Annotated in this window: 43 protein-coding genes and 1 pseudogene (1 of these 44 running past the window's edge); 26 read left to right on the forward strand and 18 right to left on the reverse strand. The window is 43.9% G+C overall.

Translation table 11 applies throughout. The features are described from left to right. Positions 1-667, forward strand: a pseudogene (locus JMY08_RS00005) (CAP domain-containing protein); the annotation flags it as partial. A gap of 118 nt (positions 668-785) precedes the next feature. Here the strand turns inward: JMY08_RS00005 and JMY08_RS00010 are convergent. Further along, positions 786-1,451: a DUF924 family protein gene (locus JMY08_RS00010; RefSeq protein WP_227679534.1), complete on the reverse strand. Its 666-nt coding sequence runs from the start codon at positions 1,449-1,451 to the stop codon at positions 786-788. Positions 1,452-1,610: 159 nt separating this feature from the next. Between JMY08_RS00010 and JMY08_RS00015 the strand changes: the two genes are divergently transcribed. Continuing rightward, positions 1,611-2,834: a carboxynorspermidine decarboxylase gene (locus JMY08_RS00015; protein ID WP_227679535.1), complete on the forward strand. Its 1,224-nt coding sequence runs from the start codon at positions 1,611-1,613 to the stop codon at positions 2,832-2,834. A gap of 235 nt (positions 2,835-3,069) precedes the next feature. Continuing rightward, complete coding sequence (locus JMY08_RS00020; RefSeq protein ID WP_201588377.1) at positions 3,070-4,344, forward strand: saccharopine dehydrogenase family protein; 1,275 nt, start codon at positions 3,070-3,072, stop codon at positions 4,342-4,344. Positions 4,345-4,725: 381 nt separating this feature from the next. Here the strand turns inward: JMY08_RS00020 and rpoD are convergent, their stop codons facing one another. The 3 genes from rpoD to JMY08_RS00035 all read right to left on the reverse strand — a co-directional run bounded on the left by rpoD (position 4,726) and on the right by JMY08_RS00035 (position 10,700). Beyond that, the gene (gene rpoD / locus JMY08_RS00025; RefSeq protein WP_189584832.1) at positions 4,726-6,645 is read right to left on the reverse strand and encodes an RNA polymerase sigma factor RpoD; all 1,920 of its coding nucleotides are present in this window, start codon (positions 6,643-6,645) and stop codon (positions 4,726-4,728) included. A gap of 474 nt (positions 6,646-7,119) precedes the next feature. Then, positions 7,120-9,309 (reverse strand): DNA primase, encoded by a 2,190-nt coding sequence (locus JMY08_RS00030; protein WP_201588378.1) that lies wholly within the window; start codon positions 9,307-9,309, stop codon positions 7,120-7,122. Between the two features lie 176 nt (positions 9,310-9,485). Then, entirely contained in the window at positions 9,486-10,700 is a 1,215-nt protein-coding gene (locus JMY08_RS00035; protein WP_201588379.1) for an outer membrane protein assembly factor BamD, read from the reverse strand. A 773-nt stretch (positions 10,701-11,473) separates the two neighbouring features. On the opposite strand from JMY08_RS00035, the gene JMY08_RS00040 reads away from it, so the two are divergent. The 6 genes from JMY08_RS00040 (at position 11,474) to JMY08_RS00065 (ending at position 19,711) form a co-directional block, all read left to right on the forward strand. Beyond that, positions 11,474-12,829, forward strand: coding sequence for an RluA family pseudouridine synthase (locus JMY08_RS00040; RefSeq protein WP_227679536.1), 1,356 nt, complete (start codon positions 11,474-11,476; stop codon positions 12,827-12,829). A 105-nt stretch (positions 12,830-12,934) separates the two neighbouring features. After that, a complete protein-coding gene (locus tag JMY08_RS00045) occupies positions 12,935-13,927 on the forward strand; it encodes a polyphenol oxidase family protein (RefSeq protein WP_201588380.1) in 993 nt (330 codons plus the stop codon). Positions 13,928-14,010: 83 nt separating this feature from the next. Further along, entirely contained in the window at positions 14,011-14,628 is a 618-nt protein-coding gene (locus tag JMY08_RS00050) for a flavodoxin family protein (protein ID WP_010201162.1), read from the forward strand. Positions 14,629-15,711: 1,083 nt separating this feature from the next. Then, positions 15,712-17,181: a cytochrome c gene (locus tag JMY08_RS00055; protein WP_201588381.1), complete on the forward strand. Its 1,470-nt coding sequence runs from the start codon at positions 15,712-15,714 to the stop codon at positions 17,179-17,181. Between the two features lie 206 nt (positions 17,182-17,387). Further along, entirely contained in the window at positions 17,388-18,989 is a 1,602-nt protein-coding gene (locus JMY08_RS00060) for a flavin monoamine oxidase family protein (protein WP_201588382.1), read from the forward strand. A gap of 89 nt (positions 18,990-19,078) precedes the next feature. Then, entirely contained in the window at positions 19,079-19,711 is a 633-nt protein-coding gene (locus JMY08_RS00065; protein ID WP_201588845.1) for a c-type cytochrome, read from the forward strand. Between the two features lie 172 nt (positions 19,712-19,883). On the opposite strand, the gene JMY08_RS00070 is transcribed toward JMY08_RS00065, so the two are convergent. The 5 genes from JMY08_RS00070 to tolQ all read right to left on the reverse strand — a co-directional run bounded on the left by JMY08_RS00070 (position 19,884) and on the right by tolQ (position 24,351). Then, positions 19,884-21,185, reverse strand: a complete 1,302-nt coding sequence (locus tag JMY08_RS00070; RefSeq protein ID WP_201588383.1) for a PD40 domain-containing protein — start codon at positions 21,183-21,185, stop codon at positions 19,884-19,886. A 91-nt stretch (positions 21,186-21,276) separates the two neighbouring features. Further along, positions 21,277-22,026, reverse strand: a complete 750-nt coding sequence (locus JMY08_RS00075) for a TonB C-terminal domain-containing protein (RefSeq protein WP_201588384.1) — start codon at positions 22,024-22,026, stop codon at positions 21,277-21,279. Between the two features lie 61 nt (positions 22,027-22,087). Further along, positions 22,088-23,092 (reverse strand): cell envelope integrity protein TolA, encoded by a 1,005-nt coding sequence (locus JMY08_RS00080; protein ID WP_227679537.1) that lies wholly within the window; start codon positions 23,090-23,092, stop codon positions 22,088-22,090. A 75-nt stretch (positions 23,093-23,167) separates the two neighbouring features. Then, complete coding sequence (tolR, locus tag JMY08_RS00085) at positions 23,168-23,626, reverse strand: protein TolR (RefSeq protein WP_201588385.1); 459 nt, start codon at positions 23,624-23,626, stop codon at positions 23,168-23,170. Further along, on the reverse strand, positions 23,623-24,351 hold the full coding sequence (gene tolQ / locus JMY08_RS00090) for a protein TolQ (protein WP_189584860.1): 729 nt from the start codon (positions 24,349-24,351) through the stop codon (positions 23,623-23,625). The genes tolR and tolQ overlap by 4 nt, the downstream gene beginning before the upstream one ends. Positions 24,352-24,961: 610 nt before the next feature. On the opposite strand from tolQ, the gene JMY08_RS00095 reads away from it, so the two are divergent. From JMY08_RS00095 to JMY08_RS00105, 3 genes are all read left to right on the forward strand, one after another. Further along, entirely contained in the window at positions 24,962-26,257 is a 1,296-nt protein-coding gene (locus JMY08_RS00095; protein WP_010201193.1) for an NCS2 family permease, read from the forward strand. A gap of 742 nt (positions 26,258-26,999) precedes the next feature. Continuing rightward, positions 27,000-30,275, forward strand: a complete 3,276-nt coding sequence (gene putA, locus JMY08_RS00100) for a bifunctional proline dehydrogenase/L-glutamate gamma-semialdehyde dehydrogenase PutA (protein WP_201588851.1) — start codon at positions 27,000-27,002, stop codon at positions 30,273-30,275. An 11-nt stretch (positions 30,276-30,286) separates the two neighbouring features. After that, a complete protein-coding gene (locus tag JMY08_RS00105; protein ID WP_201588386.1) occupies positions 30,287-30,976 on the forward strand; it encodes a 1-pyrroline-5-carboxylate dehydrogenase in 690 nt (229 codons plus the stop codon). A gap of 142 nt (positions 30,977-31,118) precedes the next feature. On the opposite strand, the gene JMY08_RS00110 is transcribed toward JMY08_RS00105, so the two are convergent. Continuing rightward, positions 31,119-32,291, reverse strand: a complete 1,173-nt coding sequence (locus tag JMY08_RS00110; RefSeq protein ID WP_201588387.1) for a cupin domain-containing protein — start codon at positions 32,289-32,291, stop codon at positions 31,119-31,121. Between the two features lie 167 nt (positions 32,292-32,458). On the opposite strand from JMY08_RS00110, the gene JMY08_RS00115 reads away from it, so the two are divergent. Then, positions 32,459-32,644: an NF038104 family lipoprotein gene (locus tag JMY08_RS00115; RefSeq protein ID WP_010201200.1), complete on the forward strand. Its 186-nt coding sequence runs from the start codon at positions 32,459-32,461 to the stop codon at positions 32,642-32,644. 25 nt (positions 32,645-32,669) lie between these two features. Here JMY08_RS00115 and JMY08_RS00120 read toward each other — a convergent pair whose 3' ends face one another. The 3 genes from JMY08_RS00120 to mnmA form a co-directional block, all read right to left on the reverse strand. Continuing rightward, positions 32,670-33,314 carry a DUF2238 domain-containing protein gene (locus JMY08_RS00120; protein ID WP_227679538.1) on the reverse strand — a complete coding sequence of 215 codons (645 nt, stop codon included), beginning with the start codon at positions 33,312-33,314 and terminating at the stop codon, positions 32,670-32,672. Further along, entirely contained in the window at positions 33,301-34,692 is a 1,392-nt protein-coding gene (gene purB / locus JMY08_RS00125; RefSeq protein WP_201588388.1) for an adenylosuccinate lyase, read from the reverse strand. Before purB ends, JMY08_RS00120 begins: the two co-directional genes overlap by 14 nt. A gap of 67 nt (positions 34,693-34,759) precedes the next feature. Continuing rightward, on the reverse strand, positions 34,760-35,977 hold the full coding sequence (mnmA, locus tag JMY08_RS00130) for a tRNA 2-thiouridine(34) synthase MnmA (protein WP_413786664.1): 1,218 nt from the start codon (positions 35,975-35,977) through the stop codon (positions 34,760-34,762). Between the two features lie 277 nt (positions 35,978-36,254). Between mnmA and ispF the strand changes: the two genes are divergently transcribed. From ispF to JMY08_RS00160, 6 genes are all read left to right on the forward strand, one after another. Beyond that, positions 36,255-36,746, forward strand: a complete 492-nt coding sequence (ispF, locus tag JMY08_RS00135) for a 2-C-methyl-D-erythritol 2,4-cyclodiphosphate synthase (protein WP_189584877.1) — start codon at positions 36,255-36,257, stop codon at positions 36,744-36,746. Between the two features lie 168 nt (positions 36,747-36,914). Further along, on the forward strand, positions 36,915-37,265 hold the full coding sequence (grxD, locus tag JMY08_RS00140) for a Grx4 family monothiol glutaredoxin (protein WP_201588389.1): 351 nt from the start codon (positions 36,915-36,917) through the stop codon (positions 37,263-37,265). A 201-nt stretch (positions 37,266-37,466) separates the two neighbouring features. Then, positions 37,467-38,054 (forward strand): hypothetical protein, encoded by a 588-nt coding sequence (locus tag JMY08_RS00145; RefSeq protein WP_227679539.1) that lies wholly within the window; start codon positions 37,467-37,469, stop codon positions 38,052-38,054. A 275-nt stretch (positions 38,055-38,329) separates the two neighbouring features. Next, a complete protein-coding gene (gene mnmG / locus JMY08_RS00150) occupies positions 38,330-40,225 on the forward strand; it encodes a tRNA uridine-5-carboxymethylaminomethyl(34) synthesis enzyme MnmG (RefSeq protein WP_201588390.1) in 1,896 nt (631 codons plus the stop codon). A 223-nt stretch (positions 40,226-40,448) separates the two neighbouring features. After that, positions 40,449-41,408 carry an AEC family transporter gene (locus tag JMY08_RS00155; RefSeq protein WP_201588391.1) on the forward strand — a complete coding sequence of 320 codons (960 nt, stop codon included), beginning with the start codon at positions 40,449-40,451 and terminating at the stop codon, positions 41,406-41,408. A 67-nt stretch (positions 41,409-41,475) separates the two neighbouring features. Continuing rightward, positions 41,476-42,507, forward strand: coding sequence for an ornithine cyclodeaminase family protein (locus JMY08_RS00160; RefSeq protein ID WP_201588392.1), 1,032 nt, complete (start codon positions 41,476-41,478; stop codon positions 42,505-42,507). Between the two features lie 99 nt (positions 42,508-42,606). On the opposite strand, the gene JMY08_RS00165 is transcribed toward JMY08_RS00160, so the two are convergent. The 4 genes from JMY08_RS00165 to katG form a co-directional block, all read right to left on the reverse strand. Next, positions 42,607-42,753, reverse strand: coding sequence for a hypothetical protein (locus JMY08_RS00165; RefSeq protein WP_201588393.1), 147 nt, complete (start codon positions 42,751-42,753; stop codon positions 42,607-42,609). A 30-nt stretch (positions 42,754-42,783) separates the two neighbouring features. After that, complete coding sequence (locus tag JMY08_RS00170; RefSeq protein ID WP_201588394.1) at positions 42,784-43,803, reverse strand: LLM class flavin-dependent oxidoreductase; 1,020 nt, start codon at positions 43,801-43,803, stop codon at positions 42,784-42,786. 244 nt (positions 43,804-44,047) lie between these two features. After that, on the reverse strand, positions 44,048-44,977 hold the full coding sequence (locus JMY08_RS00175; protein ID WP_201588395.1) for a LysR substrate-binding domain-containing protein: 930 nt from the start codon (positions 44,975-44,977) through the stop codon (positions 44,048-44,050). A gap of 439 nt (positions 44,978-45,416) precedes the next feature. Then, a complete protein-coding gene (gene katG / locus JMY08_RS00180; RefSeq protein ID WP_201588868.1) occupies positions 45,417-47,600 on the reverse strand; it encodes a catalase/peroxidase HPI in 2,184 nt (727 codons plus the stop codon). Positions 47,601-48,374: 774 nt separating this feature from the next. Between katG and JMY08_RS00185 the strand changes: the two genes are divergently transcribed. The 5 genes from JMY08_RS00185 (at position 48,375) to JMY08_RS00205 (ending at position 54,827) form a co-directional block, all read left to right on the forward strand. Beyond that, on the forward strand, positions 48,375-50,291 hold the full coding sequence (locus JMY08_RS00185; protein WP_201588396.1) for an AmpG family muropeptide MFS transporter: 1,917 nt from the start codon (positions 48,375-48,377) through the stop codon (positions 50,289-50,291). 51 nt (positions 50,292-50,342) lie between these two features. Continuing rightward, positions 50,343-51,215 (forward strand): peptide chain release factor N(5)-glutamine methyltransferase, encoded by an 873-nt coding sequence (gene prmC / locus JMY08_RS00190; RefSeq protein WP_201588397.1) that lies wholly within the window; start codon positions 50,343-50,345, stop codon positions 51,213-51,215. A 42-nt stretch (positions 51,216-51,257) separates the two neighbouring features. Beyond that, positions 51,258-52,052: a HesA/MoeB/ThiF family protein gene (locus JMY08_RS00195; RefSeq protein ID WP_201588398.1), complete on the forward strand. Its 795-nt coding sequence runs from the start codon at positions 51,258-51,260 to the stop codon at positions 52,050-52,052. Between the two features lie 71 nt (positions 52,053-52,123). Then, a complete protein-coding gene (locus JMY08_RS00200; protein WP_189584921.1) occupies positions 52,124-53,476 on the forward strand; it encodes an ABC1 kinase family protein in 1,353 nt (450 codons plus the stop codon). Positions 53,477-53,570: 94 nt separating this feature from the next. After that, a complete protein-coding gene (locus JMY08_RS00205) occupies positions 53,571-54,827 on the forward strand; it encodes a YbfB/YjiJ family MFS transporter (RefSeq protein WP_201588399.1) in 1,257 nt (418 codons plus the stop codon). Positions 54,828-54,832: 5 nt separating this feature from the next. Here the strand turns inward: JMY08_RS00205 and JMY08_RS00210 are convergent, their stop codons facing one another. Further along, a complete protein-coding gene (locus JMY08_RS00210) occupies positions 54,833-55,321 on the reverse strand; it encodes an Lrp/AsnC family transcriptional regulator (RefSeq protein ID WP_189584927.1) in 489 nt (162 codons plus the stop codon). A gap of 217 nt (positions 55,322-55,538) precedes the next feature. Between JMY08_RS00210 and leuA the strand changes: the two genes are divergently transcribed. Beyond that, positions 55,539-57,323 (forward strand): 2-isopropylmalate synthase, encoded by a 1,785-nt coding sequence (gene leuA / locus JMY08_RS00215; protein WP_194619850.1) that lies wholly within the window; start codon positions 55,539-55,541, stop codon positions 57,321-57,323. A gap of 266 nt (positions 57,324-57,589) precedes the next feature. Beyond that, positions 57,590-57,671, forward strand: partial view of a hypothetical protein gene (locus tag JMY08_RS00220; RefSeq protein WP_201588400.1) — the beginning only. 539 nt of this gene lie beyond the right edge of the window; the window shows 82 of its 621 coding nt (coding positions 1-82); it begins with the start codon at positions 57,590-57,592; its stop codon lies off the right edge, out of view.

Here is a 57,671-nt window from a genome sequence, read left to right on the forward strand (position 1 = left end):
TTTTTTGAGCGTAGATACAGTAGCTACCTCCATGGCCAAGTCATTGTTAGCAGCACCTTATCATCTACGTTCTTTGATGCTTCCAACTTCAAGTTTGGTAGGCACGGGAATGGTTACTTATAAACCTAATGGTAAAAGTACAGCTAATAACCAAGGTTATGTCTTGGTCAGCCATGCTTCAGCGACACAAACGACCAAAGACAAATCAGTTTCAGGTATTTTTACCTATCCATGTCAGGGTATGACTGGAACAGTGACCGCACTATACAACGAGACACCAAACCCTGTTAAAGGTACTGGACGCAATTTGCGCACTGATCCTATCGGACAACCCGTTTATATTAGTATGCCGTCAGCTAAAAATATTAAGGTCAGTAACATCAATTTTAGAGATACGCAGCGCAACGCAGATATGCCAATTCAGTTAATTGATTTTGATAACGATCCGTATGCCAATACCAATTACGCGCTACCAGCGAACGAAGCTTTTATCTTACCGCTGACCGATGCACTAAAAAGCTGTGAAACCAAGCGCGCGGCAAATCAAAGCCAGCAATGTGGTCTTTATGGCAATACTAAGTATCAAGTGAGCTTTGATATTCTAGTCGATAATAAAACCTTACAAAATAAGTCATTTACTTTTACTACGGGTGAAGTGAATTACTAGTTAATCTGATTGACTGATATTGTAAAACAAGGGCTGAATCAGGTAACTGCTTCAACCCTTGTCATATAAAAAACCTGTAAGACTATTAAAAGGTATAAAAACCTAAAAATAATCTCTCTTAGAATGATGAGTTCGGCTGTTTTAAAAATACTTTTTCGTCACTAGTTGTTTCTCTACCTAGCGTTTTATTACGATGCGGATAACGACCGAACTGATCGATAACGTCTTTATGACGATGTTCAAAGTCTAAAGTAGTCGCGTCATTGAGTTGCTCAAACAACGTCAAATAGCGCTCATGGATAACGGCTGATTCAGAATGCATAAACGGTATAATAGTAAATCGACGCCACTCCATCGGTAACGTGTCAAAATGCGGCTGTTGAATGGCTTCTTGTGCTAATACCACTGCCATACTGTCTTGGGCAAAAGCGCACGCTTGCCCGCGGCATAGATTGCGTGAAAACTGATCTAAGACGATAATTTCTGCCAGACGTCCTGCCAAATTAGTCATTGAGCTATTCACATCATTTTGATTTTCAGACCATCGCCAAGGCGCACATTCACCTTGTTTTGCTGCCTGCCAGATTTTGCCAAACTTATCGTGAATACGCTGATCAAAATCATCATTTTTTGCAAACCAATGCTGCTCATTATTTTTATCAAACCAAAAATCCAATACTGCACGTGCATTAGGGTCGAGATGGGTCAAATCAATATTTCTGGATTCAAGTTTGGATAAGTTGGTTTGGCTGGCAGCGCTGGAATAATCGGTTGATAGTGACATAAAATATTCTAATTATGATGGATTTAGTCTACTATAGCGCACTTAATTAGCGATGTCACAATGCTAAGAAAGCACAGTACTAAAAAACGCTCATACTACAAACAAGCATTGTTATCACAAGCTTTACTACCGCATATACAAGCCATTAGGTTGTCTCTTATGAACTCAACAAAAAACACCAAACCAGTTTCGATGCCAACTTCGATACCAACGCCTTATTATCTGCTCGATGAAGCAGCAATCGTTACCAATATGCAGATAATTGCGCGACTTTGTGAGTTGTCTGGTGCAAAAGCGTTGTTGGCGCTCAAATGCTTTGCTACGTGGGGCGTGTTTGATGTCATGCAGCCCTATTTGCATGGTACTACTTCGTCGTCACTCAATGAAGTGCGCTTGGGCTATGAAACCTTTGGTAGCAACAACGACGGTAGCAGTGAAGAAAAGAAAGAAACCCATGCCTATAGCGTTGCCTATAGCGCAGATGAAATCGATGAAGTATTGAGCTATGCCGATAAGATTATCTTTAATTCAATCTCTCAGCTTAATGCGTTTAAAGACCAAGCTGGCGCAAAAAATATTCCAGTTGGACTACGTTTAAACCCAAAGACTAGCAACTCATCGTTTATCATCGCTGATCCTGCGCGTCCTTTTAGCCGTCTTGGTGAGCATGATAAAGATAAGATTGCAGCAGTGCTTGCTGACATCACTGGAGTCATGATTCATAACAATTGTGAAAATGACAGTTTTGAGGCCTTTAGTGACAGTTTGGCGGATATCGAAGACAGGTTTGGTGACGTTTTAGCACAGCTTGAGTGGGTCAGTTTGGGCGGTGGCATTCACTTTATCGCGCCTGATTATCCGTTAGAAAAACTCGCCATGCGATTGAAAGCGTTTAGTGAAAAATACGATGTGCAAGTTTATCTAGAACCAGGTGAGGCGAGCATTCATGGCGCTGGATCATTGGTCACGACGGTCTTAGATACGATGCACAACGGAAAAAACCTAGCCGTTGTTGACGCTTCTATCGAAGCGCATATGCTAGATTTGTTGATTTACCGTGAGTCAGCACCCATTGCGGCTATTAACGAAGCGTTGATTGATATTGTACCTGCCGATATGGCTAAAACAGTGGACATTTCGGACAACACTATTATTTATGGTCGTTCTTGCTTGGCAGGTGATATCTTTGGCGAGTATGCCTTACCTAACCATTTACAGGTAGGCGATAAGATTGCCTTTGGTAATGCGGCGGGCTATACCATGGTGAAGAAAAACTGGTTCAATGGCGTCAATATGCCAGCGATTGTTATTCGTCGTTTGGATGGCAGTATTGATGTGCAGCGTGAGTTTGATTATCAAGATTATAAGGCGAGTTTGTCTTAGTATTCGCCGTTCGATGATGCTTGAGCACAACCAGATTGTATCTTAACCATTAATTATTGCCGAAAAGCCTGCAAAAATTGTTATAATCGCCACGGGCAAAACCAGCTATTTTTGCCCGACGGGTGCGTGGGTTTTCCTCGGTCTTCCTTTTTAATTCACGCATATCATTCACTCGTTTCTGTTTTGACTGGCCATTTCTTAGGCGATGACAGGGACACAAAGGAGGATTGTTGCATTGAATACCAACCAACAAGCTAAGCCCAACAAAAAAGATGTACTCATCATCGGAGCAGGCGGTGTCGCTCAAGTAGTCGCGCATAAATGTGCGATGCATAATAATGTGCTCGGCGAAATTCATATCGCCTCTCGTACTCAAGATAAGTGTGATGCTATTGCGCAAAGTGTCAAAGACAAAGGTAGTTTTAAACAAGCAGCTATTTTGCACACGCATCAAGTTGATGCCATGGACAGCCCAGCACTTATACAGTTGATACAAAATACTGGTGTGCAAATCGTTATCAATGTCGGCTCGTCATTTATCAATATGACGGTGCTAGAAGCTTGTATTGAGACAGGTGTTGCTTATATTGATACCGCTATTCATGAAGACCCACGCAAGATTTGCGAGACACCGCCATGGTATAACAACTATGAATGGCAGCGTAAACAGCGCTGTGTGGACAACAATGTCACGGCGATTTTGGGTGCAGGCTTTGATCCCGGCATGGTCAATGCTTACGCGCGTCTTGGCTATGACATGATGGATAAAGGCTCGGTAACTGATATTGATATTATTGATATCAATGCTGGTAGCCATGGTAAGTATTTCGCCACCAATTTCGACCCTGAGATTAATTTCCGCGAATTTACCGGCACGGTCTATTCTTGGCAGGACAGCAAGTGGCAATCTAATAAAATGTTTGAAGTAAAGCGTACTGATGATCTGCCCGTCGTTGGTGTGCAAAATAGCTATTTAAGTGGTCATGATGAAGTGCACTCGTTGTCTGCTAACTTGGATGTGCCCAACATCCGCTTTTGGATGGGCTTTGGTGAGCATTATATTAATGTATTTACGGTATTACAAAGTTTAGGTCTACTCTCTGAGCAGCCAGTAATGACCGCTGAAGGACAAGAAGTCATTCCGTTGAAAGTGGTCAAAGCAGTGCTACCAGATCCAAGCTCGCTTGCGCCAAATTATACGGGCAAGACTTGCATCGGTGACAAAGTCAAAGGCACTATTAATGGCGTCGATACTGAGGTGTTTATTTATAATATCTCAGATCATGAAGACGCTTATAATGAAGTCGGTAGCCAAGGTATTTCTTATACCGCAGGTGTGCCACCCGTTGCTGCCGCTATGCTGGTCGCGACTGGCGAATGGGACGCTGGCAAGATGGTTAATATCGAAGAGCTAGATGCTAAGCCGTTTATCAACCTACTTAATAAGATTGGTTTGCCAACACGTATCAAAGATAGCGAAGGCGATAGAGCACTAGCGTTCGACATTTAATACGTTATTTGCATTCAAAAAAAGCCCGTTTAACTTCTCAGTCAGAGAGTTAGACGGGCTTTTTTGTGTGGTCTGTGTCGTTTAAATTGAGATGTGTCTAAAATTGATATCAGTAATGCGTGGTGTATTGATATGACTTTTCACTGACTATATTTAATGAACGTCTCATGATTGGGAAGATTATCATTATTAGTACGGTGATTTGCCTATTTGGTCGTTGAATCTGACCACCATGTGATTTGATGTGTTAATTGATAGCTATGCTTGATAATTGTTATCATGAAGTATCTAACAGGCACAAAAAAGCTGAGACATGCTCAGCTTTTTTATTTTTCTAGATATTTAAAAACTATGAGCTAGGCTCAGGAGTTTCTGAAAAATTTAGTCATTTTCAAGGAAAGAGCGCAAGTGCTCAGAGCGTGAAGGATGACGCAATTTACGTAGTGCTTTTGCCTCGATCTGACGAATACGCTCACGTGTCACATCAAACTGTTTACCTACTTCTTCCAGCGTATGATCCGTTGGCATATCGATACCAAAACGCATTTTTAGCACACGCGCTTCACGTTCAGTCAAGTTACCCAACACATCACGGGTGGCTTCACGTAGACCAGCAGACGTCGCATCATCGACAGGACTTGAGATAGTACCATCTTCGATGAAATCACCTAGATGCGAGTCTTCATCGTCACCAATTGGCGTCTCCATAGAGATAGGCTCTTTAGCGATTTTTAGTACTTTACGGACTTTGACTTCGTCCATCTCTAAGCGTTCGCCTAATTCCTCAGGCGTTGGCTCGCGTCCCATTTCTTGTAGTAGCTGACGTGAGACACGGTTGATTTTGTTAATGGTCTCAATCATATGCACAGGGATACGGATGGTACGCGCCTGATCTGCGATAGAACGGGTAATCGCCTGACGAATCCACCAAGTGGCATAGGTCGAGAACTTATAACCACGACGGTATTCAAATTTATCGACCGCTTTCATCAGACCAATATTACCTTCTTGGATAAGATCCAAGAACTGTAGACCACGGTTGGTATATTTTTTGGCAATAGAAATAACCAGACGTAGGTTGGCTTCGACCATTTCTTTCTTAGCGCGGCGAGCTTTTGCTTCACCAACAGCCATACGGCGTGCCACATCTTTCATGTCGTGGATTTTCATGTCGAGCTGCTGCTCGTAATCCCGAATTTTACGCTGTAATAAAATCACGTCATCGGTGACTTTTTCTAGAGTGCCAGCAAACGCAGGCTTACCTTTGATACGCTCAATGAGCCAATCAACGTTGGTTTCGTTACTAGGGAAGGTCTTGCGGAACTCATCACGCGGCATACGACCACGGCGAATCACCAAACGCATGATTTGACGTTCTTGTTTACGCACATCGTCATACACGTCATGCATAATAGCCATGACTTGATCTGACAAGCGGTTGTTTAGCTTGAGCATCATAAAGCGCTCAGCAAGTAGAGCATACGCTGTGTCAGCCTGTACGCTACCACGGCCATAATCGAGCAAGGCTTGCTTGGCTTTGATAAATAGATTTTCGATCTCTTCTAGACGTAGGCGTACTTCTTCTGGATCGATGCCGCCAGTTTCTTCTTCCTCTTCCTCAGTGTCATCAATATCATCAGAGTCGTCGTCATCGAGATCGTCTTTAGCATTGGCTTTTGGCTTGACTGGTGGTGGGTTTTCTTTTTCTTCTTTGATTCGTTCTCTTTCTTCTTTTGCCGCCTCTTTGGCTTCTTGTGCGGCTATTTTGTCTTCTTCGGTTTCAGGATCCAAAAAGCCAGTAATAACATCAGAGAGCTTTTTGTCACCATCTTGTACTTTTTGATATTCATCAAGGACGAATTGTACTGTACCAGGCCAATAAGACATGGCATGCTGCACGTCACGAATACCTTCTTCGATACGCTTGGCAATAACAATCTCGCCCTCACGGGTTAGCAAATCGACCGTGCCCATTTCACGCATATACATACGCACAGGGTCGGTGGTACGACCTGGATCGGTTTCAACTGCGGCTAATACAGCGGCGGCTTCGTCTGCTGCCGACTCATCATCACTCGAATCATCGTTCATCAAGATGTCATCGGCATCAGGTGCAGATTCAAAGATTTTAATACCAACGTCGGTCAGCATTTGCACAATATCTTCGATCTGATCGCTTTCGGTAATAGAGTCGGGCAGTTGGTCATTCACCTCAGCATAGGTTAAATACCCTTGCTCTTTACCCATTTGGATTAAGGTGGCCAGTTGAGATGTGGACTTAGAAACTGACTTATCGTTCATAAATACTCGCTTACTTGCATCGGACATTTTTATATTGTGACGCGCTATCGCTGGCTGGGTGCGTTGATCTTATCAATCGATTGATCAAAATATGGCGTAGAGGTTGTCAATAATATCAAAAATGAGTGGATATGAATAAAGGCTCAAAACACTACAATAACAGGGCTAAAAAACCACTAAAAAACTGTTAAAAATATATCAAAAATAATAATTGCTAAAAGTAATACTTAAAATTCGTGCTTAACGATGCATGCTTATCATCATTTCGTAAGCCATGCCATAAATAGTTAGCGACACAGTTTAACACAGACCAGTGTAATCAAGCACGAGGTAGTAAATGCTCTCTACCATTTTTTACTATCTGCTTAACGATAAAGAAACGGTCTGAGCGACTGGCCATAATCATTATTAGTGGGGTCAATCATCATACTTTTAAAGGGCTGGCATTTTATAAAACACAAATAACACCAAATATTACGACTGAACCGTGACCATCTGCGCTGATTGTTCGGCTTGCTGTGCACGTAGCCAATCATTTAATAACTGTGACTGCTTACGAACTATCGCCAGCTTAATGTGGTCAGGGTTTTTGATCAGCTCTTGCATCTTTTTTTGCAAATGTAGCTTAAGCAATTGCATGACTAAATTTTCGACCAATTCATCGAGGCTTAAAATATTTCTTGCCGTTAACGTTTTATAAAATCCACCCCAACTACGGCTGAGTGTCTCTTGAGTCATCGGCTGTACGTTAGACAATATAAAGTGCGCTGCTGCGTTAGCATCTGTTGGTAGGTATTTTAGGCAACGCTTGATCGTACTGACAATATCCAACAGGTCGGTATCTTGCAGGTCTTCCCAAGCAAGTGGACGAAGGGTATCGCTCGCAGCTTTCTGTTTGATATGCGCAGGCAGCTGTAAGTCACTGATACCTGCTTGTTGCCAAATCGATTCAATAGGGTCTTCGAGTAAGGCGCGCGGTTGGAATAAAAAGCACAGCTGCAACTGCTGGCTGATGGTCATGTCACCATCAAAATCTAGCAGGGCGTCTTTCGCTTCGATGTTTTGACTGCGTTTGCCACCAAGCTTTTGATAAATGTCATTATTCAGCAGGTAACGAAAGCTACTGCCTTTGGGAAGCGCCATGGTTAATGAGCGTACCTGTGACATCAGCTTGGCTTTGCCTTCTACCAAGGTCAAATCGTAGCGTTCGCTTAAGTAGGCAAAAATATACTGTGACAGCGGCATGGCATTGGTGATTTGCTCCCGCATGGCGTCACCGCCCTGACTCTTGATAAAGGTGTCAGGGTCATGATTATTCGGTAAGGTCAAAAACCGCAGCTCTTTATCATCAGCCAGTACAGGCAGAGCAACTTCTAGCGTGCGCCAAGCGGCTTTTTGTCCAGCACTATCACCATCAAAACTCAGTGTGAGGGTTGGGTTGAGGGTCAATAGCCGTGATATTTGGCTCTCATTAATCGCTGTACCCATAGAAGCAATTGCGCCATAGATACCGGCTTGGTAAAGGGCAATCACATCCATATAACCTTCGACCACTAACCAGCTGTCTGCGCGCTGCTGGCGAGATTCATAATAGCCATACAGTACGTGCTGCTTATGAAAAACGGGCGAGTCGGAGGAGTTAATATATTTAGGCTTTACTTCATCATCTAATGCGCGACCGCCAAAGCCAATGGTGCGGCCTTGATTGTCTCGAATCGGAAAAATCACCCGATCACGTAGTAGATCATAATCGCGTCCGGATTCTGATTGGCGAACCAGACCTAGAGCTTTGAGTCCTTCAATGTCCTGCGGAAACTGATGCTCAAGATGCTGCCAACCAAATGGCGCATAGCCTAGACCGAAAGTCTCAAAGATGTCTTCCGTGATACCACGCGATAAAAAGTAATGTTTGGCATGGGGGTGTGTCGTCAGACTGTGCTGATAAAACTGCTGAATTTGCTCTAACAGATCGTATAGGTTGCCGTCTTTATCAGAGACACTATTATCACTAGGTAAGCCTGCACCAGTATTGGTATCGGTCAACCATGCAGGTGGAGCGCTATCATTAGCTGTATCTTGATAATCGGTGGGATAAGAATCCGTCGGGTAAGGCGCTGAATCGTAAGCGTCTAACGATGGATAACCGTCGTAGCTGTCTTCATAGCTATTGTCATAACTGGTGTCATGGCTATTGCTGTCATTATAAGTAGGCTGATCTGCATAATTTTTCTGCTGATAATCAGGCGCTATGCTTGATGGTAATTGCTCATCGGCAGTTGGCTGAAATTTAACGGTTTCAGCCGGCGCACGCGTGGTAGGTTTTATAGCAGGTTGTTTTTTTGTGCGCTGATAACTGACGTTTTGCTGTTCTTCTTTTGGGACTTCAATACCGGTTTGTTTTGACAGTTCATTGACCGCTTCAATAAAAGTGAGGTTCTCATAATCACGTAAAAAACTGATGGCATTGCCGCCGACACTACAGCCAAAGCAGTGGTAAATGTTTTTTTGTGGATTGACATAAAAAGAAGGCGATTTTTCACCATGAAAAGGGCAGCAGCCCTTAAACTCACTTCCAGCACGTTTAAGCGTCGTGTGACGCCCAATAATACTGATTAAGTCAGCTTGGCTATTTAATTGTTCGAGAATGTGGTTTGGAATACTCATGCAAAAAACAGTTTACCATAGGACGATTATATTGGGGAAAAGCTGAGCGACAGAAACAGAAAAAATAAGGCCAACATGAGCGTTGGCCTTATTTAGTTGATAATGTTTCTTGATATGCTAAAAAGAAAAAATGCTATCTTAATTAATTTAGATAAGCCATCTTAACTCTAAAGCATTTATTCATCATCCATATCGGTACTATCGACATTTGGATTTGATGGCGTAATACCAACACCTTGGTCAGATAGCGTTGTACGGCGTGTAGGGTTGATATTTTGTGGATCTACATTCGCTTCTCTGGCGGTAGAGCCAGTGCTCGATTGGCTAGTGACGCGCTCAGTGGACGCCTCAGGCAGACCCAATCCTACATTGATGCCATTACCACGTGTAGGAGAAGTATTGGCTATCGGTGCGTTGGCAGACGTCGTGTTTTCGCTAGGCAATCTTAATTGACTGGCATTACGAATAACTTGAGTTTTGGTCGCGCCAGTATAATTACCTTCAGAGACCGAGCTGTCTTTAATACCTGAACGGCCAAGCTTGCCAAAGGTTAGCTTGTTAAACCAAGTGCGGTCACGTTTGGTGTTGAGCTTAACGCGTCCATCACTGGTCAGCCAATTTGGATAGTTGATCTGTAATAGGGTTTTGTATTCTTTTGCCAAGTCCGTTAGCCCCAGTTTTTCATGGCTATAGGCCAAAATGGCGATGGCTTCGGGTACAGATTCACTCAGTGGATAGTATTGAAACACCCATTTGGCACGGTTGACAGCAGCGACATAAGCCTCACGCTCAATATACCAACTGGCGGCACTCAGCTCACTTTCGGCAAACTGGTTGTAAATAAAGGTCATACGCTGCGCAGCATCTGGCGTATAAGGACTATTTGGGTATTTATTAATGAGCTCTTGGAAGTTGGCAAAAGCGATACGCAGATAGGCAGTATCACGTTCAGCTTGGTTCAGTTTGAACAGTTTAAGGCCTTCAGACGAGCCTTGCATATTGGCGACACCGCGCACGTAATAGGCGTAACTGACTTGAGGGTTAGAAGGGTAGAGACCGATAAACTGATCGGCACTAGCCGCTGCCAATTCGAACTTACCGCTTTCATACTGGGCATACATCATATCGAGCAGGGCTTGCTCAGCATATTGTCCGGTAGGATAAAAGGTACGCAGATTGGTCAAGTCTTCAATCGCTTGAATATAACGAGATTTATCAATCTGAGCGATGGCATCGTTATAGTAGCCTTGCTCTGACTTTTCCGCAGTTTCGACTGCATCGACGTCTTTGTTGGTCAGGTTCTTGAAAGTTTGACAACCCACCAAGTTGACACTTATTGCAAGCAGGGTGATTGAGGACAGTTTGATAAACGTATTGCCAACAGCGTGCATACTTCTTCTCCGACACAAGGCGCATAATAGCAGCGACGCTATCATACTATATATAAGGTTAATAATAAAAACGATGCTTATCGCACCAGTTAACTGTCTATTATTGAGCGTGCTAGTGGTTAAGACGACTCGTAATTGACATGATTTTTATCAAAGGCAGTTTTTGCTATGACCTATTAAGAGGGACGTTTTTAAAAATACCGTGCCATAGCATACAGTAAAATAACGCTTACTTTATAGAATAACCACCGTTTCGTCTATTTTTTCGTCATCTATTTTGCAGTTCATTTATCTAAGCTGCTTTGAATTTTAGCAAGCCTGCAATATTTATCTTAGTGTATGACAGTTTGACCCGCGGATATAATCCTGAACGTCTTTGTCTATTATGTTTCATCTATCACGTTTCAGCTTTGCAGTTTAGCATGAGCCGCCGCAACGAGCGATATCGAATGTCACTGACATCGACAAATATACAGTAAATTACAGCAATGTCATATTTTAGAGAGTTAATCGTCAATGATTTAGGTATCAAATGATATGCATAAAGTGACAGATAACAGTCAGCTTCTATAGGGCTTGAGCGCTTGGCATGCTACACTATGGCAGTATTGCCTCTGCTTTTTTGACCATGATAGGTTTTAATCATCAAGGCACGGCACTGTTTTTCTTATACAGCACTATATTTTCTCATTATGTTTTCCTATTATATTCTCTTATAAAGTGCCTTACAAAAACCTGTCAGGGACTTTGCTATATATAAATATAAATCTGTTATGAATAATAATACTATGACCACCCATTTATCACCGAATCAATCGCTAGATACTGATTTATCAGCGCCACATTTATCAGCGCAAGAGCCTTCCATGCCAAATAACGTTTTAAAAAGTAATGAATCATCTGATGCTAAGCAGCTAGAAACTGAAGACCGCATCAACGCAAAAACTGTGTCCAATGAAGCCCTCTCAGGCGATGCTATGTCACAAGCGTCAGAAAGTATTGTTTCAGAAAGTGCTGTCTCAAAAGATGCTGCCTCAAAAAATAGTGATATGCTCGATGAAGAGATGATTGAGGACTATGAAGCCGATGAGGCTGATGAAGGGATTGATGACAGTGACGACGATGACGCTGATTATGAAGCGCCAACTATAGGCCAAGCGGTGCCAGTCATTATCGATGCCAGCTACACGGTCACCGAAGAAGAAGCTGGTCTACGTATCGATAAGCTGGCATCACTGGTGTTTACCGACTTTTCGCGTGCGCAGTTGCAAGGCTGGATCAGCGATGGTAGCTTACTGTATAACGATAGCGTGCAAAAACCAAAAATTCGAGTCAAAGTAGGTGATGTCATACATCTATCAACGACGTTGCAGCAGCATAGTGAAGATCAGCCAGAAGACATCGATATCGATGTGGTGTATGAAGACGATGATGTCTTGGTGATTAATAAGCCAGTTGGCATGGTTGTTCATCCTGGCGCTGGCAATCAGACGGGCACCTTGGTTAATGCGTTGCTATATCATTATCCACAGCAGCATCATTTGCCGCGTGCCGGTCTGGTGCATCGCATTGACAAAGACACTTCTGGATTGTTGCTTATTGGCAAGACTAAACCTGCACAAATGGCATTGATGGATCAGCTAAAAGACAAGTCAGTCTATCGTCATTATCAGTGTGTGGTGGCAGGGGATGCGGCAAGTTTATTGCGTCATCGCCGTATCGATGCACCGATCGGTCGTCACCGTAGTCAGCGTACCAAAATGACGGTCATGACGGCAGGTCGTGAAGCAGTCACGCACTTATTAAATGTGACCGCGCTCAATGGTAATTACTGTCTGTTAGACGTGGGTCTTGAGACGGGTCGTACGCACCAGATTCGTGTGCATTTAAGTCATATTACCTATCCGATTGTAGGCGATCGCGTCTATGGTGGTCGCCGTCAACTGCGGGCAGGTCTGACAGAAGCACAGCGTCAGGCGATCAGCAACTTCCCGCGCCAAGCCCTGCATGCCTATACGTTGGGTTTTGTTCATCCGACGACAGGTGAGGATGTCGAAGTCACAACGCCAATCCCTGAAGATATGCAGCAGCTAATGACAGTGTTAAGTGATGGCTACGATGAAGAGTAACCGTACTGTGTAAGCAGTCGCGTAAATACGCTTATAATAGACAGATAACAGCAGTAAATAGCTATCAGTGACGTAAAGACGACTCATTAAGACGGTAAATCAGCCATGACTCATAAGCTTCCTATGACATTACTAGCGCAGCTAGAGGATGTGGCGGTTTTTCAAACAGCCGCATTCACCAGTAAGGATGAATGCGAGGCTGATATAACCAGCCAGCTGAGACAAGCGAACTATGGCACGCTCAATTTAGGCTTGTACGTCAATGATAGCGCTGACAAGGTCTTAGACAATCGCATGCGGCTCTTAACGGCGATGAATGAGCAGTTTACTAGCTTGCCATCAATCAGCGCGCGATATACGCCTATTAAAAGACTGCATTGGGTCAATCAAGTTCATGGCAATCGCATTCATGATACTGACGCCACGGCGCTAAGTATGCGACCGGTGGCGGCTGATGCTATGTTGAGCCAGCAAGCAGGAGTGGGTCTAGCGATAATGACTGCTGATTGTGTGCCTATCGTTCTATACCAGCCAGCCAGTGGCAAAATTGCCGCTATTCACGCGGGTTGGCAAGGGTTGGCATGTGGCGTCATCAAAGCAACGACTGAGTGTTTTACTGATTCAGGGCAAATCATGGCATGGATTGGTGTCTGTATCAGCCAACAAAATTACGAAGTGGGCAGTCAAGTTCGCGATAAGCTACTGGCAGGTTGTATAGACAGTCAGTCATTGACGTCAGCCAGTATTGACAAATTTGATGAGCGCTACGTGATGGCTTCTAAGAATCAGATCGCTGATGACAGTCGTACTGATATGAGTAAAGAGTCGAATATTGATCCTCGATACTTACATAAGTCAGTTGATAAACTATCAAATTACGCTAAAGTAAACGCGGGTAAAATTAAGCTGAACTTACCAAGACTTGCTGCTGATCAGTTAAGCACTGCTGGTGTAATACTGTGCAACGAGTCACCTATAGACTGTAGCTATGCCGATGCTCGTTATTACTCTTATCGACGTCAGACGCATTTACGGCAGCCAGCGACAGGACGGATGGCACTGGTGATTGTACGCCGTTCTGCTACCCAGTCAGAATAAACCTACCGGACGCTGGTAGATACTAAGCATCCTTAATCCGTTTTATTTCTATTCAATTATTTATAGCTATTATTAGAGTTTGTATGAATACATCTGCCACAGCATCTTTGACATCTACACTGACTGACAGCACGCAAAGTGTATCGATTGCCGTCATCTATCATAGCAACTACGGTCATACCAAGCGTGTGGCTGAAGCAATCGTCATGGGCGCGCACCAGCAACTTCCAGAAGCACAGGCAAAAGCCGTCGATGTTCACGATGTCGACTGGGATTTTTTAGATCAGGCAGATTTGCTGGTTTTTGGTAGTGCCGTCTATATGGGCAGCGTGACTGCTGAATTTAAGACTTTTATGGATGAGACCTCAAAGCGCTGGTATCACAGAAAATGGGAAGGCAAGTGGGCAGCCGCTTTTGCCAACTCGGGTGGACTGAGTGGTGATAAACTTGCTGTGCTACAGCAGATCTCTCTATATGCCATGCAGCATGGTATGAATTGGATCGGCTTACCATTAATGCCGACAGGTCATGAGGCTCATGACTTGAACCGTCTATCTAGCTTTTTAGGACTAATGACGCAATCCCTTGATGGTCCACCTGAAGAAACCCCAGGGAAAGGCGATATCGATACAGCTATTTGGTTCGGTGATCATTTGGCTAAGACTATCATAAAGCATCAACCAGCCACATCAACTTGCTAAAGTACGATTATGATATAGTCAATCCCATATAAATCAGGCTCGCTTAGTCTACTATTTGTAGTACTTTCACTCGCCTTCCTTGTATCCAAATGATATTGAACCGACTATAAATCGTGCTGATAATATCAATATCATTAGACCTTAGCGTTTATTAAGTAAACCAAAAAAGCAGATATCAATTTGATATCTGCTTTTTTTATTGTCATGAGTAAAGCTATTTATCAATGACCTTGGTTGACAACGCCGTAACAGGAATAGGACTGTCGAAAAATTGAAAAGATTGGCATGCGGTTAATAGCATCGTCGCCGAAAGTATATAAGTCATAATGAAGGGTTTCATAGGGATATCTCAGGACACAGTTGGCATTGTTAAAACAGCGTTCATCATAAACAAATTACCGTGTTATACAACGGCTAATGCCATACATATAGTAAATATATAGGCAAGCATAGACAGTATACTGATTCTGCACTGTGTATGTATTATGTACAGTGGAAATTAAAAATAACAGCTAAATTACGTGTTCATTAAGTTTTTTTAACTGGTTCGTCACTAGAAAAAAATGAATTGAGCGATTCATAATGATGAGTAGTTGTTTTCCATCAGTATTTTAAAACATCAGCAGTAATAATATAAAAAAACATATTAATTAATTAAAAACTCAGTGCTGATTATAGGAACTTTTATTTTTGTAAAAAAATAGGAGGATTAAGTTACTAATCAAACAATTTTAGAAAAATAGTTTTACCTTAGTAATGAGGACAGACATTCTACGGTAACTAAGATTGATAATTGCCTTATGAATAATAAAGAAAAATTCGTTATCGACTCTTAATATTTATAGTCGATTCAATTCAAAAGTAGTACAAGGCAACCGAGTGTAGATGTATATGTGATACTTCAAGCGAGGTTAACGCTGTAATACTTTTATAGTGGAATGACTATAGTACGAAGAACACACAGTGAAAGCATAGATAAATAGTGGAAGACTTGGATTTTTTGAATGTAGATACTGTTGAATGATAACTGTCACGAATTAAAAATACTTAAAACACCCTAGGTGCCAGCTATATGAGGATATTATGAAGCCACTTTCTATGATGTTATCGATGCTCGTCATTGGTATGACCTCCAACGCTGCGATGGCTGAAGGTGCAAGCAGCGTTAATACAAGCCTAGCCAATGCCAGTTTACCTAATACTAGTTTACCTAATATTAGCCCTGCCAATAGCGACCTTGTCAATCGCGGTGCCTACATTGCCCGTGCGGCCGATTGCATGGCATGTCATGGTGAGGACTATACCGGTGGGACACCAATCGAGACCCCAATGGGGGAGATTTACTCCACCAACATCACACCATCCAAACGTTACGGTATCGGCGACTATACCGAAGCGGATTTGAAGAATGCGCTGCAAAAAGGTCGTGCGCCTAATCATATGCTTTATCCTGCCATGCCATACCCTTCTTATAGTGGTATGAAAGAAGAAGATATCAGTGCGTTGTTTGCTTATTTACAGACAGTACCAGCGGTTGACGAAGCTCCTAAAGAAAAAACAGACTTGCCATTTCCTTTTAATATTCGCAGCTTAATGTTGGGTTGGAATTTACTCAACGTACCGTCTACTGAAAAGCGCGACGGACTGAACGAGACCCAAAAACGCGGTGAATATCTGGTCAATAATCTGGAGCACTGCGGTACTTGTCATACCCCGCGTAATAGTACGATGGGTTTTGATAAGAGTATGTACTTATCTGGTGCCCAGCTCGGTCATTGGCATGCACCAAATATCACGCCTGATGAGTCGAGCGGTATTGGCAGCTGGAGTGAGCAGGATATCGTCACTTATCTGCGTACGGGTGAGCTTGATCAACGTGCTTACGCTGGTGGTCCCATGGGTGAAGCAGTCGCGCACAGTACCCGCTACTTAAAAAATGAAGACTTGAATGCCATTGCTTCTTATCTGAAGGCAGTACCTGCTGTCCAGACCGACGATAAAGTGTCTGCGGTAGATGTGTCGCGCCTACCAACGCCAATCAACGAATCTATCACTCATGATCTACTGGCGCAAAAAGAATATTTGAAACAGGCAAAAGCCGCAGTAGGTAATGGCAGTAATTCCCCCGAATCATTATATTTAGCCACCTGTGGTAGTTGTCATGGGGTTGACGGTTATGGTCAGCCTGATGCACGTTATGCCCCTATCGTCGGCCTGAGTAGTATCCGCCGCGAAAGACCTGATGCGCTGATCAATATGATCCTTCATGGGGTAGAAGGGGCAACCAATACATCGCCCATCATGCCAGGGTTTTCAGATGAGTTAAATAGCGAGCAAATCGCTGGTATTACCAATTACGTACGGGTGAACTTTGGTGGTCTTACCAGCAGTGACGTGAATGCCAGCGATGTCGATCGCATCGCAAATACTGGCGTTGATAAGCCTTTCTTGATTAAGTACGCAGGCTTACTGGCGATAATCGGTATTATCGTCGCGATTGCTATTATTGTGTTTATCATCCGCGCCATCTTACGCTCTAGACGCCGCGCTTAGTTTGACTCTATTTAGGTAAACGGTCGAACATAGAACTTATAAAGGCGTTCTAGACGCTGATTACAGTACGAGAATTAAGGTTAAAACGGTAATGCATTAAGGCTTGGCAAGACAAACGTTCGAGATAAACTGAGCCGATAATAAAAGCAAAATGCCAAAGACGATTGCCTACCGTTATACATGACGTCTACTTTAAGGACATTATTATGAAAGACATGCTTCAATCACCAACGCGGCGCCAACTGCTCTCGATGATTGGTAAAACCGCAGGCGCGACAGCGATGTATCAGGCAATGACGACGTTAGGATTTGCGTCAGAGTCGAGTTTTAAAGAGACCATGGATCTTAAAGGTGCACCTCCGGGCGCTAGTATCGTCATTCTTGGTGCGGGTCTTGGCGGACTGACCGCGGCTTATGAGTTACGCAAAGCGGGCTACGATGTCAAAGTACTCGAATATCAAAATCGTGGCGGCGGTCGTAGTTGGACATTGAACAGCGGTGATAAATATACCGAGCTTGGTGGTGAAGAAGTCACCTGTGATTTTGAAGAGGGCAATTATTTTAATGGTGGGCCGTGGCGTCTACCAAGCCATCACTATGCCGTCTTCCATTATTGCAAACAGTTCGGCGTTGAAATGCAGCCCTTTATCCAAACCAATGATCGCGCTTATTTGCATCGTACTGATCATTTCAATGGTGTACCGCAGCGTTTGGGTGATGTGAAAAACGATATTCAAGGTCATGTCGCGGAGCTGCTATCAAAGTCAGTCAACGTCGGTGGTCTTGATCGCTCGGTCAATACTGAGGACAAAGAAAAGCTATTAGAAGGTTTAAAAGGTTGGGGTGTGCTCGATAAAGATTATCGTTATCGCGCCAGTAATGAAACCAGTAAACATCGTGGCTTTAGTGTCTTTCCCGGCGGTGGCTTGATGCCCGATGCAAAACCGTCAAAACCTTTGCCAATCAGTGAGATATTGGATTCGGGTATGTGGGCAGATATTTATGGCAATCATATGACTTATGCTCACCAACCAACCATGTTTCAGCCGGTAGGCGGCATGGGTAAAATCGGTGATGCGTTCACTCGTGAATGCCGCGATATGATTGAATTTAATGCAAAGGTCACTAAAATCCATCAAGATGACAGTGGCGTCACCGTCGATTATGTCGACAGCAACAGTCCAGATGGTGCCACCAAGACCATTCGTGCAGATTGGTGCGTGTGCAATATTCCGCTAACGGTGCTGACGCAGATTGATATCAATGTCTCAAAACCGATGAAGCAGGCGATGGCCGCTGTGCCTTACGAAACCTCTTATAAAGTTGGTCTAGAGTTCAACCGTCGCTTTTGGGAAGAAGATGAGTGGATATTTGGTGGTCTGACTTATACCGATATGCCCATTGCGCAAATTGCCTATCCGTCACAAAATATGTTCAAAGACGGTACGGGCGTGTTACTTGGCGCGTATGGTTATGGTCCTACGTCTTATAAGTTTAATAGCTTAACACCGCAAGAACGCATTAATGTCGCGCTTGCTTATGGTAAATATATCCATCCCCAGTATCCAAAAGAATTCCGCGCAGGGACATCAGTTGTCTGGCACCGTATCCCATGGACGCTTGGCTGTTATGGGATTTGGAATGAGTCGACCCGTCGTCAGCATTACGACACCTTGTGCAGTATTGATAATCGTATTGTGCTGGCGGGCGAGCATTGCTCACACATTCCGGCATGGCAAGAAGGCGCTATTTTATCTGGTATGGATGCCGCGAAGCGCCTACATAAAAAAGCAAAAATGATTGTTTAATAACGCTTGGTTAATATGAATAACTACAAAATTCAGAGGCTATCATGGACAATGCAATCGTGAAAAAGGCAATCTTGAAGAAAAAAGTCATGAAAGACATGACACTCAAACTGCTGACGGTGATGCTGCTGAGTGGGATAAGCAGTGCAGCACTGTTGGGCTGTAGTCAACAGTCAGATGATGAAGTAACGGTTTCCAGTGTGCAAGATCAGGATTCCCTAACAACCAATGACTATCAAGAAAGCCGAAATACGGGTGCGTGGGGCGGTGTTTATATGAGCCGTGAGGAGCTTAATGCACCTCCTATCAATATTGTCGACGACAGCTCATTGCCCAATATGGAAGATGACCCAAGTATTACTAAGTGGGACGCAAAGTTTGAAGGCACAAATGGGTTTGTGACGACAGATGGCAAAAAGCTGTATCACGACTCTTGCGCGGCGTGTCATATGCACAAAGGCGAGGGTGCTGATGGCGCAGGCTATTATCCACCACTGGCGAATAACAGTAAGATGCAATCAAAGTATTACATCATCGATATCTTGATTAATGGCTTTCGAGGTATGCCGTCATTCCATGGGATGATGAACGATGCGCAGATGGCTGCGGTTACTCAATATGTGCTCAGTGACCTAAATGGTTTTACCGATACCGTTACCGCTGAAGATGTGGCAAAACTGCGGCATCCCAATCCATCAGCGGGTGATCCGAGTGACGAATAATCGTGTTTACTTTTTTAGCCTATTTAGAGAATGCTCGATTAAATTGAGGACGCGCCCTAATACAAGAACGACTTAACCATTCTCTGCAACATAGAAAAGCGCCTAATTATTTATTAGGCGCTTTTTTATAGGCAAGGCTTTATGGATTAAGAAAGATAATGAGTGAGAGGGTTTATTTAGGGCTGGATGACCAGACTGGTGAGCGAATAGTGCCTTGACCAGACTTACCGAATGACTCACCACCGTTCAGTGATTTGATGGTTAATATGCCTTTGCCGCCTTGGGTAGAAGCATAGACCACACGCTTACCGTTAGGCGAAAAGCTCGGTGCTTCATCGATACCCGTATTGCCCAAATTCGTAGTGATAGCACCGCCGCTATTCATGATAGCCGCTGAGCGACCACTTAAAAAGGCAATTTGTGAGCCATCGCTACTAAACTGCGGGCTAGTGGCATAACCGCTATTTGATACTTTGGTCGTATTTCCTGATCCAAACTCATAACGGTAAATCTGTGGTTTGTTAAATCCTGATCGGTCACTGACGAATACAAAAGATTTGCCATCGGGTGCATAGCTTGGCTGTACCTCGCTGCTTGGCCAATTGGTGATTCGTCTAGGTTTACCGCCGCTAGCACTTATCTCATAAATATCAGCACTGCCTTCAAAGCTGCTAGAAAACAGTATCTTGCTGCCATCTGGTGAGAATGATGGGCTTAAATTGCTACCAGAAAATGGCGTCAAAGCACTTGCACTGCCACCGCTCACGTTTTGTACATAAATAACAGGATATGATTTATCGCGCTGTACAGAATAGGCGATGCGATTACCATCTGGTGACCACGATGGGGAGAATATAGAACCAGCAACTTCAGTAATGGTTTTAGCGTTTTCGCCATCAGCATCCATGACTTTTAAGCGCGATACTTTTTCTTTACCAGTACCAACTTCTTCGATGTAAGCAATACGTCCGGAGAAATCACCTGGAATACCAGTAATCAGCTCATAAACTTTGTCAGCGATGACGTGACCGGCATAGCGCATGCTTTCTTTATTATTGTCAGCCGTTAAGCTTTGCTTGCCTTCAATCACTCGGCCAGATTTGATATCAATCACTTCGTAATCGGTGACCACTTTACCGCGGTTGCTGCGGGTATTACCGACCACTAGGTAAGGAATCCCCATACTTTGCCAAACCGGTAATGTGCCTGACAGCTCGCTAATACTGCGCGGCTGCTGTGGCAAATCTTTACTGGTCACCTTTAATTCAGTTTTGCTCAAATCATTGAGAATAATCGGCGATAGCACAGAATCACCTGCAAACGGCACAAAAGCCACTTGGTTTTGTTGTCTTGGCGCGATAACAGTCATATCGAGCACCATTGATTCAGCTGCATAAGCAGGCACTGATAACAAGGGAGTGATTAACAACAGGCTTGAAGTGGCACGAAGGATAGAATGTGTAGATAGCTTCATGAAGTAATATCCTAAAATAGAAATAATTGGTTCATCATACAGGCTTAATTATTATTTATAGTGAGATTAACTGTACAGCGTTAGGTGTTTTTTATTGAACGTTAATTTTAATTACCAAGTCTCTAAAGCTTTCAGGTTTATTCAAGCCAATCGGTAACGGACTAGCAGATAAGACTGCTCTTTTTACTGCTCGGTTTACAATGACATTTGAACCTTGAGTCTTAATAGATAGCACATTGCCTTTTTTGTCCAACCTAAGATATAAAGTAACTGCCGATCCTTGAGTAGCAGCTGGTAAAGTGATGTTACGTTTAATTTTTTCTAAAATAGCTGTTATCACATTATTTTTAGTAGGTTCTGTGAGGTTATTATTAGTCACATTAATTTTAATTATCAAGTCTTTAAAGCTTTCAGGTTTATTTAAGCCAATGGGTAATGGACTAGCAGATAGAGCGGCTTTTTCCACTGCCTGATTTACAGCAGGATTTGCACCTTGAGCCTTAACAGATAACACATTACCTTTTTCATCCAACTTAAAGTATAAAGTAGTTGTCGATTCTGGGGTAGAAGTAGGTAGAGTAATCTTACGTTTGATTTTTTCTAATATAGCTGTTGTAACATTATTTTCATAAGATTCTCTGGGGTTGTTACTCTCATTACTTAAACCATGTTTTTTAGTAGTGATAGCGGCAAACAAAGCCTTTTGATCCATAAAACCATTTTTGAGGTTATTACTTTCTAGTGATGCACCAGCGAAAGAGTAGCTAAAGGGTAGAAAAAAAAAGACCAATAGTAGCCAAGTCGAAATATTACGTAATCTGTGAGTATTGTTCAAACTCATAAACCAGAACCTTAAGATAGTAGAAAATCATTAACGATATAGAGTTAGAGACTTTACAAGGTTAATTAATAGTAACGTTAATTGTTAAATTTGCAAAACTTGCAGGATTATCTAAATCGATGGGTAATGGGCTAGCAGCGCGTGCAGCTTGTTCAACTGCTTGGTTTACGACGGCGTTTGAACCACTAGCCTTTGCAGACTTCACATTGCCTCTTGCATCTAATTTGAGAGACAATGACGTGGTCAGACCCTGTGTTTCGACTGGGGTATTAAGTTTGCTTTGAATTTTACTTAATATAGCACTTTTGAATTCACCAGTAGAACGAGAGGAGCTATTACTGCTGCTGCCACTACCACCATTAGATACAGTCGACTCACCATCTTCTGATAAGCTAAAGTTTTTACTGGCACTGCCAGAGCTGCCAGTATCAATTTTTAAATTTTTATCAGTAGCAGTAGGGCGTGTAATTCTAGGCGGGTTGTTTTGTTTATTACGGTAATCCCTAAGCTGTTTTTGTTCTTCGATGAGCTGTTGTCTTTTATCTTGTTCAACTTGACTGTGTTCTTCTACTACCGACTCATCTAGCTGTGCTGCCCATTCAGCCATATTGCGCTCATATTCTTGATTTTGCTCAAGTAAGCGTTGATGCTGTTCTTCACTCATTAGCATCGGGCGACTGGCAGGATCGTCAGAGCGTGTAAAAACAGGCACGCGCTGAGAGTTTGGTTGGTTGGGGTTTTGAATGCTAGCGCTACCGTCAGCCGTGTTCTCTGGCATATCACTGAATGAGCCACTCGTACCACTATCAGCTTGCATAGCACTGGCAGCAGCGGCTCGATTGGCAAGGATTTGCCCTTGCATCTCAGCCAGCTGTTCAGGGGATACCATGACGGTCTCTAAGCTACCTACCGTTTCAACTTCTGTATTTTGATAGGTATAAATAAGTATGCCAATCACCAGACCATGTGCAAGCAAGCTGAGGAGCGTAGGCAGTGTCAGCCCATTGCCTTCAGGTTGGGTCGGCACATAAACAGCAGGCGCATCATTCATGGCAGTGATACTCATGGACATGATATTGGAGGATGAGGTTCATCAGATTATCTACTTTATTATAACAAGCGGTGCTAACAATAGGATTCATTATGATGAGGGTGTGGGCAAGGGTGCGCCCGTTAATAATCCCACCTTTTGGATACCTGCTTGCTGCAAGCTTGCCATCAAGGTCATGATAGCGCCATATTGATTGTTTTGATCGGCATTGATCATGACCTGTAAAGGCTGCGCGCCCGCATCGCTGCTTTGCGCCTGCAAATTATACAAGGTGTTAATCAGCTCTGGCTCACTAATCGGCAGGTCAACATTGTCTTCATAACTGATAAAAATCTCGCCACTATCGGTTAAAGAGACAATCACGGGTAACTGGCTTTGACTCATGGTATTGGTTTGCTCTTTTGGTAGCTCGACGTCGACGCCGGTGATCAGCATCGGCGCAGTTACCATAAATATCACCAGTAGCACCAGCATCACGTCGATATAAGGAACGACGTTCATCTCCGCATTCAGCGCTTTTTTTTCACGGCGATAGGGGTTTGGTTTCATAGCCCTGTCACCTGACCTGCATGGCCATTAAGTGCGCTGTCTCTATCTACCACGCTTTGGACGCTTGTCTCACGTTGGAGCATACCGGTCATCTCATCGCAGAATAGTGCGCGTGAATCATACAAACGGCTTGATTTGGCCGTAAAGTGGTTGTACGCGAGCACAGCAGGAATAGCCGCAAACAAACCCATGGCCGTGGCGATTAATGCTTCAGCAATGCCTGGCGCGACAGAGGCTAAGGTTGCCTGCTCAGTTTGGGATAGTCCCAAAAAGGCATTCATAATGCCCCATACGGTGCCAAATAAGCCGACATAAGGGGCAACTGAGCCGATGCTGGCTAAGGTAGTGAGCCCAGATTCTAGTAACTGTTGTTGACGTCCTAAGCCGACCCGAAGCTTACGCTCAACCCCATCGATAATGTCATCTTTCGGCTGACGTTTTTTGTGCATCCTGAGATATTCAGAAAAGCCCACATAAAATATCTGCTCAAGTCCTTGGCGCTCAGGGGAGCCTTGCACGCCTTGGTACAACTTTGCCAAATCTTCACCCGACCAAAACCAAGTCTCGAACTGTTGATCAAAGTTCTTAGCCGTACCGAGTCGTGCACTCATACGAAAAATAATGACCCAGCTGAGCAAAGACGCTAGCAATAAGAGCGCCATCACAATCTGTACCAATAGACTGGCTTGGGTGATAAGGTCGATAATATTTAATGATTCAGGCATGTATTGGACTCACGGGTAATTAACAATAACTGGTATACGCGCCATACGTAGACCAGATAAGACCTCTAACAACTATAGAATATAGGGCATCGAAACTAAGCTGGTAATAGCTGGTAACACAAGCTGGTAATAATAGAAGGTATTCAACAAAATACACTCATATTATGCACGAATAATATTTTTCGTATAGCACAGCGTGCAGAATCGATAAAACGATCATACTATGAAGCATCAATGCATTATGCACACTTATATCAACCGACTAGTGTACTGCTAAATGAAGAAAAGGTCATTTTTTTAAAAGGTTAAAGCGAAAAAAACTGCATTTTATTGATAGAGATGTAATTTTCGTCGATATAAGGTGGGTTTAAAGGCAGGGTTGGGCAGTAATACAACTATTATCCAGTATTTAAACGCCAAGACAGCCTTATTTCCATAATAAACCAGCAAGGCACGGGTAATGATTGAATTTGTATCTCATTTTCTCTAAAATGTTGCTCTTTGTTACCGCTGCCTTTTGATTATGACGTCGCAACCTGCTTGTTGACGTCATCTTTATTTTAGGCACCAATGAATTTGTTCTTTCACTAGCAAGCTGGGCGCGACACTTATGAATGCAATTGAACGCTATTTTGGGATCAACGGTGAAAACACCACGGTCAAAACGGAAATTCTTGCCGGTATTACTACCTTTTTGACGATGGCTTACATCATCTTTGTGAACCCCAATGTATTAGCAGAAGCGGGTATGGACAAAGGAGCGGTGTTCGTTGCTACTTGTTTGGCAGCAGCAATAGGCTGCTTTATTATGGGTATTTATGCCAGATTGCCGGTGGCATTAGCGCCAGGTATGGGCTTAAACGCCTTTTTTACCTACGGTGTGGTGCTGGGTATGGGCTATGCATGGCAGACAGCGTTAGGAGCAGTATTTCTATCTGGTTGTCTGTTTATCCTTTTAAGCTTATTCAAGATTCGCGAATGGATTATTAATGCCATTCCAACGAGCCTTAAGCAAGGTATCGTTGCTGGTATCGGTGCGTTTTTGGCATTTATTGCCCTGCAAAGCTCTGGCATCATCGTAGGTCGTGATGCGACCTTGGTCATGCTTGGTGATATGACTGCATTTGCCCCTATGATGGCTGCTCTCGGTTTCTTTATTATCATCGGTTTGGTGTATAAAAAAGTCCCAGGTGCGGTAACCATTGGTATTTTGCTGATCACCTTGATCAGTTTGGTTACTGGTAACACGCAGTTTACGGGTATTATGTCGGCACCGCCATCGATTGCGCCAACACTCATGCAGCTTGATATCGCAGGCGCGTTTGATATTGGCATGATTAGCGTTATTTTTGCTTTCTTATTCGTTGATTTGTTTGATACAGCAGGCAGCTTGGTTGGTATTGCCAATAAAGCAGGCCTCATTGATAAAGACGGCAATATTCCTAATATGGACAAAGCGCTATTGGCTGATTCAACGGCTACGGTTGCTGGTGCCATGCTGGGTACTTCGTCAACGACCAGTTATATTGAAAGTGCGTCAGGAGTGGCGTCAGGTGGTCGAACTGGTCTGATGGCTGTGACGGTTGGTGTGCTATTCTTGCTCAGTATTTTCTTTGCGCCATTAGCGGGTATGATTCCCGCTTATGCAACCGCAGGGGCGATATTCTATGTGTCGGTATTGATGCTGTTCACCCTCAAAGATATTAATTGGGAAGACTTGACGGAAGCAGCACCAGTAGCAGTGGTATTATTACTAACACCGCTCACGTATTCTATCGCTGATGGTATTGCGCTTGGATTTATTACCTTTACAGCGGTGAAGTTGATGACAGGCAAGTTCTCTGAAATTACGATTCCAGTGTGGATTTTGACAGCCATTTTATTGGCAAAGCTGGTACTTCTATAAGTCGCTAACGTGATGTGGATCGTCTATATCATGTAGCTAACCATACTAGCATTACGTATATTCTGACCCTCTTTATTATGGATTAATAAGGAGGGTTTTTTTTGTGTTTCAAGTAAAGTGCCTTGCGATAACTAACCGAAATTCTATGCTCTACAAAACAATTAATGACCAATAGTAAACAAAAAATTATAACTAAAGCGTCATTGCTGTTATGACGGTTATAACTAATTGTTTTTAAAGTAAATATTTATTGTCTTAAATTCTAAATATCGTTAGTTTGAAATTTTTTTTCATGATACCATAGCCAGGTTAAGCGCATCACCTCAATCAACGCCGTAGAGGTTTTTCTTACAGTGAATTAGCGTCATATAAGATGGTAGATTTTGGCTTATTAGCATGATAATCGATAGATTATTGTCCTAATGATATTCAGCCTTGAACCATTAATCGAACTCCTTTCACTACTAACAAGAAGAAGGCACTAATGCCGCTTAACGGTTCGTTGTTGCCTTTATATTGTTAACGTAGCCCGTTTAACACTCGAACGACCTACTTAAACGTTTCCAGCTTATGCTGGATTTGCTCGTTTTACGATGGCGCCGTTTGGTCTTTTGATTATTGCTGTGAGTCACAGTCAATAACTTCTATTAAATATGGTAGGGTTATAGACAGTGAACCAGAGCGCTCAGTTTTCCTCATGGACCATTTATCATGGTTTTTAGACGATAGTGATGGAGTTGGTATGAACCCAGTAGAGCAGTTTACCCCGAAAGAGCCGATTTTATTTAATCCTGTCGATATGCTATCGCCAGACTATATTGACCTGTCTGCAGATGAGCTGTATGCACGCATCTCACCGTTATATAGTGTTGATGAGCAGCGCTGGTTGTCTGACTTATTGCCACTCGCCAAACCGAGTGACGAAGAGCGTGAAGCTGCGAGTGACCAGACGCGCCAGCTGGTTGAGTATGTGCGTAATGATGGCAAAGCGATCAAAATGGTCGATTCATTATTACTTGAATACAGCCTTGATACGCAAGAAGGTATTTTGCTGATGAGTTTGGCTGAAGCCTTGATTCGGGTGCCAGACAACTATACAGCTGATGCGCTGATTCGTGACAAAATGAGTGTGGCGGATTGGAAAAAGCATTTAAAAGATGACAATGGTTTTATGGTCAATGCCTCGACGTGGGGCATGATGATGACCGGCCGTGTCGTCAGTATCGACAACGGCACGACTGCCTCAGGGTTTTTGGATCGAATGACCAAAAGAATGGGCGAGCCAATGATTCGGGCGGCGATGCAAAAAGCCATGCGTATTATGGGGCATCAGTTTGTCCTTGGTGAGACGATTGAAGACGCCAACAAAAACAGTCAGCCGTATCGTAATAAAGGCTATACCTATTCGTTCGATATGCTGGGTGAAGCGGCGATTACCCATAGAGACGCTGAAAAATACTTCAATGACTATTTGCATGCGATTAAAGCGACTGCCAATGTCAAAGTTCAAGAGGGTATGCCAAAGCCGTCAGTTTCTATCAAGCTGTCTGCACTGCATCCACGCTATGAAGCCACGCAAGAAGCTCAGGTGTTGGGATTATTGCGTCAGCGTTGCTTATTGCTGATCGAAGCGGCACGCGAAGTGGATGTGGATTTGAGTATCGATGCCGAAGAAGCCGATCGCCTTGAGATATCTCTAAAGCTGTTTGAGTCGCTCTATCGTGATTCGCTAACCGCTGGTTGGGATGGACTGGGTCTAGTGGTGCAAGGCTACTCTAAGCGCGCCATTGCTATTTTTGCTTGGCTTGCACGCTTGGCAAAAGAAGTTGGCGATCGTATCCCGTTACGCTTGGTTAAGGGCGCTTATTGGGATACTGAGATTAAACTTGCCCAACAAAAAGGCTTGTCAGGATATCCCGTTTGGACACGTAAAGAAGGTACGGACACCGCTTATTTAGCCTGTGCTCGCTTCTTGTTGTCTGAGCATCTGCGCGGACTTATTTGGCCCCAATTTGCGACCCATAATGCTCATACTTTGGCATCAGTGATGACCATGAGTGCGCATAGAGATTTTGAATTTCAGCGTTTGCATGGCATGGGTGATGCGCTTTATGACCATATCTTACAAACATACAAGATCCCTGTTCGTATTTATGCCCCAGTTGGTGCGCACAAAGACTTACTACCATATCTAGTACGTCGTTTACTTGAAAATGGTGCAAATAGCTCATTTGTGCATCAGTTATTAGATAAGTCTTATCCGATTGATAAGCTGACGGTGCACCCGTATGACAAGCTAGTAGCCAATGACACATTAAACAATCCAGAGATTCCGTTGCCTTTAGAGATTTATGGTGATCGCCGTGCCAGCTTTGGTCCCAATATATTTGTAGAGTCGCAGTGGCTATTATTCAAAGCCGCGATTGACAGTCATTTAACAAAGACATGGTCAGCGTCTCCTATCATCAATGGGCAAGCAATTCATGACTCTTCAGTGGATGGTAAAGCTCAAAAGCTTGATAGTCATACAGTGCGTGCGCCGTGGAATCATGAAGTTATCGCAGGCGACGTACAATACGCCAATGCAGAGTTGGCGCGTCAAGCCATTGATGCCGCAGTAGCTGGACAAAGCGCGTGGCAAGCAGTGCCAGCGGCAAAACGTGCGGCAATATTGCGCAAAATTGCTGACCTCTACGAAGAAAACTATGCTGAACTAATGGCCTTGTGCCAAGTTGAAGCTGGCAAGACCATGCAAGACAGTATTGATGAGATCAAAGAAGCCGTTGATTTCTGCCGTTTTTATGCGGATGAAGCGGAACGCTTAGACGCAAAAGCGCATGAGTTTACTGATTTATCTGGCAAGCAGTCGCGTCAAGTGTATAAAGCGCGCGGCACCTTTGTATGCATTAGCCCTTGGAACTTCCCATTGGCTATTTATACCGGTCAGATTGTGGCAGCACTTGCCGCCGGTAATACCGTTGTCGCAAAACCTGCTGAGCAAACCAGTTTAATCGCGCATTTCGGTGCGCAGCTGATGTATCAAGCTGGGGTGCCAGTCGAGGCGCTACAGTTTGTCACTGGAGCAGGTGAAGTGGGTGGGGCATTAACCGCCGCTGACAATTTATCTGGTGTCATCTTTACTGGTTCGACCCAAACAGCGCAACGTATCAATCAAAGTCTAAATGATCATGCGCAAGCCAGCGGGGAGTTGCCCGTGTTTATCGCTGAGACAGGTGGTCAGAACGCCATGATTGTCGATTCAACAGCCTTGCCTGAACAAGTGGTCAGAGATGCCGTACTGTCTGCCTTTGGTTCGGCAGGTCAGCGTTGTTCAGCTTGTCGCATACTCTGTGTACAAGAAGAAGTGGCTGATGAGTTGATCGAGCTACTGCAAGGCAATATGGCTGAACTAGTCGTGGGTAACCCGCTGTATGCAGCTACCGATGTCGGCCCAGTCATTGATAATGATGCCAAGCAAGGTCTTGAGGCGCATATCGAACGCATGGTCGCTGAGCCAACGGCTAATATCTTGGCGCAGACACCGATGAGTGCCAGCTCGGTTGTCAGTCAAGAGCAGTCTACCTTTGTGTTACCAACCGCGATTGAAGTCAAAAGTATCGACGTGATTGGTGGTGAGCACTTTGGCCCGATATTACATGTGCTACGTTATCAAGCCCGTGATTTAAACAAGCTTATCGATGCTATCAATGCTACTGGCTTTGGCTTAACGCTAGGTATTCACAGCCGTATTGAAAATATTGTTGAGCATATTGAACGTCGTGCCTTTGTCGGTAATACCTATGTCAACCGTAACCAAATCGGCGCGGTCGTAAACGTACAGCCGTTCGGTGGCTGTGGTCTATCGGGTACGGGTCCAAAAGCGGGTGGTCCACATTACGTTGCCCGTCTCATGCAGCTAAGCTCTGAGTCAGTCGCTACTGAGCAAACAAGTGCTACTGAGCAAAACACTGCTACCAATACTAAAACTGAATCACTTACTCAACCAGAAATCGCATAAGGAGCAGCAACATGGCGACTGAATTTAAAAAAAATCATGCCCAGGTTTGTGAAGCTTGGCGATTACTTGGCGCAGTCAATCGTGCAACGTATCTACAAGCAGCCATCCCAAAACTGGCGCTGCTGACTGGTGATGTCAACAAGGCAAAGCGTCTATTCCATCACTTATTGAGCGCCGCGCCCAGTCTGGATGAAGTACAGCGTATGACGGGTGCAACGGGTGAGTCCAACGACTTATATGTCACTGGTCGTGGTAAGACGATGGTTATCGGCGGTGAGTCTGCGCGTGCAATGGCAGTACTTGGACAGCTAATCGCTGCATTATTGACGGGCAATGAAGTGATATTGCATTGTCCTAGTCAGGCCGAGATGTGTGATGAAGCAGCAAAAGTGCTTTATGATACTGGCATTAGCGATGATGTATTGAGTGTGGCTAATGATTCGCAAACGATCACGCTGTTATACATTGACCGTCTCGCGCAAGTTGCTGTTGCAGGTAATAACAGCGAAATACAGACAATCAGTCAAGAGCTTGCCAATACGGATGGTATTTTGACGCAAGTAATTGCTGTGACCGATATGGAAGGCATGTCAGAGATGCTAACGCCTGATTACCTCCATCGTTTTGTCACTGAGCGGGTAAGAACGATTAATACCACTGCTATTGGTGGTAATGCGAGCTTGCTTGAGCTTGGTACTTAGCCGAGGATTTAAGTAATGTCTGATGTCACAATAAAGACTCTAACTTAAAAAGTAATATGTATAAAAAAACCGATATCTGAATCAATCAGGTATCGGTTTTCTCATGTCTAGATAAGCCAATTAAGTGCAACTTCATGCAAAGTTATTCAGCCGCGTCGATCCACACCCAGCCGTTCTCTAGCCATTCGCTCAAATCATCTGCATCAATATCGGCGACATCTTGGCTATTTAGGTGTTCGCCATTCGCCAAACGGACCAATACAGCGACTGCTGCCTCGTCAAGCCCATCAATGCGTTGACCATTTGCGTATAGCACGACGCCATCATTAGTCTGGCTATAGAGTAAACGATTGCTATAGTCCGCTTGCAACGTGGCACCTTCTGCTAGAGCTTGTATCAGCTCATCGGTGTCTAACGTCTCTTCTGGCATCAGTGCATCATACTGGCGCTTGCTCACGACTTCAGACACTGCTTGGCGAATGATATCCTCACCACGCTCAGACTGTAGCATTTGTAACAGCTGATCTTTGATGGCATTAATGCTGCTCGCTTGCAATTCACCTGATGCTTGCAGCGCTTGTGGCAACAGCATTGGGATAAATAAATCGCTATCGTTGGTGGCGATATCAGCCAAGCTATCGATGATTTGCATCAAGTTTGGACGACGACAGCCAAAAGAGAAAGTCAGGCAATCATCTTGTGCGACACCAAAATGCGATAGTTTCGGCGGCACATAAAGCACGTCACCAGCTTCTAGTATTTCATCAAATATAATCTCGCCCATATCGTCAAACAATCGAATCGGCTCATCGGCGACGAACTCAGTATTTTTATCACAGAATTTACCCAGCTGCCAACGTCTAGACCCAAATCCTTGCGCTAAAAACACATCGTAATCGTCATAATGTTTGCCGACTGAACCACCTTTTGGCGCATAAGAAACCATGATGTCATCACGTTGCCATTGCGGAATGAAGTCAAAGGCTTGCCACAATTGACCAAGTTCTGGTGACCACTGTTCCATATTCTGCACCAATACGGTCCATTGATCTGGTAATTTATTAAAATCAGCTTCAACCAATGGGCTTTTTTTGAGTTGCCATTGCGCTTGACCTTCTTTTTTACTGGCTGCTTGGGTCAGCAGACGCGCGCTGGCATCTTCTTCAAGGGCTAGACCAAGCATGTCATCAGGTTCAAACATGCCAATAAGTTGTGGTAAACCTTGCTTGATAAGCAATGGTTTTTTCTGCCAATACTCGCTCAAAAATTGCTCAGGAGTAATGGCGTCGGGCAAACAAAGGGGAATTGAGGTCATTGATAAGTCCATATCTGAAAATGGGTATAAGATTAATCGTGAGGAGTGCTTTATAGGAAGGTTTTAATAGTTTATGATTATCGCTTATCTGATAACCAGTCTTATTGACGTTAATTACTACTTGTTAATGGCTAATATCAGAGCATCCCATCAATCGTAGGAAGTTTATGAAAAAATTACATTTTATCGTCATTATCGCTAGTATTTTTTTACTACAAGCCTGTGTACACAAGATAGTAACCGTACCAGCTAAAATCGCTTATAAAACCACTAAAGGTGTGGTTAAAGGTACCGTCGCTGTGGGTAAAGCCATCATACCGGGCGACAGTGATGACGACAAAAAAGATGATTAGTTTATTACTCGGCTATTGTTTTCGGCTACTTGATCACGTTGATCATAGCCCTATCATGACGAATTTGAAATAGAGTAATCACCGCAGCAATTAGCCCACCGAGTAGTGCTAATGCCATGTCTTTGTGGGCATCCCAACTATCACCTTGCTGACCATTGTAAGCCTCTGCCGCTTCTGGCGATAAAGTCGCTGCAATTCCCCATTCTAATAGCTCGTAAAGCAGGCTTGATGACATATTAATCATGAGTGCAATGGCTATCAAAAGTTTGATGGATGATATCTTAAAGATAAATTTTGAGCTCTCAACCATCGCACTGAATAGCAAAAGCCCATAGCTAAAATGTACGAGCCTGTCATACATATTGCGCTGCCAACCAAACAAATCGTTTAAGCTGACACCAAATATGAGCTGTGTCCAATCATCATAGGGCACATATGAATATAGATAACGTGCACCGATGATATGAACGAATAGAAATATTGAAGCGAGAACATAAGAGCGTGAGCTAATATGCCAATAGCGGTAGGCTAGTAGCATCAACCCTAAAAAAATCAAGGTACCCAACTGATGTAGTAGGTAGCTTGACCATTCTAGAGGCTCAATACTTGCCAGCACCATTACGATGAATACCGCAATGGTACTGACAGCTACTGATTTAAAGTTTTGCAATCCAATCTTTAATGGTAAGGGCTTGCTCAGTAGCATTACCAATATAAGTCGCTGGTGTCATGTCACGTAGGCGTGCTTTATCCGCATCGCTAACGGCAGACAACTCATCACTTTCAACAAACGTTAGCATGGCTTCGCGAGTCATGGCGTTACCACGGGTCAATGCTTTAAGCTTCTCATATGGGTTTTCCACACGGTAGCGACGCATCACGGTTTGAATCGGCTCAGCCAATACTTCTTGTGCATTGTTTAAGTCGTCATTCAAACGCTGTGCATTCAATTCAAGTTTACCAACGCCTTTCAAGCAAGCATCATAAGCAATCATACTTTGCGCCAGACCAACACCGATATTACGCAGTACGGTTGAGTCTGATAAATCACGTTGCATACGTGAGATAGGTAGTTTTTCACCCAAATGAGCAAGCATCGCATTAGCAACGCCCAAGTTGCCTTCTGAGTTTTCAAAATCAATCGGGTTTACTTTATGCGGCATGGTAGAAGAACCCACTTCGCCATCTTTTAGACGCTGTTTAAAATAGCCTAAGCTGATATATTGCCAAATATCACGGTTAAAATCGATCAGAATGGTATTGAAGCGTCTTACTACATCAAACAACTCAGCGATGTAATCATGCGGCTCAATTTGCGTGGTGTAAGGATTAAAGGCTAGCTCTAAACGCTCATTAATAAATTGCTCAGCATGCGTTTGCCAATCAACATCAGGATAAGCTGAGAAGTGCGCATTGTAGTTACCAACCGCGCCATTGATTTTACCCAATAGCTCTACTTGGTTGATTTGTTTGATTTGACGGGCTAGGCGATAGGCCACGTTTGCCATTTCTTTACCAAGGGTTGTTGGGCTAGCGGTCTGACCATGGGTACGTGACAGCATAGGCTGGTCTGCATGAGTAATAGCCAAATCAACGATGCTATCGGTCACTTGTTGCATCTTAGCAACCACAATCTCGCGGCTGTCTTTGAGCATCAACGCATACGATAAGTTATTGATATCTTCACTGGTACAAGCAAAATGAATGAATTCTAGCGAATCAACCAAGGCCTCCTGACCACGGAATTTGTCTTTGATGAAGTACTCAACGGCTTTTACATCATGATTGGTCGTGGCTTCAATGTCTTTAATGGCTTGCGCATCTGCTTCACTAAAATCATCAACGATTGCATTCAAAAAAGCATTGGTCTGGTCATCAAATGCTGCTAATTCACCAATTGCGCTGTTGTCAGCCAATGACTGCAACCAACGAATCTCAACGGTGACGCGAGCTTTGATTAGACCGAATTCAGACAAATAAGGGCGTAAACTGTCAGCTTTTGATGCGTAACGGCCATCAATCGGGGAGAGTGCGGTAAGTGGAGTCATGGTCATGCCTCATTGGTTATGAAAGTGAATGAAGTTAAAAAATATTAAAATACAAGAAAAAATATGCTTAAAATCCGCAAGGCGCATCAATTGAAGCAATCACGCCACCGCCTAAACAAACCTCATCAATATAAAAGACTGCTGATTGACCGGGAGTGACTGCGCGTTGTGGCTCGTCAAACACCACGCGGACATCACTTCCGTCAGCACTTGTCGCAAATACACGACACGCTTGATCTGGCTGGCGATAGCGAGATTTTGCCATACAGAGTAAACCCTCTGTGGTAAACACTTCCGCAGGTGGTAGACCATCAACCCAATCCATTTTATAAGCGGTTAGCTCGTTACTGAGCATCATTGGATGTTCGTGTCCTTGACCGACGATCAAACGGTTTTTGTCTAGGTCTTTTGCCAATACAAACCAAGGTTCTTCAGGACGATCTTTGACACCGCCAATACCGATACCGCCACGTTGACCCAAGGTATAATACATTAGTCCATCATGAGTACCAATTGTATGACCATCGTCAGTCACGATATCGCCTTTTTGGGCAGGCAGGTATTGTTGTAAAAAGTCCTTAAAACGACGCTCACCGATAAAGCAGATGCCTGTAGAGTCTTTCTTTTTGGCCGTCGCCAAATCATGCTCTTCTGCAATCTGACGTACGACAGGTTTTTCGAGCTCGCCAACTGGAAATAACGTCTTGGCAATTTTATCGCCACCAACGGCATGTAAGAAGTAACTTTGGTCTTTGTTATTATCCAAGCCACGTAATAGTTGCGCAACTTCTGTACCGTTGTCGTTTTTATAATTGACGCTGCGGCGCGTATAGTGACCAGTGGCAATGTAATCGGCACCAAGGGTCAAAGCATAGTCTAAGAACGCCTTAAACTTAATCTCTTTATTACATAAAATATCTGGATTGGGTGTACGTCCAGCTTTGTATTCGGCCAAAAAATGCTCAAAAACCCGATCCCAATATTCCATGGCAAAATTGGCCGTGTGCAGCTTCATACCAATTTTATCGCATACCGCTTGCGCGTCGGCCAAATCGTCCATCGCTGTACAGTATTCGGTACCGTCATCTTCTTCCCAGTTTTTCATAAACAGACCCTCGACCTTAAAGCCTGCTTGCTGAAGCAAAACGGCCGATACGGAAGAGTCGACCCCGCCTGACATACCGACAATCACATGCTTGCTGCTAGGATTATCGATATCGGCAAGCGTTAAAGTACGCTGGGCGTTAAAAGAATCAGAAACGGGTATGCTTGAAGTATTTGGCATGACTGACATAGAGCGGCTCAACTTTTTATACCTTATCCAAATTTGAACGACTACTGAAATTAATGTAACCCCTAGGGTAACAGGCTTAGCGATTTGATAATCTCAGCTTATCTTTTGGACTTATCTCTTAGACTGGGTATTATGATAAAATAAGCGTCATATTATACCAGTTAATTAAAACTGGTGGCGAGCTAAGCGGTCTTACCGTCAGAAAATAGCTTTAAAAATTCAGATAGTGGTTTTCAATTATTTTAATCGCGCTCAATTTGGAATAATAATGATAAAAATTGGTCAAGGTATCGACGTTCATGCTTTTCATAATAATGGTCAGCAGCAGCAATATGTCATCTTAGCGGGCGTGCCCATTGAGCATACCCACAGTTTGCTTGCGCATTCTGATGGAGATGTAGTGCTACACGCCCTCGCGGATGCGCTGCTTGGTGCACTTGCACTTGGTGATATCGGTCAACATTTTCCTGATACCGATGCGGCGCATGCAGGCTTGGATTCACGAGTCTTGCTACGTTATGTCTATGGTAAAGTACAAGAAGCAGGGTATCGGCTAGGCAATGCTGATATCACAGTAATGTGCGAACGTCCAAAGCTTGCACCGCACAGTCAAGCCATGCGTGACAATATCGCCAGTGATTTACATACTGATATTGGAAATATCAGCGTTAAGGCGACCACCACTGAAAAACTAGGCTTTACCGGTCGGCAAGAAGGCATCATGGCTAATGCCGTGGTATTATTAGTTCCTGTCATCTAACCTAACGTCATCGAACCTAGCTAGAGAGCGATTGACCAAAAGAATGATTGGCTGAATCGATATGTAGATTCTGCTTGTAATACTATGACGATTGCCCCATATCTTCATATAATTGTTTTATTATATAAATAACCATTTTAATGAACCGCTTTATCAATAGGAGCTTTTATGAGTGAACAAACCCCAAATACTGCTGCAAACGATGTTGAACAATTGATCCGTGATCAAATCCGTGACAATAAAGTTATCTTATACATGAAAGGCACGCCGCAATTTCCACAATGTGGCTTTTCTGCTAAATCGATTGAGGTTCTTACTCAGATCGGTCGTCCGTTTGCCTTTGTAAATATTTTAGAAAACCCAGAAATCCGTGCAACGTTGCCAAAAGTTGCCAATTGGCCAACGTTCCCGCAGTTATGGATTGATGGCGAGCTGATGGGCGGATCAGATATCATTTTGCAGATGTATCAATCAGGTGAGCTTAAACCGTTGGTTGAAGCAAACAGCCCTGCTGCCTAATATTTAAGCGCTTTTATTGGACTGTATTAATGTCTAAATAATAGTCGCACAATAATGAAGCACAGCGAATCCGAGTAGCCTCTCTTAAAAGATTGGACTGGCTGCTCGGGTTTTTTATTGTCTATGCAATTGATTGTTTTTATAGGTTTTAACCCCATATAGTGTTCAAGATAAACCCAGTTTACATAATAAGAGAGCCTTATGAATACTAAATTAAATAATAATGAACTCACTGAACCACAAGCTGCTGATCAAGAAAATGATCAAAAAAATAAGCAGCAAGAAGCCGCCGAGCAAGCTGCGATTGAAAAGCGCCGTGATTACTTAAAAAGTGAATCGACGCGCATTTCAGAAATTGCAGGTAATGAGCCAAACTCAGCACTCAAATGTATTCATCAGCTCAGTGTGGCGGGTGGTGCGACTGAAGGCACTTATATTGCTATCGAACAACGTGTCGTTGCGGATCAAGATACGGCAGGTGCTTACCATTTAGCTTTGCTGGCACAAAACACACCAGATCTACCGATTGATGCCCGTCAGCTTATTGAGCTGGTTGTCAATAAAGGGGATAACGATCAGCGCTTGGCACTACTTAAAAACTTGCCATTGCCGCCAGTAGATATGATTAAAGAACAGATTTTAGCCAGTGATGATGGTGATGCCATTGGTTTGATGAATGCTTATTTACAGATCAATCCAGAGGGTTATGGTAGCCATCATATGCTGGGTAGTGGTCAGGCAGATCGTATTGTACCGCTGAGTCCTGGTAACAGCTTAGACCTGAAGTAATCATGATAATTTAGCATTTGCGAGAAAGTGCTCATGGGTTAAAGGGTACTGCGAAAGCTTAATTTCAATAGTTTTTGCAGTAACGTTTTTTAAGCATCAAAAAATTGTTATAATGACCAGTTGTCTATTAAGCTCCTTTTGTTTCTAAAGGGTTTTGGCGATTTACCTTATCCGTTCTTAAAATACGATTGACGCCTATTTATTATCACGCGACGAGTTATGGTCAATAATCCATAACTTGTCGCCAGAAATATCGTCATTCAAGCGAGGCATGCATGCAATATCCAAAACATTACGACGTGGTAGTTATCGGTGGCGGTCATGCCGGTACGGAAGCTGCCTTGGCAGCCGCACGTATGGGCGCGCAGACCTTGCTGTTGACGCATAATATTGAGACGTTGGGGCAGATGAGCTGTAATCCAGCGATTGGCGGAATTGGTAAATCACACTTGGTACGTGAGATTGATGCGTTGGGCGGTGCCATGGCGCTAGCAACTGATAAAGCGGGTATTCAGTTTCGCGTATTGAACAGCCGTAAAGGTGCTGCCGTACGCGCGACACGTGCGCAAGCGGATCGTATTCTTTATAAGGCTTCTATTCGCCATACATTAGAGAACCAGCCCAACCTAGATTTATTTCAGCAAGGTGCTGATGATATTTTGGTAGAAAATGGTCGCGCAACGGCGGTTGTCAGCTCGACAGGCATTATCTTTAAGACTGAAACAGTGGTTTTGACTTCAGGCACCTTCCTAGGCGGTGTTATTCACATCGGACTTGAAAACTCAAAGGGTGGACGCGCAGGAGATCAACCATCTATCAAGCTGGCTGACCGTTTGCGTGAATTGAAATTACCCGTTGGTCGTCTAAAAACAGGAACACCAGCGCGTATCGATGCACGTAGCGTTGACTTTAGTGTGATGACCGTACAGCCGGGTGATACACCGCTACCAGTCATGAGCTATATGGGTGATGTGTCTATGCATCCAGAGCAGGTCAACTGCTATATCACGCATACCAACGCGCGTACTCATGATATCATCCGTGAGAATTTAGATCGTTCGCCGATGTTTTCTGGCAAAATCGAAGGTGTGGGTCCACGTTATTGTCCATCGATCGAAGACAAAATCCATCGTTTTGCGGATAAAGACAGCCATCAAATCTTTATTGAGCCAGAAGGTCTGACCACGCATGAGCTATATCCAAACGGTATCTCAACCAGTTTGCCGTTTGATGTGCAGTTAGACTTTATTCATAGTATGAAAGGGTTAGAAAATGCGCATATTACTCGCCCAGGTTATGCGATTGAATATGATTATTTTGATCCGCAAAACTTGAAGCCAACGCTTGAGACCAAGTCTATTGATCGTTTATACTTTGCTGGTCAAATCAACGGAACGACTGGCTACGAAGAAGCGGGCGTGCAGGGTCTACTAGCAGGTACTAATGCGGCACTCGTCACCACTAATAATAGTGAGTTTGAGACGTGGACACCGCGCCGCGATGAAGCGTATCTTGGTGTGCTTGTTGATGATTTGATTACCCATGGTACGACTGAGCCATATCGTATGTTTACGAGCCGCGCAGAATATCGTCTACTGCTACGTGAAGACAATGCAGATCAACGCTTAACTGAGACGGGTCGTAAGCTTGGCTTGGTAGATGATGTGCGCTGGCAGGCTTATCAAGAAAAAATGGAAGCGATTACGAAAGAGACTTCACGTCTAAAAGACATGTGGGCAACACCTGCCAATGCGTTAGGCAAACAAGTCACTGAGCAAACTGGTGAAGTGCTCTCTAAAGAATCGACAGCCTTTGATTTGCTTAAGCGTCCGCAGATTCACTTTGCTGATATAGCTGCTATTACAGACTCAAAAGTCGACACACAGGTGGGTGAGCAGATAGAGATTTCTGTCAAATACGCAGGTTATATCGATCGTCAGCAAGAAGACATCGATCAAATGAAGCGTCTAGAGAATACTGCACTGCCACTAGACTTTGATTACAGTGTGGTATCAGGATTATCAAATGAGATTGTGCAAAAGCTCACGCAAGTTCGTCCTGCTACGCTGGCTCAAGCTGGACGTGTGAGCGGCGTTACGCCTGCTGCCATACAGCTGTTGGCAATGACGGTTAAAAAGCACAAAAAAGCGAAAGCGGCTTTGGGCTCTTAAACTTAGCAAAATCACGCATATAGAGTACAAAAAAACCCGTGATAATACGTTATCACGGGTTTTTATTTGTCAAAAATACAGTTGCCATTAAAAGAAAACGACACAACCTTGTTTTACAGGCTACTTTGTCTCTATACTGGGTCAGAAAGTTTCATTATTACTTGTTAATTTATCTCGTTGATGTCCATATTATGATGGGCTTGTCATCGAATTGAGCCTATTTATGATTGATGCTATTGTCTTTGCCATTACTATTGTCCTGCCCAACCTTGCCTTGATGTGGTTGGGTTTTTTTATGCAAAGACGTGGTGAGGCGAGCCAGACGTTTATTGACCAAGCATCGAGCTTTGTCTTTAATTACTGTTTGCCGTGTTTGCTTTTTTTTAGCGTTGTCGATAGTGATGTCGATTACAGCAAACAAATCACGCTGATAGTGGCTGGTATTTTGGTGACATTCATTTTGTTTATTGGTGCAGAGATTTACGCCAAATATTTTGTGAGCAAACCGGCTGATCAAGGGGTGTTTGTACAAGGTATATTTCGGAGCAATATGGCCATTATTGGACTGGCAACGGTGGCTAATGCCTATGGGGAGCGGGGCTTAAGCATAGGCGCAGTCTATATGGGTGTGGTGACGATATTGTTTAATATCTTAGCGGTTATAACCCTCAGCCGCGTGTCTAAAAGTATGGATGATACGTGGGTTAGTCGCAGTACTATGATTGTCAAAAAGCTGTTGACCAACCCATTGATCATCGCATTGGTAGCGGCATTTGCTTATAAGGCATTACCGCTACCACCTATTACAGGTGTGATTCATACGACTGGTGATTTACTCGCCGCGGTGGCATTGCCGTTAGCGTTGATTTGTGCCGGTGCCAGTATTGATTTGAAGTCAATGTTGCACCCTTCTGGATTGTCCATGCAGGCCAGTATCGGTCGTATTGTCATTGCGCCATTGATCGCCATCGCTATTGGATTGGGTTTTGGTCTATCAGGTGTGCATATGGGTGTATTGTTTTTGATGGCAGCCTCACCCACAGCTGCCGCCAGCTACGTGATGGCAAAAGCCATGGGTGGCAATGATGTGTTAGCGGCGAATATCTTAGCTTTTACCACCGTCGTAGGCATGTTTGGAATGGCGATTGGCGCGGCAACGTTGCGTGCATTGGGGCTGATGTAGCACCCTTTTTAACATGATAAGATAAGAGACGAGTTCAATAATAAAAATCCAAAGAGGAGCCATGTCAATGCAATTATTAAATCAAGCGGTAGTGACCGAACATCTCAATATGCAGGCTGCGATTGAGGCGATTGAAAGCTTATTAACTCAGCAAGCAGCACATCCTAGTTGGGTTAAAGCACCTGAGCGCTTGGTTATTGAGACCTTTAGTGAAGATAAGAATCACAGCTCAGGCTCGCATTTATCAATGCCAGCGACTATTTATGATGGTGACCAAGAGTACGCCACGGTGAAGCTAGTCACCATTTGCCCTGATAATCCCAGTCGTAATATGCCAACGACCACCGCTATCATCACTGTCTCCAACAATGATACGGGTGAGATATTAGCGATTATGGATGGCATCTATATTACGCAAGTGCGCACGGCGGCATTGTCAGGTATCGCAACCAAATACATGGCAAAGTCTGATTGCCAAAGTGTGGCAGTTGTCGGTTGTGGCGGTATGGCTTATGAGCAGCTGCATGCTGTAATGACAGTGCGCCCTGATATTAAAAAAGTGTATTTATGGAACAGAAACAATGAAGGTGCTGAGCAATTTAAGACTAAATTTGCTCGTGATTATGCGCAGTGGGACGTCGAGATTCAGGTTTGCAAAGAGATCGGTGAAGCTATCCGTGATGCCGATATTATCAACGTAGCGACTCGCGCAACCGAAGGCTTATTTAGCATCGAACAAATTAAATCTGATGCACATATCAATGCCGTTGGTGCTTATCAGCCCTCGATGAAAGAGATTAGCAATGATGTGGTAGCAGGTAGTAATATGGTCGTCGTGGATGATTTGGCTGGTAGTCGTCACGAGGCTGGCGATTTGATTCAAGCGCATAATGCTTCTGACTGCGCATGGACATGGGATGACCTTAGTGGTGATTTACAAGCGCTGGTAACAGGTGAGCTAAAAGAAGATACGACTAAGTCTAAAAAAGGCATCACCCTATTTAAATCAGTAGGTGCCGCCAGTTTCGATGCGGCAGTCGCTCTGTATATTGCCAAGCAGGCTGTACAAAAAAATATCGGTTCATCAGTGGATTGGTAATACTGTTTATCACAGAACAATTGGCAAAAGTGCTACACCTTAATCAGCAATAAAAAAGCCCCCTTTTCAAATAAGAAAAGGGGGCTTTTGACATTAGCTTTAGTTATCTCTATCGCGTTTATCTTCACGGCGCTGCTTGCGTTTTGGACTGGTACGATACGTTAAATACCCACCAATAACCATAACAGCGATGAACGCTATAATGTACAAAAATATTGACGTACCAATAAAGGCAGACGGTTCCATAACCATAATCTCATTAAAAGTTATTAATAATTATGCAAGTGTGGCTGCCGATTGTAAAGTAAACAAGTTTAACTCAGGTGTAAGTTCAAGTGAACGCAAACGTGCTGCTTGATCATAAACGTTCGCAGTGACAATCAATTCATCTGGCTGATATTGGGCAAGGAACTTAGCCAATTTGGGCTTGACCGTTTCAACAGAGCCAATGAATGAGATCGATAGCGCATTGTCCACCATCATTTTCTCTGCTTGACTCCAGATGCTATCCATATCGTAAGTTGGTTTTGGCATTTGACCCGTTTCACCACGGCGCAAGCGTACAAAGCTCTGCTGCGCTGAGGTAAAGTGATAATGGGCAGTCGCATCGTCATCAGCCAATAGCAAGTTCGCTGCTACCATCACATATGGCTTGTCTAAATAGGTTGAAGGCTTGAACTGTTCACGGTAGGTAGAGATTGCCTGACTAAGCATTTGCGGTGCAAAGTGGGAGGCGAACACGTAAGGCAGTCCCAAATGTGCCGCCAATGTCGCCCCAAAAAGCGATGAGCCTAATATCCAGATAGGAATATTTGATTTAGCGCCAGGGAATGCTTGGACAGGACTGTTGTCAGTCGTATTGCCTAAAAAGTACATTAATTCCTGTACATCTTGTGGAAAACGATCAGCATCTTGCATTTGACGGCGTAGTGCCTGAAAAGTCGCGCCATCTGTACCAGGAGCACGTCCTAAACCTAAGTCGATACGGTCGCCATAGAGCGCTTGTAACGTCCCGAATTGCTCAGCAATCACCAGTGGGGCATGGTTAGGAAGCATTACGCCGCCAGCTCCGATACGTATGCGCTTGGTTTGACTGCCGATATGCGCTAGTAGTACTGAGGTCGCCGCACTCGCAATGCCAGGCATGTTGTGATGTTCTGCCATCCAATAACGGTTTAAGCCGACTTTTTCTGCAAGCTGTGCGGTCTCAACCGTCTGGGCGATACCTTCAGCAATGGTATGACCTTCAGGAACGGGGGCTAAGTCTAAAAAGGATAAGGGAATGGTATTACTCATAGATCACCTGTTTTATAAAGTTAAAAGCATTCATGGTCGTTCTGACAGTCTTATATAGGCTGTTTATAGCAACCATTGAACGCTAGTCACTTCATATAATGGGGTAGTTATTATGGATATAAAGGCAGATGTAAATAAGGATAACAAAAAAAGGCATCACTATTTGATGATAGCGATGCCTTTTTCTTCTTTAAGTAAATGTCATTTTAGCTGAGCTTATGGAACTGAATTTACTGTGCTGAGCCTACTGGCTAAACTGCTTTTGGCATAATTCCATAAAAGCACGACCGTATTGGCGAATTTCAGCATCGTCCCTTACCGCCATCCAACTGGTAAAGCGGCCAAAATGATCTACTGGAATAGCTGTTAAGTTCTGATAGTGACTTGGCTCAAAAGCCATCTCGGCAATAATACCAATCCCTAAACCAAGACCGACATAAGTACTAATCACATCGGCATCGAGTGCTGCTAAAACAATATCTGGCTCAAGACCTGCATCTGTAAAGGTTTTATCAATCGCACCGCGTCCGGTAAAACCACCATGATAGGTAACAATTGGATAGCTGGCAAGGGTCGGCAAATCAATAGATTCGTGACTGGCAAGCTCATGATCGCTTGGCACGATAACGCGATGCGTCCAGTCATAATAGCGATAACAGCGCAGATAGTTATTATGGAGCAACGACTCGGTTGCAATACCGATGTCAGCTTGCCCGCGTATCACCATTTGTGCGATGGTCTCAGGATCCGCCTGTTGCAAGATTAGATTCACTTTAGGAAAGCGTTCTTTAAACTCTTTGACCACTTGCGGCAACACGTAACGCGCCTGCGTATGGGTGGTAGCAATGGTTAAGGTACCGACATTGGGGTTGTTAAAATCGAGGCTTAGATTCTCAATCGTACGGATTTCAGCAAAGATGGACTCGATATGCGGCATGAGCGCTGTACCCATGGTCGTCAGACCGGTCAAGCGCTTGCCTTGACGCACGAATACCTCAGTTTTTAGTTGGTTTTCAAGCGCTGCAATATGCTTGGATAAGCTTGATTGACTGGTGTGCAGTACCGTTGCCGCTTGACTTAAGTTATAGCCATTGATCACCGTATGCCACACCGTCTCCAACTGCTTGAGTTGAATTTGCAAGTGCCGCTGATTGACCACTACGTCGATTGCCATAACTGAATCCTATTGTATAAATATACAAATCCTGTCTGTATATAGAAATAAAAACGAACAAATATGCCGTAAGCGACCAGTGTAAATCAAATCTATTATTCTTGTATATAATAAATAGCTATGAATTAATAATAATTAGGAATATAGAGGTTATAACCTAATTGCTACAGTCAGTGAAAAGTAATATCAATACATCACGCACTGCTGATATCAATTTTTCTTGCTTGCTGTGCCTGTGCCGACAGAGGCTACAAAAAATTAATATCAGCAGTATCGTAGCGTTTTTGGGGTATTGTGACTATAACTAGTTTTGAAATTGCAATAAAAGCGCATTGTTCAACAAAAAAACAGCCACCTTTTACAAGATAGCTGTTTGTAGAGTTTAGATTTAATTCGTACCGTCAACCTTAATAAATAGCGTCAGACTAAGTACAGAAGGTTAGTCAGCGATATCAAAACGATCGGCATTCATGACCTTGTTCCAAGTACGAACGAAATCACGAACGAACTTCTCTAAATTATCGTCTTGTGCATACAGTTCAGCATAAGCGCGTAAAATAGAGTTTGAACCAAACACTAAGTCCACACGGCTCGCTTGCCATTTGATCTTGCCAGTACTGCGTTCGCGTATTTCATAGTTACCGGCAGTATCATCACCCGTTTTCACAGGGTGCCACGTGTGGTTCATGTCTGTTAAGTTGACAAAGAAGTCGTTGGTAAGCACACCAGCACGGTCAGTAAAGACGCCATGTTGGCTTTGACCATGATTGGTATCCAGCACTCGCATACCACCAACCAATACCACCATTTCAGGCGCAGTCAAGCCCATCAATTGAGTGCGATCAAGCAGCATCTCTTCAGGCGATACCGCATAGTCTCGCTTGACCCAATTACGATAACCATCGTGCAAAGGCTCCAAATCTGCAAAAGATTCAGCGTCGGTCATGTCACCATCAGCATCACCGCGGCCTGCTTTGAACGGTACAGTAACGTCTACGCCTGCATCGTCTGCTGCCTGCTCAATAGCAGCATTACCAGCCAGCACAATCAAATCAGCCAAGCTCACATCTTTGTCAAAATCAGACTGAATGCTGGTCAACGTCTCAAGCACGCGTTGTAGCTGCTCAGGCTCATTGCCTGTCCAGTCTTTTTGCGGGGCTAAGCGGATACGTGCACCATTTGCACCGCCGCGATAGTCCGAAGCACGGAATGTGCGCGCACTATCCCAAGCGGTAATGATTAACTCACGGCGGCTCAGATCGCTGTCTAATATTTGTGATTTTAGGGTCGCAATATCATCAGCAGTTAGGTTAGCATTGCCAGCTGGGATAGGGTCTTGCCATACAAAGTCTTCGCTTGGCACGTCTGTACCTAAGTAGCGAGCTTTAGGACCTAAATCACGGTGAGTCAGCTTGAACCATGCTTTGGCAAATACTTCATCAAAATATTCAGGATTTTGATGGAACTTCTCTGAAATCTCAAAATAGACAGGATCTTTAATCAAGGCCATATCCGCATCGGTCATGATTGGATTACGACGAACGCTTGGATCATGAGCATCTAACGGACGATCTTCTTCTTTGATATCCGTTGGTTCCCACTGCCACGCGCCTGCTGGACTTTTGGTTAATGCCCAGTTGTGGTTTAAGAGTAACTCAAAGTAGCCATGATCCCATTGGGTAGGATTGGTCGTCCATGCACCTTCGATACCACTTGAGACGGTATCACCTGCATTGCCATTGCCTTTAGGATTGCGCCAGCCTAGACCTTGTTCAGCGACATCGGCGGCTTCTGGCTCATCTTCTAATATCGTCGCATCGCCATTACCATGACATTTACCAACAGTATGTCCGCCAGCCGTCAGTGCGACAGTTTCTTCATCATTCATCGACATACGAGCAAAGGTGGTACGCATATCTTGCGCTGTTTTGAGCGGGTCAGGGTTGCCATCGACCCCTTCAGGGTTGACATAGATCAAGCCCATTTGTACTGCTGCTAGTGGGTTTTCGAGTGATGCACGATCTTCATCGCTGTCATAACGGTTCTTAGTGGCTGCTAACCATTCGCGCTCAGAGCCCCAGTAGATGTCTTTTTCTGGATGCCAGATATCAGCGCGGCCACCAGCGAAACCTAAGGTTTTAAAGCCCATAGATTCATAAGCCATGTTACCTGCCAAAATCATCAAATCAGCCCAAGATAGTTTATTGCCATATTTTTTCTTAATTGGCCACAATAGACGACGGGCTTTATCAAGGTTGACGTTATCAGGCCAGCTGTTCAATGGTGCAAAGCGTTGATTGCCAGTATTCGAGCCGCCGCGTCCGTCAGCACCGCGATAGGTACCAGCTGAATGCCATGCCATACGAATCATGAGACCACCATAATGACCCCAATCTGCTGGCCACCATTCTTGTGACTCGGTCATTAGATTTTTTAAATCAGTTTTGACCGCTTCTAGATCTAATTGTTTAAAAGCTTCAGCGTAATCAAAGTCTTCACCCATTGGGTCTGTTTTTTTGTCTTGCTGATGCAATATGTCTAAGTTCAGACTATTAGGCCACCAATCGGTTGCGGCGGATGCAGTCGTCGTGTGAGCTTGGTGCATGACTGGGCAGCCACCCATACTAGGTCGCTGCGGCGCATGCGTATGATCGACGTTTTCACTATGAATCGTCGGTCCCTTATCATCACCTTGGTCATAAGTTGTATTGGTTGGTGCATCGTTGTTGTCATTGCTGTCATGATCAACGAGGCAACGTCCAGCATCTGGTGTTGCGTTCTTGTCAGCTGTGGTGGGGGTCGAGTTGGACATTGTATAGCTCCTAGGCTTTGTTGATAGATGTGTTGATAAAGAGGACAAACAGTTAATCGTGTTGACCGTTGCTTATACACAAAGCATAACCAAGTACTATGTATTTATAAAACTAATATATAAGAATCATAAGTTTTAAATAACCAATCATCAAAGTCTTGAAGTTGTCTATAGTTCGATGCACGGTTAACGCCATGACTGGGTATCAAGAATCCAACCCATGCTGATTTTATCTTGGTCTGTATAGCAAAAAAAGAATGGTTAGGTACTCTTAAAAACAAAGAGAATGTATGGAAAGATCAGGAAATTTTTACCCTTAATTACAGATTATCATATCCCCTGTTACGACTGTGAAATAGATGTCCCAGTGGAGTGCTGTCCGTGATAAGTTAATGCAGAAATATCTAGTCAAGGTAGGCGTTCTCAAGTACCATAATTGAATTTTGTGGTAATGCTCGTTTTGTGCAACGCTGAGCAATTTTTATCAATCCTTTTTGGCGACAGCTAATAGCGGATTTTTGTTATAAATGATTGATAAAAATTGTGCGCAGTTGTGTTTTTTGTCTCAAGTTTCGGTGAGTTATTATGTCTGCTGTTAAATCTGTGCCACCCAATCAGCCACTTGTCAAAAAATCCTGGGGAGAGGCTGCTAAAGCTTATCTAGATCCCCGTGTCATTATTATGTTGTTTTTGGGTTTTTCAGCGGGTATTCCGATATTGCTTATTTTTTCAAGCTTATCATTATGGCTTCGAGAAGCAGGCATCGACCGAAATGTTGTGACTATGTTTAGTTGGGCAGCATTGGGTTATTCGTTCAAGTTTATTTGGGCGCCATTGATTGATGCGCTCCCTGTGCCGTTTTTGACCAAATGGCTTGGGCGTCGCCGCAGTTGGATGGTCGTGTCGCAGCTACTCATTGTGTTGGCAATCATTTTGATGGCAAAAGTTAACCCTGTCAGTGAGGATGTACTGGTCTATATGGCAGGCGCTGCCGTGCTGCTTGGTTTCTCTTCTGCGACACAAGATATCGTGATTGATGCTTATCGTATCGAGCTGGCACCGCCATCTATGCAGTCTATTTTGTCTTCTATCTATGTGTCAGGCTATCGTATCGGTATGATCGTGGCTGGGGCGGGCGCATTGTATTTGGCGGATTACTTTGGCTCGAATGAGACTTTTTATAGTTATGAGGCATGGCGTAATACTTACTACATCATGGCAGGAGTCATGACATTAGGGGTGCTAACGACGTTTGCCAGCTATGAGCCAACTGCTGAGACGGTACAAACCCAAAAGCAAAAAAGCAATTTAAAAATATTCCTTGTGTACTCTGGTTTACTGCTCGTACCGGGTTTGCTGTTTGGTGTTATCTACCTGATCAATATTTTGATCAATACAGTGTTTGATAGCACGGTGGCGTTGATACCACTAATACTGATGCCAGCTATTAAGTTTTACTTTTTGGCATTGGTCGCGTGCGCACCGTTGTTGCTACTTTACTTCATTATTAACCAGCCCAAAATCATTAATAAAGCGCCATTGGTCGCTGAAACTCGTGAAGACTACGTCAGATTAGTAGCATTGTTTGTGTTTTCAGTGATTGCGTTTATCGCTGCTTATATAGTAATGGGACAAGTCCTGCCAGAGTTTGAAGGGGCGTTTGTCAGCTTCTTTGTAGAAACCTTGCATCTGCTAGTAAGCTTAGGTGTGGCAATGGCGGCAGGCTATGTATTGGTCCAAGTGGGTCTGGTCAAAAAAGAAGTGGCCATGGCAACTTGGATTGAGCCAATTTTAGATTTCTTTCGACGCTATGGCAAAAAAGCGCTATTACTATTATTGTTGATTGGTCTATACCGTATCTCAGATATCGTGGCAGGGGTTATCTCAAACGTTTTTTATCAGGATATGGGCTTTAGTAAGACTGATATCGCCAATGCCGTAAAACTGGTCGGTGTGATCATGGCGATTGCAGGTGGTTTCTTAGGCGGGCTATTGGCTCAGCGTTTCCGAATTATGCAAGCTATGATGATTGGCGCTATTTTAGCCTGTGCAACCAACTTACTTTTTGTGCTATTGACGTATAATCCAGGCAGTTTGCCAGTCATGTATTTGGCAGTGATTTTTGATAACTTGGCCGCAGGCCTTGCGAGCGCCGTATTTATTGCCTTCTTATCCGCATTGACTTCCATTCGCTTTACCGCCGTTCAGTATGCGATTTTTTCTTCATTGATGACGCTGATACCCAAAGTGATGGGTGGTTATTCTGGTGCCATCGTTGATAATATGGGTTACCCGTTTTTCTTTATCTTTACCTTTGCGATTGGCATTCCAATTTTGGCACTGATTTACTTTGTCGATAAACACATTGTCATTGGTGATAACGATGATATTTATGGCGATGATGATAATGATGGAAGCGGCGGTAATGGTATAGGTGACAAGCTAAGCAAGACCAATCCTAACCTGACCGACACTAAAGAGCCACCGCGCGCATCAGAGTAGGCCAAGCAGTATTTTCACCTTTATTCATTCACCGTTTTTTAAGAGCTATCTATGACCGTATCGACCATTCGTCAAATCAAGCAGCACATACAGCAACTGACGAATGGTGATACAGATAATCAGCTACCGTCATTTTGGTTCACTGACTGGTTGCTGTATGTCATAGATAAGCCTGCGATAGCGTTGATGACTGATGAAGATTACCAGTTGTCTGATACTGAGCTTGAGCAATTTGATACTGGTGTGGCTAAAATGAAACAGGGCACACCTTTGGCTTATTTGACTGGTCATCAGGAATTTTGGTCGCTTAATTTTACTGTTAATGAGCACACGCTGATACCTAGGCCTGATACCGAAGTGCTAGTAGAGCAAGTGCTAGAGTGGATAAAAAATCAGCCGACCAGTGTTAATACTAAGCGTCTACTTGATTTGGGGACAGGTTCAGGCTGTATCGCGATCAGTCTTGCCCATGAATTAAAGCAAGCTAACTGGCAAGTCGTCGCGGTCGATTTATCGCAAGAAGCATTGAAAGTTGCTAAGCACAATGCCGTTATAAATGGTGTTGCTCATATTGAATTTATCCAAAGCAGTTGGTATCAAGCGCTATCTATTTACGATGAGCCGAAGTTTAATATTATTGTGTCCAATCCACCTTATATTGACGAGGCAGACGAGCATTTAGCCCATCTAACAGCTGAACCGATCAGTGCGCTAAGTGCGCCCAATCAGGGTTTGGCTGATATCGAGCATATCGTCCAGCAAGCAACAAAGTATTTACGTACAGGTGGGCTACTGGCTATCGAGCATGGATATGATCAAGGTGATGCTGTTCAACAGTTATTTTTGAATAGTAATTTTGAGTCAGTACATACCGTAAAAGATTACGGTGATAATGATCGCGTCACACTAGGGCAAGTTCAGTAGACAGGTTTTTTATTAGTAAACTTATTTGATTATAGGCTTTGAATGACTATGATAGAAGCACTGGTACAGCTATCAGATGACGAGCTGCTCCGTTATGCTCGGCAGGTTTTATTGGACGGTTGGGATATGGATGCTCAGCTACGACTGAAATCAGCACGTGTGGTCATAATAGGCGCAGGCGGCCTAGGTTGTCCTGCTTCTGAGACTTTGGTACGTGCAGGGGTGGGTCATATTCATCTGATCGATGATGATGAGATTGAGGCAAGCAACTTACAACGGCAGACGCTGTTTTTACCTGACGACATTGGCAAACCTAAGGCGCTAACAGCGGCGCAGATGTTAACACGCATTAATCCTTTAATTAGTGCGCATGGTACGGTTGCGCGATTGAGCGAAGACAACGCTTATCAGTTGCTCGATATGGCGACAGGTAAGCCTGATTTGCTCTTAGACTGTACGGATAATTTTGCCACACGCGATGTTATTAATCGCATTAGTGTGCGCTACCAGATTCCATTATTATCCGCTTCAGCGATTGCTATGCAAGGTCAGCTCGCACTGTTTGAGCCTCATTTGAACACTGGTTGTTATCACTGCGTATTTGGCTCAGTGGTGCTTGACGAAGCGGCTGACGAACGTACGTGTGCCAATTCAGGAGTGCTAGCCAGTACCACTGCTGTTATGGGCAATTTGCAAGCCAATGCTGCCTTGCAGTATCTAGGATTAACCAAAAATCCACTGACAAATAAGCTGTTAATATGGGATGGTAGTCAGATGCAGCAACGGCTCATGGGCTATCGTCAAGATCCACAATGTCCCGTGTGCACCAGTCATTAGCAATGACTCGATATTTAGCTTTTGTAATCATCTATCCCCAAATATTCCTTTTATTACCATAGTTGTTTCTTATGAAAATTCATCGTCCGCATTTATTAAAGCATACTTTTAATGTTGTTAATCGTGTTCGCCAAACGGCTAGCGTGGCAGGTTTATCTGCGCTGAGAGTGGCAAAAGGTGAAAAACCTGATGCCATGCTGCTAAAAGAAACCTTTGAGCAGTTAGGTACGACTTATATCAAAATTGGCCAGTTTATTGCCAGTACGCCGTCATTGTTTCCACGCGACTATGTCAAGGCGTTCCAAAGTTGTTTGGATCAGACGACGCCATTGTCTTTTGCGTATATTGAACAGGTGCTCACAGAAGAGCTGGCGATTGATGGCATGACGCTTGATGATAAGTTTGCCCATATCGACTCAAAGCCACTAGCGTCAGCCTCTATTGCCCAAGTCCATGCAGCGCGTTTGCATAATGGTGATGAGGTGGTGCTAAAGGTGCAAAAGCCGGGCGTTGAGACCATCATGCAGACGGATTTGGGCGTATTGCATGGCGTCACTAAGTTAGTTGAGCTACTCATGCCATCGATGAAGTTTGCGAGCATTGCACCTATTATCGATGAGATTCGTTTGCGAATGCTTGCTGAGACGGACTTTATCGCCGAGGCACAAAACATCCGTGATTTTCAGCAGTTTTTAGCAGTATCAGGTAACACTCGCGTGGTCGCACCCAAAGTATATGAAGCGCTGACCACCAAGCGCGTGTTAACTATGAGCCGTTTATATGGCGTCTCTATGGTCGATGAGTCGCTCATGCGCCAATACTGCGCTGATCCTGCGCAAGTTATGGCAGATACGTTAAACACATGGTTTGCCAGCCTCATGCTGTGCAATAGCTTCCACGCTGACTTGCATGCGGGCAATTTGATGCTGCTGACTGATGGCCGTATTGGCTTTTTGGACTTTGGTATTGTCGGTAAGCTTAAAGCCGAAAGCTGGCGGGCTTGTATGGGCATGATGCAAGCCATGCAGGACAGTGACTATCAATCAATGGCACGCCATATGATTGATATGGAGATGACGCACGGTGGTAATAAAGTTGATGTGGTGGCATTGGGTAATGATTTGCAGCGTATGATGAAAACCATCATGGCGGAGGACAAAGCCTTTACCAGCGGTGTGCCTTTCAACAGCAAAGAGCAAGCCGATGAGATGAATAAAATGATGCTAGAAATCGTAGAAGTCGGTAAGCGTCATGGTATCCATTTTCCACGTGATTTTGCCTTATTGACCAAGCAGATGCTCTATTTTGACCGTTTTATGCGTACGCTTGCGCCTGATATGGATATGTTTAGTGATCAACGTGTGCAAATGCTGGGACATACAGAGATAGATGCAACCATGCCACCGGCATTAAATGTATCGTAAGTTTTTATTGTATGTTTCATTACTAACTTATCGCTGCTTTTGAATGCTTTAACACAAAGGATTGTGTGCTAATGGTCGCAAAAATGGCTCTGTCATGATGACGGCTTTTAAAAACCGTATTTTTCCTACGATTACCAACGAAGCTGCCATTGCCTGTATCGGTCTCTACTGCATGGCAGTGGTTATGGGCTATGGACGTTTTCTCTTTACCGCCACCTTACCTAATATTATGGTGCAGCTATCGTTATCGACGACGATTGCAGGCTGGTTGGCTTCAATCAATTATATTGGATACTTTATCGGCGCGCTCATTGCCATGTTCGTACCTCAGCGCGCGACATGGCAGGTCATGACGCTTTGGGTCATGGTAAGTATCGTCACAACGATGCTGCTGGTTGTGCCATCTATGTCGTTAAATTTATGGTATATCATTCGCTTACTGGCAGGCATTGCAAGTGGCGTAGCGATGATATTAAGCTCATCGTTTGTGATTCAAAACCTTAGTCCTGAGCGTCGCTCTGTACTTTCGGCAGTACATTATGCAGGTATTGGTGTTGGCATTAGCGCCTCCGCCATACTGACGTGGTGGCTGTTAATATTGGGTTATCATTTTGATGTGATTTGGCTAGTGGCAGGCCTTACTAGTCTGCCGCTTTTGTGGCTGCTCTATGCTATAAAACCAAGACAGTCACAGCATACTGAATCTCAGCACATTCGCGCTAAACAGCACATATCGGTGCATCAAACCTATTTAAATTTTAAGCATTCCTTATACGAAGCCGTGGCTGGTCACCATAAAGCCCTTGCGCTACTTTCTGTGAGCTATGTACTTGCTGGGTTTGGTTATATCAGTTCTGCGACTTTTTTGCCAGTGATGGCAGCGCAGCGGTTAACAGCGCAAACTTATGCTGGACTATTGATTTGGCTGGTTGTTGGTATTTTTGCCATGTTATCAAACCCTTTGTGGGGGGCACTTGCCAAGCGAATTGGGGAAACAAAAACCTTGATGGGTTTGACGGTATTGCAAGCATTTGGTATGTGCTTGCCCATATGGTTCGATGGTGCACTTGGCTTGTATGGTAATGCCGCTATCTTAGGGCTAACTTTCGTTGGTATGGTATCGATGACACTCACTTTGTTTAAAAATATCAATCCTGCCTATTCTAATTTGCTGATCGCATTGGCGACACTGGCTTATGCATTGGGGCAGTTTTTAGGGCCATTGGTGACTGTGGCCTTGGCAGGGCAGGACGACAATTTCAATGCAGGGTTACTTGTTGCTGCTATTGGATTGATGATTGGATTGGTACTATTAATATTGTTCCATCGGCAGTCACCCACAAGTGCTTAAACCCTTTACACCACGCTGCGGCTAAATACTTCTCGTAGCTCAAAACTGGTATGCACTTGCGCCACGCCTTCGATACGATTGAGCCGATGTAATAAAAACTCCTCGTAATGCGCCATATCGCGCACTCTCACTTTAATAAGATAGTCTTCCGTGCGTCCTGTGACGATGCTACAGCTAATAACTTCCTCAAAACTCTGGACCTTGCGCTCAAACTGCTCGAAACGCTCAGCCGTATGACGATCCATACTGACTGCGATAAATACGGCGAGCGGGTAACCAAGTTTTTGCGCATCTGTTTTGGTATGATAGCCAGTGATGACGCCAGTATCTTCTAAGCGTTTGATGCGGCGGGCACAAGGGGTCGCAGATAAATTGACACGTTCGGCAAGCTCGGTGATACTCATTCGGGCTTCAGTCTGTAATAAACACAATAAACGTCTATCAGTCTCGTCAATATCAGTCAATATGGGACTATCAGAATGACTACTAGGCATGGAATAGTTACTCGCTAGTGAAATAATCTAATTATATCTAAAAAAACGCTTTATTTCACTAAATAAACTCTAATTATAGTGTAATAAAGCGAGTTTCTCTCTCATAAACTTTGCTATTATTAGAGTATAAGTTTTAGTTATCTCGTATGCTCAATACTGATCTAATCAGCAGCCTTATTCGCTAAAATATAAATTTCATATTACCTAAGGATTGATTATGTCTGACCAAGCCACACGCACTGTAGCCACGCCGACTGCCAAAAAGACACCAAAAAGTGCCGCTTTTGACTATCAAAAATATCGTCCATTTGCGTTTGCGCCCTCACTGCCGGATCGCACATGGCCAAGCAAAACGATTGAGAAATCACCAATATGGGCAAGTGTCGATCTGCGTGATGGTAATCAGGCTTTGATCGATCCGATGACTATTGAACAAAAAATGCGCTTTTTTGAAACTTTAGTCGATGTAGGGTTTAAAGAAATCGAGATTGGTTTCCCATCAGCGGCGCAAGTTGAGTTTGATTTTGCCCGCAAACTCATCGAAGAAAACCATGTGCCTAATGATGTGACGTTGCAGGTCTTGGTACAGGCACGTGAGCATCTAATTGCCCGTACGTTTGAATCATTAAAAGGCGCAAAACGTGCTGTCGTCCATGTCTATAATTCAACCAGCCGTGTCCAACGTGAAAAAGTCTATGGCAAAGACAAAGCTGAGATTAAAGAAATTGCTATCGTAGGTGCCAAGCTATTGAAAGAATATGCGGCAAAATACCCTGAGACAGAATGGGTGTTTCAATACTCGCCTGAAAGCTTTAGCCAGACAGAGACTGAGTATGCGGTAGAAGTCTGCGATGCGGTTTGTGAAGTTTGGCAGCCGCAGAATGGTCAAGAAGTAATTTTTAATTTACCGGCGACCGTTGAAGCATCTATGCCCAATGTCTTTGCCGATCAAGTTGAGTATTTCTGTCGCCATCTTGCTATGCGCGAGCATGTGATCGTTAGTTTGCATACGCACAATGACCGTGGCTGTGCTGTTGCCGCTGCTGAGCTAGGGGTGCTTGCGGGTGCAGATCGTATTGAAGGCACGTTGCTTGGTAATGGCGAGCGTACCGGTAATATGGATATTATGGTCATGGCGATGAACTTATTTAGCCAAGGTATTGATCCTGAGCTTGATTTTAGCAATATGAGTGAAATCGTCCAAGTGGTCAGCGAATGCAATAACTTGCCGCTGCATCCACGTCATCCTTATGTTGGTGAATTGGTCTTTACTGCCTTTAGTGGCTCACATCAAGATGCCATCAAAAAATCTCTCGATTATAATGAGCAACATACAGACCAAACCGATAACGTTTGGGATGTGGCATATCTACCTATTGATCCGGCACACATTGGTCGCAGTTACCAAGATGTGGTACGTATCAACAGCCAGTCTGGCAAAGGTGGGGTCGCTTATATCTTGCAACGCAATTATGGCTTTAACTTGCCACGTTGGATGCAAATTGACTTTAGCCGCGTGGTTCAGCAGCAAGCTGAAACAGTGGCGCGCGAATTACAAAATGATGAAATCCTACAGACCTTTGAGGACACCTATTTACGTCAAGGTAGCTTTGAGCTACTAGACTACAGTGTGAACAACAAAGGTGGACAGGTTTATTTTAACGGTCAAGTACAGATGAATGGCGATACCATTACTATCGATGGCACGGGTAATGGTCCATTGTCCTCATTTATCAATGGTCTTGCGCAGCATACTGGCAAGTCGCTACATATCATTAATTATGCTGAGCACGCGATCAATCCGCAGCACAATAGCGGTAATGGCATCGATGATGATAACAATCGTGATAACAAAACCAATGCCAATGCTGCCGCTTACATTCAATTGAATGTTGATGGCGAGGTTTACTCTGGTATTGGCACCTGTAGCAGCACGGTATCAGCGATGTTAAAAGGAGCATTATCCGCCTTTGCTCAAGCATTAAATACTACGGCTGCTTAATAGCTTAACAGTAGTACATAGCGCGCTAGTAGCGTTGATACTGCCCACGCATAACGTCATGGTTCTTTACGATTCGTCAGTGAGAGCCATGGCGTTATTGTTTGAGTGGTTAAAACAGACACGGGTGATAAAATAATTAATAGCTTATTGGATTCTGTGTGTCATAAATTCATAAACCCAATAGCATAATGTTACTTGTGTTTTTGGTGTCTAAGACTTACGCTAATGTACGTATTGCTCAATTATTATAAATAAAAAGGTTAATTATGGAACCGATATCATTTGCTTCATTTACATTGGCCTCTATTCTGGCTTCCTTGCCAGTGAATGGCGAAGTAGTTAGTAAGC

It is taken from the genome of Psychrobacter sp. Pi2-51 (assembly GCF_904846665.1).
GTDB classification, from domain to species: Bacteria; Pseudomonadota; Gammaproteobacteria; order Pseudomonadales; family Moraxellaceae; genus Psychrobacter; species Psychrobacter glaciei.

What these genes read in the sequence shown, in the direction of transcription:
- leuA (WP_194619850.1), top strand. Translation starts at nt 55,539, where the DNA reads ATGTCTGACCAAGCCACACGCACTGTAGCCACGCCGACTGCCAAAAAG.
- prmC (WP_201588397.1), top strand. Translation starts at nt 50,343, where the DNA reads ATGACCGTATCGACCATTCGTCAAATCAAGCAGCACATACAGCAACTG.
- rpoD (WP_189584832.1), bottom strand. Translation starts at nt 6,645, where the DNA reads ATGAACGATAAGTCAGTTTCTAAGTCCACATCTCAACTGGCCACCTTA.
- JMY08_RS00160 (WP_201588392.1), top strand. Translation starts at nt 41,476, where the DNA reads ATGCAATTATTAAATCAAGCGGTAGTGACCGAACATCTCAATATGCAG.
- JMY08_RS00045 (WP_201588380.1), top strand. Translation starts at nt 12,935, where the DNA reads ATGACTCATAAGCTTCCTATGACATTACTAGCGCAGCTAGAGGATGTG.
- JMY08_RS00040 (WP_227679536.1), top strand. Translation starts at nt 11,474, where the DNA reads ATGAATAATAATACTATGACCACCCATTTATCACCGAATCAATCGCTA.
- mnmA (WP_413786664.1), bottom strand. Translation starts at nt 35,977, where the DNA reads ATGCCAAATACTTCAAGCATACCCGTTTCTGATTCTTTTAACGCCCAG.
- JMY08_RS00080 (WP_227679537.1), bottom strand. Translation starts at nt 23,092, where the DNA reads ATGAGTATCACTGCCATGAATGATGCGCCTGCTGTTTATGTGCCGACC.
- mnmG (WP_201588390.1), top strand. Translation starts at nt 38,330, where the DNA reads ATGCAATATCCAAAACATTACGACGTGGTAGTTATCGGTGGCGGTCAT.
- JMY08_RS00115 (WP_010201200.1), top strand. Translation starts at nt 32,459, where the DNA reads ATGAAAAAATTACATTTTATCGTCATTATCGCTAGTATTTTTTTACTA.
- JMY08_RS00075 (WP_201588384.1), bottom strand. Translation starts at nt 22,026, where the DNA reads ATGAGTTTGAACAATACTCACAGATTACGTAATATTTCGACTTGGCTA.
- katG (WP_201588868.1), bottom strand. Translation starts at nt 47,600, where the DNA reads ATGGGTGGCTGCCCAGTCATGCACCAAGCTCACACGACGACTGCATCC.
- JMY08_RS00145 (WP_227679539.1), top strand. Translation starts at nt 37,467, where the DNA reads ATGAATACTAAATTAAATAATAATGAACTCACTGAACCACAAGCTGCT.
- purB (WP_201588388.1), bottom strand. Translation starts at nt 34,692, where the DNA reads ATGACTCCACTTACCGCACTCTCCCCGATTGATGGCCGTTACGCATCA.
- JMY08_RS00095 (WP_010201193.1), top strand. Translation starts at nt 24,962, where the DNA reads ATGAATGCAATTGAACGCTATTTTGGGATCAACGGTGAAAACACCACG.
- putA (WP_201588851.1), top strand. Translation starts at nt 27,000, where the DNA reads ATGAACCCAGTAGAGCAGTTTACCCCGAAAGAGCCGATTTTATTTAAT.
- JMY08_RS00170 (WP_201588394.1), bottom strand. Translation starts at nt 43,803, where the DNA reads ATGAGTAATACCATTCCCTTATCCTTTTTAGACTTAGCCCCCGTTCCT.
- JMY08_RS00210 (WP_189584927.1), bottom strand. Translation starts at nt 55,321, where the DNA reads ATGCCTAGTAGTCATTCTGATAGTCCCATATTGACTGATATTGACGAG.
- grxD (WP_201588389.1), top strand. Translation starts at nt 36,915, where the DNA reads ATGAGTGAACAAACCCCAAATACTGCTGCAAACGATGTTGAACAATTG.
- JMY08_RS00195 (WP_201588398.1), top strand. Translation starts at nt 51,258, where the DNA reads ATGACTATGATAGAAGCACTGGTACAGCTATCAGATGACGAGCTGCTC.
- JMY08_RS00105 (WP_201588386.1), top strand. Translation starts at nt 30,287, where the DNA reads ATGGCGACTGAATTTAAAAAAAATCATGCCCAGGTTTGTGAAGCTTGG.
- ispF (WP_189584877.1), top strand. Translation starts at nt 36,255, where the DNA reads ATGATAAAAATTGGTCAAGGTATCGACGTTCATGCTTTTCATAATAAT.
- JMY08_RS00110 (WP_201588387.1), bottom strand. Translation starts at nt 32,291, where the DNA reads ATGACCTCAATTCCCCTTTGTTTGCCCGACGCCATTACTCCTGAGCAA.
- JMY08_RS00155 (WP_201588391.1), top strand. Translation starts at nt 40,449, where the DNA reads ATGATTGATGCTATTGTCTTTGCCATTACTATTGTCCTGCCCAACCTT.
- JMY08_RS00015 (WP_227679535.1), top strand. Translation starts at nt 1,611, where the DNA reads ATGAACTCAACAAAAAACACCAAACCAGTTTCGATGCCAACTTCGATA.
- JMY08_RS00165 (WP_201588393.1), bottom strand. Translation starts at nt 42,753, where the DNA reads ATGGAACCGTCTGCCTTTATTGGTACGTCAATATTTTTGTACATTATA.
- JMY08_RS00200 (WP_189584921.1), top strand. Translation starts at nt 52,124, where the DNA reads ATGAAAATTCATCGTCCGCATTTATTAAAGCATACTTTTAATGTTGTT.
- JMY08_RS00010 (WP_227679534.1), bottom strand. Translation starts at nt 1,451, where the DNA reads ATGTCACTATCAACCGATTATTCCAGCGCTGCCAGCCAAACCAACTTA.
- JMY08_RS00060 (WP_201588382.1), top strand. Translation starts at nt 17,388, where the DNA reads ATGAAAGACATGCTTCAATCACCAACGCGGCGCCAACTGCTCTCGATG.
- JMY08_RS00065 (WP_201588845.1), top strand. Translation starts at nt 19,079, where the DNA reads ATGAAAGACATGACACTCAAACTGCTGACGGTGATGCTGCTGAGTGGG.
- JMY08_RS00050 (WP_010201162.1), top strand. Translation starts at nt 14,011, where the DNA reads ATGAATACATCTGCCACAGCATCTTTGACATCTACACTGACTGACAGC.
- JMY08_RS00035 (WP_201588379.1), bottom strand. Translation starts at nt 10,700, where the DNA reads ATGCACGCTGTTGGCAATACGTTTATCAAACTGTCCTCAATCACCCTG.
- tolQ (WP_189584860.1), bottom strand. Translation starts at nt 24,351, where the DNA reads ATGCCTGAATCATTAAATATTATCGACCTTATCACCCAAGCCAGTCTA.
- tolR (WP_201588385.1), bottom strand. Translation starts at nt 23,626, where the DNA reads ATGAAACCAAACCCCTATCGCCGTGAAAAAAAAGCGCTGAATGCGGAG.
- JMY08_RS00185 (WP_201588396.1), top strand. Translation starts at nt 48,375, where the DNA reads ATGTCTGCTGTTAAATCTGTGCCACCCAATCAGCCACTTGTCAAAAAA.
- JMY08_RS00205 (WP_201588399.1), top strand. Translation starts at nt 53,571, where the DNA reads ATGATGACGGCTTTTAAAAACCGTATTTTTCCTACGATTACCAACGAA.
- JMY08_RS00070 (WP_201588383.1), bottom strand. Translation starts at nt 21,185, where the DNA reads ATGAAGCTATCTACACATTCTATCCTTCGTGCCACTTCAAGCCTGTTG.
- JMY08_RS00055 (WP_201588381.1), top strand. Translation starts at nt 15,712, where the DNA reads ATGAAGCCACTTTCTATGATGTTATCGATGCTCGTCATTGGTATGACC.
- JMY08_RS00175 (WP_201588395.1), bottom strand. Translation starts at nt 44,977, where the DNA reads ATGGCAATCGACGTAGTGGTCAATCAGCGGCACTTGCAAATTCAACTC.
- JMY08_RS00030 (WP_201588378.1), bottom strand. Translation starts at nt 9,309, where the DNA reads ATGAGTATTCCAAACCACATTCTCGAACAATTAAATAGCCAAGCTGAC.